Origin of the sequence: Bradyrhizobium sp. AT1, from assembly GCF_001590795.1 — a bacterium.
Lineage (GTDB): Bacteria > Pseudomonadota > Alphaproteobacteria > Rhizobiales > Xanthobacteraceae > Bradyrhizobium.
This window is the reverse complement of the sequence record NZ_JXDL01000001.1, coordinates 2,951,072-3,008,742: the sequence shown is the minus strand read 5'-3', so window position 1 is coordinate 3,008,742 and position 57,671 is coordinate 2,951,072. Positions and strand designations below refer to the sequence as shown.

52 protein-coding genes (1 of these 52 cut by a window edge) are annotated in these 57,671 nt (G+C 64.0%); 35 read left to right on the top strand and 17 right to left on the bottom strand.

The genetic code is table 11. From position 1 onward, the window contains the following. The 3 genes from SE92_RS14155 to SE92_RS14145 form a co-directional block, all read left to right on the top strand. Positions 1-321: the end of an ABC transporter ATP-binding protein gene (locus SE92_RS14155; protein WP_063196338.1), read on the top strand. 651 nt of this gene lie to the left of the window's left edge; 321 of the gene's 972 nt are visible here — the last part of the coding sequence; the start codon falls outside the window, past its left edge; its stop codon occupies positions 319-321. Positions 322-395: 74 nt separating this feature from the next. Continuing rightward, positions 396-1,463, top strand: coding sequence for an alcohol dehydrogenase (locus SE92_RS14150; RefSeq protein ID WP_063196337.1), 1,068 nt, complete (start codon positions 396-398; stop codon positions 1,461-1,463). 136 nt (positions 1,464-1,599) lie between these two features. Then, entirely contained in the window at positions 1,600-2,679 is a 1,080-nt protein-coding gene (locus SE92_RS14145) for an isocitrate/isopropylmalate dehydrogenase family protein (protein WP_063196336.1), read from the top strand. A 59-nt stretch (positions 2,680-2,738) separates the two neighbouring features. Here the strand turns inward: SE92_RS14145 and SE92_RS14140 are convergent, their stop codons facing one another. From SE92_RS14140 to SE92_RS14125, 4 genes are all read right to left on the bottom strand, one after another. Beyond that, positions 2,739-3,026: a hypothetical protein gene (locus SE92_RS14140; protein WP_063196335.1), complete on the bottom strand. Its 288-nt coding sequence runs from the start codon at positions 3,024-3,026 to the stop codon at positions 2,739-2,741. Between the two features lie 102 nt (positions 3,027-3,128). After that, a complete protein-coding gene (locus tag SE92_RS14135) occupies positions 3,129-3,944 on the bottom strand; it encodes an enoyl-CoA hydratase (protein ID WP_063196334.1) in 816 nt (271 codons plus the stop codon). A 271-nt stretch (positions 3,945-4,215) separates the two neighbouring features. Then, entirely contained in the window at positions 4,216-4,587 is a 372-nt protein-coding gene (locus SE92_RS14130) for a helix-turn-helix domain-containing protein (RefSeq protein ID WP_027546544.1), read from the bottom strand. Positions 4,588-4,616: 29 nt separating this feature from the next. Beyond that, entirely contained in the window at positions 4,617-5,666 is a 1,050-nt protein-coding gene (locus SE92_RS14125; RefSeq protein WP_063196333.1) for a LysR family transcriptional regulator, read from the bottom strand. A 483-nt stretch (positions 5,667-6,149) separates the two neighbouring features. On the opposite strand from SE92_RS14125, the gene SE92_RS14120 reads away from it, so the two are divergent. Next, positions 6,150-6,416: a hypothetical protein gene (locus SE92_RS14120; RefSeq protein ID WP_063203515.1), complete on the top strand. Its 267-nt coding sequence runs from the start codon at positions 6,150-6,152 to the stop codon at positions 6,414-6,416. A 209-nt stretch (positions 6,417-6,625) separates the two neighbouring features. Next, complete coding sequence (locus tag SE92_RS14115) at positions 6,626-7,357, top strand: cytochrome c biogenesis CcdA family protein (RefSeq protein ID WP_063196332.1); 732 nt, start codon at positions 6,626-6,628, stop codon at positions 7,355-7,357. 435 nt (positions 7,358-7,792) lie between these two features. Here SE92_RS14115 and SE92_RS14110 read toward each other — a convergent pair whose 3' ends face one another. Next, complete coding sequence (locus SE92_RS14110) at positions 7,793-9,250, bottom strand: sensor histidine kinase (RefSeq protein ID WP_063203514.1); 1,458 nt, start codon at positions 9,248-9,250, stop codon at positions 7,793-7,795. Positions 9,251-9,619: 369 nt separating this feature from the next. Between SE92_RS14110 and SE92_RS14105 the strand changes: the two genes are divergently transcribed. From SE92_RS14105 to SE92_RS14095, 3 genes are all read left to right on the top strand, one after another. Next, positions 9,620-10,618, top strand: a complete 999-nt coding sequence (locus tag SE92_RS14105) for a TRAP transporter substrate-binding protein (RefSeq protein ID WP_063196331.1) — start codon at positions 9,620-9,622, stop codon at positions 10,616-10,618. An 82-nt stretch (positions 10,619-10,700) separates the two neighbouring features. Further along, positions 10,701-11,216: a TRAP transporter small permease gene (locus tag SE92_RS14100; RefSeq protein ID WP_063196330.1), complete on the top strand. Its 516-nt coding sequence runs from the start codon at positions 10,701-10,703 to the stop codon at positions 11,214-11,216. Beyond that, entirely contained in the window at positions 11,213-12,532 is a 1,320-nt protein-coding gene (locus tag SE92_RS14095) for a TRAP transporter large permease (protein WP_063196329.1), read from the top strand. The genes SE92_RS14100 and SE92_RS14095 overlap by 4 nt, the downstream gene beginning before the upstream one ends. A 51-nt stretch (positions 12,533-12,583) precedes the next feature. Here the strand turns inward: SE92_RS14095 and SE92_RS14090 are convergent, their stop codons facing one another. After that, positions 12,584-13,858, bottom strand: a complete 1,275-nt coding sequence (locus SE92_RS14090; RefSeq protein WP_063196328.1) for a serine hydrolase domain-containing protein — start codon at positions 13,856-13,858, stop codon at positions 12,584-12,586. 161 nt (positions 13,859-14,019) lie between these two features. Between SE92_RS14090 and SE92_RS14085 the strand changes: the two genes are divergently transcribed. Beyond that, entirely contained in the window at positions 14,020-14,937 is a 918-nt protein-coding gene (locus SE92_RS14085) for a dioxygenase family protein (RefSeq protein ID WP_063196327.1), read from the top strand. Between the two features lie 119 nt (positions 14,938-15,056). Here the strand turns inward: SE92_RS14085 and SE92_RS14080 are convergent, their stop codons facing one another. Next, entirely contained in the window at positions 15,057-15,578 is a 522-nt protein-coding gene (locus SE92_RS14080; protein WP_084251808.1) for a MaoC family dehydratase, read from the bottom strand. A gap of 47 nt (positions 15,579-15,625) precedes the next feature. Between SE92_RS14080 and SE92_RS14075 the strand changes: the two genes are divergently transcribed. Further along, positions 15,626-16,399 (top strand): sulfite exporter TauE/SafE family protein, encoded by a 774-nt coding sequence (locus SE92_RS14075; protein ID WP_063196326.1) that lies wholly within the window; start codon positions 15,626-15,628, stop codon positions 16,397-16,399. A 16-nt stretch (positions 16,400-16,415) separates the two neighbouring features. On the opposite strand, the gene SE92_RS14070 is transcribed toward SE92_RS14075, so the two are convergent. Continuing rightward, positions 16,416-18,152, bottom strand: a complete 1,737-nt coding sequence (locus tag SE92_RS14070) for a bifunctional protein-serine/threonine kinase/phosphatase (RefSeq protein ID WP_063196325.1) — start codon at positions 18,150-18,152, stop codon at positions 16,416-16,418. 60 nt (positions 18,153-18,212) lie between these two features. Further along, on the bottom strand, positions 18,213-19,052 hold the full coding sequence (locus tag SE92_RS14065; RefSeq protein ID WP_063196324.1) for a formate/nitrite transporter family protein: 840 nt from the start codon (positions 19,050-19,052) through the stop codon (positions 18,213-18,215). 669 nt (positions 19,053-19,721) lie between these two features. Here SE92_RS14065 and SE92_RS14060 point away from each other — a divergent pair. The 11 genes from SE92_RS14060 (at position 19,722) to SE92_RS14010 (ending at position 33,260) form a co-directional block, all read left to right on the top strand. Then, positions 19,722-21,041 carry a CmpA/NrtA family ABC transporter substrate-binding protein gene (locus tag SE92_RS14060; RefSeq protein ID WP_063196323.1) on the top strand — a complete coding sequence of 440 codons (1,320 nt, stop codon included), beginning with the start codon at positions 19,722-19,724 and terminating at the stop codon, positions 21,039-21,041. A gap of 63 nt (positions 21,042-21,104) precedes the next feature. After that, the gene (gene ntrB, locus SE92_RS14055; protein ID WP_063203512.1) at positions 21,105-21,995 is read left to right on the top strand and encodes a nitrate ABC transporter permease; all 891 of its coding nucleotides are present in this window, start codon (positions 21,105-21,107) and stop codon (positions 21,993-21,995) included. Between the two features lie 11 nt (positions 21,996-22,006). Then, positions 22,007-22,801, top strand: a complete 795-nt coding sequence (locus SE92_RS14050; RefSeq protein WP_063196322.1) for an ABC transporter ATP-binding protein — start codon at positions 22,007-22,009, stop codon at positions 22,799-22,801. A gap of 337 nt (positions 22,802-23,138) precedes the next feature. Next, positions 23,139-24,518, top strand: coding sequence for an MFS transporter (locus SE92_RS14045; protein WP_063196321.1), 1,380 nt, complete (start codon positions 23,139-23,141; stop codon positions 24,516-24,518). Positions 24,519-24,640: 122 nt separating this feature from the next. Then, positions 24,641-25,069, top strand: coding sequence for a globin family protein (locus SE92_RS14040; RefSeq protein WP_063203511.1), 429 nt, complete (start codon positions 24,641-24,643; stop codon positions 25,067-25,069). 10 nt (positions 25,070-25,079) lie between these two features. Beyond that, positions 25,080-26,297, top strand: coding sequence for an NAD(P)/FAD-dependent oxidoreductase (locus tag SE92_RS14035; RefSeq protein WP_084251807.1), 1,218 nt, complete (start codon positions 25,080-25,082; stop codon positions 26,295-26,297). Between the two features lies 1 nt (position 26,298). Continuing rightward, positions 26,299-29,001 (top strand): nitrate reductase, encoded by a 2,703-nt coding sequence (locus SE92_RS14030; protein ID WP_063196319.1) that lies wholly within the window; start codon positions 26,299-26,301, stop codon positions 28,999-29,001. A 244-nt stretch (positions 29,002-29,245) separates the two neighbouring features. Next, entirely contained in the window at positions 29,246-30,142 is an 897-nt protein-coding gene (locus tag SE92_RS14025) for an SMP-30/gluconolactonase/LRE family protein (RefSeq protein WP_063196318.1), read from the top strand. Between the two features lie 8 nt (positions 30,143-30,150). Further along, on the top strand, positions 30,151-30,990 hold the full coding sequence (locus SE92_RS14020; RefSeq protein ID WP_063203510.1) for an aldo/keto reductase: 840 nt from the start codon (positions 30,151-30,153) through the stop codon (positions 30,988-30,990). A 188-nt stretch (positions 30,991-31,178) separates the two neighbouring features. Next, positions 31,179-32,120 (top strand): DMT family transporter, encoded by a 942-nt coding sequence (locus SE92_RS14015; RefSeq protein ID WP_198172926.1) that lies wholly within the window; start codon positions 31,179-31,181, stop codon positions 32,118-32,120. A gap of 60 nt (positions 32,121-32,180) precedes the next feature. Then, the gene (locus tag SE92_RS14010) at positions 32,181-33,260 is read left to right on the top strand and encodes a zinc-binding dehydrogenase (protein WP_063196317.1); all 1,080 of its coding nucleotides are present in this window, start codon (positions 32,181-32,183) and stop codon (positions 33,258-33,260) included. A 105-nt stretch (positions 33,261-33,365) separates the two neighbouring features. Here SE92_RS14010 and ppk2 read toward each other — a convergent pair whose 3' ends face one another. Together ppk2 and SE92_RS14000 are read right to left on the bottom strand one after the other, a co-directional pair. After that, entirely contained in the window at positions 33,366-34,286 is a 921-nt protein-coding gene (ppk2, locus tag SE92_RS14005) for a polyphosphate kinase 2 (protein WP_063196316.1), read from the bottom strand. A gap of 94 nt (positions 34,287-34,380) precedes the next feature. Beyond that, the gene (locus tag SE92_RS14000) at positions 34,381-34,842 is read right to left on the bottom strand and encodes an Lrp/AsnC family transcriptional regulator (RefSeq protein ID WP_063196315.1); all 462 of its coding nucleotides are present in this window, start codon (positions 34,840-34,842) and stop codon (positions 34,381-34,383) included. Positions 34,843-34,977: 135 nt separating this feature from the next. Here SE92_RS14000 and SE92_RS13995 point away from each other — a divergent pair, with 135 nt between their 5' ends. Both SE92_RS13995 and SE92_RS13990 read left to right on the top strand, forming a co-directional pair. Continuing rightward, positions 34,978-37,341 (top strand): thiamine pyrophosphate-binding protein, encoded by a 2,364-nt coding sequence (locus SE92_RS13995; RefSeq protein WP_063196314.1) that lies wholly within the window; start codon positions 34,978-34,980, stop codon positions 37,339-37,341. 299 nt (positions 37,342-37,640) lie between these two features. Further along, positions 37,641-39,071, top strand: coding sequence for an aldehyde dehydrogenase family protein (locus SE92_RS13990; protein ID WP_063196313.1), 1,431 nt, complete (start codon positions 37,641-37,643; stop codon positions 39,069-39,071). Between the two features lie 141 nt (positions 39,072-39,212). Here SE92_RS13990 and SE92_RS13985 read toward each other — a convergent pair whose 3' ends face one another. Beyond that, positions 39,213-40,190, bottom strand: a complete 978-nt coding sequence (locus SE92_RS13985) for an SMP-30/gluconolactonase/LRE family protein (protein WP_063196312.1) — start codon at positions 40,188-40,190, stop codon at positions 39,213-39,215. Positions 40,191-40,279: 89 nt separating this feature from the next. Here SE92_RS13985 and SE92_RS13980 point away from each other — a divergent pair, with 89 nt between their 5' ends. Both SE92_RS13980 and SE92_RS13975 read left to right on the top strand, forming a co-directional pair. Then, on the top strand, positions 40,280-41,104 hold the full coding sequence (locus tag SE92_RS13980) for an NAD-dependent epimerase/dehydratase family protein (protein WP_063196311.1): 825 nt from the start codon (positions 40,280-40,282) through the stop codon (positions 41,102-41,104). A gap of 227 nt (positions 41,105-41,331) precedes the next feature. Further along, on the top strand, positions 41,332-41,745 hold the full coding sequence (locus tag SE92_RS13975; protein ID WP_063196310.1) for a hypothetical protein: 414 nt from the start codon (positions 41,332-41,334) through the stop codon (positions 41,743-41,745). Positions 41,746-41,982: 237 nt separating this feature from the next. Here SE92_RS13975 and SE92_RS13970 read toward each other — a convergent pair whose 3' ends face one another. After that, positions 41,983-42,660, bottom strand: a complete 678-nt coding sequence (locus SE92_RS13970; RefSeq protein WP_063196309.1) for a GntR family transcriptional regulator — start codon at positions 42,658-42,660, stop codon at positions 41,983-41,985. A 172-nt stretch (positions 42,661-42,832) separates the two neighbouring features. Here SE92_RS13970 and SE92_RS13965 point away from each other — a divergent pair, with 172 nt between their 5' ends. The 4 genes from SE92_RS13965 (at position 42,833) to SE92_RS13950 (ending at position 47,666) form a co-directional block, all read left to right on the top strand. Continuing rightward, the gene (locus SE92_RS13965) at positions 42,833-44,548 is read left to right on the top strand and encodes an IlvD/Edd family dehydratase (protein ID WP_063203508.1); all 1,716 of its coding nucleotides are present in this window, start codon (positions 42,833-42,835) and stop codon (positions 44,546-44,548) included. Positions 44,549-44,603: 55 nt separating this feature from the next. After that, the gene (locus tag SE92_RS13960) at positions 44,604-45,599 is read left to right on the top strand and encodes a TRAP transporter substrate-binding protein (protein WP_063196308.1); all 996 of its coding nucleotides are present in this window, start codon (positions 44,604-44,606) and stop codon (positions 45,597-45,599) included. Between the two features lie 151 nt (positions 45,600-45,750). Further along, positions 45,751-46,329: a TRAP transporter small permease gene (locus SE92_RS13955; protein ID WP_063196307.1), complete on the top strand. Its 579-nt coding sequence runs from the start codon at positions 45,751-45,753 to the stop codon at positions 46,327-46,329. After that, a complete protein-coding gene (locus tag SE92_RS13950) occupies positions 46,326-47,666 on the top strand; it encodes a TRAP transporter large permease (protein ID WP_063196306.1) in 1,341 nt (446 codons plus the stop codon). The genes SE92_RS13955 and SE92_RS13950 overlap by 4 nt, the downstream gene beginning before the upstream one ends. On the opposite strand, the gene SE92_RS13945 is transcribed toward SE92_RS13950, so the two are convergent. Both SE92_RS13945 and SE92_RS13940 read right to left on the bottom strand, forming a co-directional pair. Next, positions 47,626-48,231: a histidine phosphatase family protein gene (locus tag SE92_RS13945; protein ID WP_063196305.1), complete on the bottom strand. Its 606-nt coding sequence runs from the start codon at positions 48,229-48,231 to the stop codon at positions 47,626-47,628. The genes SE92_RS13950 and SE92_RS13945 overlap by 41 nt on opposite strands. Further along, the gene (locus SE92_RS13940; RefSeq protein ID WP_063196304.1) at positions 48,228-49,022 is read right to left on the bottom strand and encodes an enoyl-CoA hydratase/isomerase family protein; all 795 of its coding nucleotides are present in this window, start codon (positions 49,020-49,022) and stop codon (positions 48,228-48,230) included. The genes SE92_RS13945 and SE92_RS13940 overlap by 4 nt, the downstream gene beginning before the upstream one ends. Before the next feature lie 242 nt (positions 49,023-49,264). Here SE92_RS13940 and SE92_RS13935 point away from each other — a divergent pair, with 242 nt between their 5' ends. Beyond that, positions 49,265-50,485: an NAD(P)/FAD-dependent oxidoreductase gene (locus SE92_RS13935; RefSeq protein WP_063196303.1), complete on the top strand. Its 1,221-nt coding sequence runs from the start codon at positions 49,265-49,267 to the stop codon at positions 50,483-50,485. Here SE92_RS13935 and SE92_RS13930 read toward each other — a convergent pair whose 3' ends face one another. After that, a complete protein-coding gene (locus SE92_RS13930; RefSeq protein WP_063196302.1) occupies positions 50,486-51,403 on the bottom strand; it encodes a ribokinase in 918 nt (305 codons plus the stop codon). Between the two features lie 6 nt (positions 51,404-51,409). Beyond that, positions 51,410-52,303: a sugar kinase gene (locus SE92_RS13925; protein ID WP_063196301.1), complete on the bottom strand. Its 894-nt coding sequence runs from the start codon at positions 52,301-52,303 to the stop codon at positions 51,410-51,412. A 212-nt stretch (positions 52,304-52,515) separates the two neighbouring features. Here SE92_RS13925 and SE92_RS13920 point away from each other — a divergent pair, with 212 nt between their 5' ends. From SE92_RS13920 to SE92_RS13900, 5 genes are all read left to right on the top strand, one after another. Next, the gene (locus tag SE92_RS13920; RefSeq protein WP_063196300.1) at positions 52,516-53,364 is read left to right on the top strand and encodes a VOC family protein; all 849 of its coding nucleotides are present in this window, start codon (positions 52,516-52,518) and stop codon (positions 53,362-53,364) included. Between the two features lie 214 nt (positions 53,365-53,578). Then, a complete protein-coding gene (locus SE92_RS13915; protein ID WP_198172635.1) occupies positions 53,579-54,286 on the top strand; it encodes a TetR/AcrR family transcriptional regulator in 708 nt (235 codons plus the stop codon). Positions 54,287-54,716: 430 nt separating this feature from the next. Further along, on the top strand, positions 54,717-55,526 hold the full coding sequence (locus tag SE92_RS13910) for an ABC transporter permease (RefSeq protein WP_063196298.1): 810 nt from the start codon (positions 54,717-54,719) through the stop codon (positions 55,524-55,526). A gap of 51 nt (positions 55,527-55,577) precedes the next feature. After that, on the top strand, positions 55,578-56,570 hold the full coding sequence (locus SE92_RS13905) for an ABC transporter substrate-binding protein (RefSeq protein WP_063196297.1): 993 nt from the start codon (positions 55,578-55,580) through the stop codon (positions 56,568-56,570). Between the two features lie 148 nt (positions 56,571-56,718). Beyond that, positions 56,719-57,567 carry an ABC transporter ATP-binding protein gene (locus SE92_RS13900; RefSeq protein WP_063196296.1) on the top strand — a complete coding sequence of 283 codons (849 nt, stop codon included), beginning with the start codon at positions 56,719-56,721 and terminating at the stop codon, positions 57,565-57,567. The last annotated feature ends 104 nt before the right edge of the window (positions 57,568-57,671 follow it).

The following is a 57,671-nucleotide window of genomic DNA, read 5'->3' as shown; positions in this document are numbered from 1 at the left end:
GTGGTCAAAGCGGTCAGCGACCGCGTTGCGGTGATGTATCTCGGCCGTCTCTGCGAGGTCGGTCCTTCGGAGCGATTGTTCGCGAGGCCGGCGCACCCCTATACGGCGCTGCTGTTGCAGGCGATCCCGGTGCCTGATCCGGATATTCGTCCCGCCGAGAGTGTGGCAAATGGTGAGCCGCCATCGCCGATTGCGCCGCCGTCGGGGTGCCGCTTCCGGACCCGCTGCCCACGTGCCGATCAGCAATGCAGCGCGGAGATACCGGAGTTGCGCGAGGTCGCACCCGGCCAGTTCGCGGCTTGCCATCATCCGCTGGCCTGAACTAAGACCGGTTTGTCTCGCCTCGCCACCCATGGCATGGTGGCGATAATGACAAGCATGCCGGGAGGACGCCGATGAAGAGTTTCAAGGTTGCCGATTTCAAGGCGCCGCTGCAGGAGTTCGACGAAGCGACGCCGCAGCCGTCGGGCACGCAGGTGCTGATCAAGGTGAAGGCGGCCGGCGTCTGCCACAGCGATCTCCACATCTGGGAAGGTGGTTACGATCTCGGCCACGGCCGCAAGCCGCTGTCGCTGAAGGACCGCGGCATCAACCTGCCGCTGACCATGGGGCACGAGACGGTCGGCGAAGTCCTGGCGTTCGGGCCCGACTTGAAGCCGAATGACCAGGGCGACCTCAAGATCGGCGATGTCGGGCTGGTCTATCCCTGGATCGGCTGCGGCAAATGCGCGACCTGCCTTGCCGGTGACGAGAACATGTGCCTGACGCCGCGCTCGCTCGGCGTCTATTGCGACGGCGGCTATTCCGATCACATGCTGGTGCCGCATCCGCGTTACCTGCTCAATCTGAAAGGCCTCGATCCCGCGACGACTGCACCTTACGCCTGCTCAGGTGTCACCACCTACAGCGCGCTGAAGAAGGTCGAGCAGCATTTCGACACGCCGATCGTGATGTTCGGCGCCGGCGGTCTTGGCCTGATGGCGCTGTCGCTGCTGAAGGCGATGGGCGGCAAGGGCGCGATCATGGTCGATATCGACGCCAGGAAGCGCGAGGCGGCCGAGAAGGCCGGTGCGCTCGCCACCGTCGATCCCAAGGCACCGGATGCACTGGAGCAGCTTGCGAAGAAAGCCGGTGGGCCGATCCGCGCCGTGATTGATCTGGTCGGCAACGCCGCGACGACGCAGCTCGGCTTTGACTGCCTGACCAAGGGCGGCAAGCTCGTCATCGTCGGGCTGTTTGGCGGCGGCGCGACCTGGGCTTTGCCGCTGATTCCGATCAAGGCGATCACGATCCAGGGCAGCTATGTCGGCAATCTGCGTGAGACGCAGGAATTGCTCGATCTCGTGCGCACGAAGAAGGTGCCGCCGATCCCGGTGACGACAGCCCCGCTCGCCAAGGCCAACGACGCGCTGCTGCAATTGCAGCAGGGCGCGGTGGTCGGGCGTACGGTGCTGACGCCGTAGCGAACGCTCCCTCCATCGTCATTGCGAGCGTAGCGAAGCAATCCAGAATCCCTCCGCGGACACAGTCTGGATTGCTTCGCCGCAAGAGCTCCCGCAATGACGTCCTTGGCTAGTTCCCTTCCTCAAGGCTTTTCAAATGTCCGCAAATAACGCTTTCCACATTGCCGTGCTCGCCGGTGACGGCATCGGTCCCGAGGTCATGGCGCCGGCGATCGAGGTCCTGCGCAAGATCGAAAAGAAGTCGGGCCTGAGCTTCCGGTTTACCGAGGCGGCGGCAGGCGCCAACAACTATCTCGCGACCGGCAAGTCGATGCCGGATACGACGATCAAGCTCTGCGAGGAGGCCGACGCGATCCTGCTCGGCGCCTGCGGGCTGCCGTCCGTGCGCTACCCCGACAATACCGAGATCGCGCCGCAGATCGAGCTGCGCTTCATCTTCGATCTCTATGCCGGCGTGCGGCCCGCGCGTCTCATTCCCGGCGTGCCGAGCCCGATCGTCGGTGCCGACCAGCGTGGCATCGATCTCGTCGTGATCCGCGAATCCACGGAAGGGCTGTTCGCCTCGATGGGCAAGGGCGTCGTCACCCACGAGGACGCGCGCGAGACCATGGTGATCACGCGCAGGACTTCCGAGCGCCTGTTCGAATTCTCGTTTCGCCTTGCCGAGCGGCGCAAGGCGCGCGGCAAGCCGGGCATGCTCACCTGCGTCGACAAGGCGAACGTGTTCAAGGCCTTTGCATACTTCCGCGGCATCTTCGACGAGATCGAGAAGAAGCATCCTGGCGTGAAGACCGACCGGCTCTATGTCGATGCCTGCTCGGCGATGCTGGTCAAGCGTCCCTGGGATTTCGACGTGATGGTGATGGAGAACATGTTCGGCGACATCGTCTCCGACATCACCGCGAGCCTGATCGGCGGCCTCGGCATGGCGCCGTCGGCCGACATCGGCGACAAATATGCCGTGTTCCAGCCCTGCCACGGCACCGCCCCGGATATCATGGGGCAGGGTAAGGCCAATCCCACCGGCATGATCCTGTCGGCGGCGATGATGCTGGACTGGCTCGCCGACAGGCACGGCGTCGAGGGCGCGGCGGAAGCGGGCGAGACGATCGAGCGCGCGGTGGATCAGGTCTATGCCGGCGGCATCAAGCCGATGGAGTTCGGCGGCAGCAACGGCACCGCGGACATCACGAAAGCAGTGCTGGGCGCGCTCTGAGAAGCAATCGAGGGCTCCAGTTCATCTCAAAGGGAAGGGGCCTCGCGGCCCCTTGTCGTTCACCAGCGGCGCCAGTGGTGGTGGCGATGGCCCCAGCCCCACGGACGCGGGCCGTAGAAGCGACGGGGGCCGCCATAATAGCCATAGGCGCCGTAATAGTTCGGGCGCCAGAAGCAGCGGCCCCAGGGGTTGCAGACCCAGCGTACCTGATCGACATTCGCGGCCGGCCCGCTCGCGACGCGGTCGGCCTGCGGAATGCCGTTCGGCATCGCGGCAAGCGCTTGCCCTGATGCGAGCGCCGCGCCACCAAGGGCAGCCAGACCAAGCACAGCAAATTTCAGTTTCATCGCAATCTCCCTCATTGGTGGCGGGAGAACTACCGCGGGATCAACTGGTTGCTACCGCGCTGAGCCGCACGAGGAATTTAATCTTCCTGAACAAGGGTTCAGCTACTTGCCCTGGAACTGCGGCTTGCGCTTTTCCATGAAAGCCTGCCGGCCCTCGCGGAAGTCCGCGCTGTCCATGCAGGCGGTGCCAATCGCCTTGATCGCGTCCATGTCGCGTCGGCTTTCGTCCTTCAGCACCTCTGCAATCGTGATCTTTGCGGCCTTGATCGCCAGCGGGGCGTTCTCGGAGATGGTCTGCGCGATCGCCATCGTCTCACCCCAGAGCCCGCTCTCCGGGAACACGCGCTCGACGAGGCCGATGCGTAGCGCCTCCGCTGACTCGATGCGCATGCCCGTGTACATCAGCAGCCGTGCCCAGGACGGGCCGACCAGCGACACCAGATGCTTCAAGCCGTCATAGCCATAGGCGATGCCGAGTTTCGCGGCGGGAATGCCGAACTGGCTGCCGTGCGCGGCGATGCGGATGTCGGCGAGCATCGCCACCTGCATGCCGCCGCCGAGGCAGAAGCCCTCGATGCAGGCGATGGTCGGCTTGGGATAGCCGGCGAGCAGCGCGCGCTGTGCCGCGCTGCGCTTGGCGTACTCCTCGGACGCCGCCGCGTTATGGCGCGTCTTCTCGAACTGGCTGATATCGGCTCCTGATACGAAAGCTTTGCCGCCGGCACCGCGCAGGATCACGACGCGCACCGTCTCGTCGTCGCGCAGGCTCGTCAAGGCCTCGCCAAATCCCTCCCACATCTCCAGCGACATTGCGTTGCGCTTGTCGGGATTGTTGAAGGTGATTACGCCGACGCCGTCCGTGACGTGTTGGAGGATCCTGCCGTCGGCGTAGGATTTTTCGCTGGAGATGTCGGGCATTGCGCACTCGCTTGTCGAAGGGCGAGCGCAATGTGCGGCGCCGGCCCTTGCGGGGTCAACCGGGGCTGGGTGGACTAGCCTGCATCCGCCTGTGCCGGGATTGCATGGCGCGTCGCCCCGAGTGTCGTGCGTGCAAAGAAAAGGGGCGGTCGAGCCGCCCCGGAAAGGCCACGCGCAAGGGCGCGGGCCGGACTATGCTCGTTCAATCCGGCCGCGCCCCCGTGACGCGGCGGATTGAAGATCGGCCGTAAAGACAGGCCGTCGGTCGACCTCAGGCTTCGTTCGCCGCGATCGATTCCATCAGCGAGACGAGCTGACGCTGCACCGTCTGGTCCTTGATCTTGCTGTAGGCGCGCAGCAGGCGGAGGCTGAACGCGCTGTCGAGGAACAGCAGGCTTTCGACTTCGCGGGCCTTGTTGTCGCCGTCGTAGAAGAAGGTCACGGGCACATCGAGGGCGGAGGCGATCTGCTGCAGCCGAGCCGCGCCGACGCGATTGACACCCTTCTCGTATTTCTGGACCTGCTGGAAGCTGACGCCGAGCTTCTCGCCGAGCTCTGCCTGCGAGATCTTCATCTCCACGCGCCGCAAACGGATCCGTTTGCCAAGCTCAATGTCCGGCTTGCCGGCACTGCGCTGCTTCATTCTTTTTGCCGCTGCTTTCATCTCTGTTTTCACCTTTGTTCTTCGGTTGAAAATCCCCCGAAGAGCTGGGTCAGGGGTTCGCCCATATACGAGTCCTTGAATTCATGCGGGTGCACGAACTCTTCCTTAAACCACGGGAAGCGAGCCGGACTGAAAGCTTCGATCAGCCAGTCAATCATGTGCCGCACGCGCGGAATACGGCCGCTACCGGGATGGTAGGACAACCATATATCCAGCGGTCGGTTCAGCTCGACCTCCAGTGGAATCAATTTCCCGCCAAGCGCAATAGCGTAGCTTGGGAAGACGCCGATGCCGGCGCCATTCGCGACGGCCCAATAGTTGGCGCTCGAGACGTTGGTCTTCATGACCAGGAGGTCACGTTCCGAAACGCCCGGGAAGAAGCTCTCGAAGGATTCCTTGGCGGCGAGCTGGTCGGCGAATTGCAGCACCAGGCGATGCTTGATCAATTCAGCCGCCGAACGCGGCGCGCCATGCTTCTCGATGTATTTCTCGGAGGCCCAGAACATCAGGTGCATGCGGCCGAGCCGCACCAGCTTGATGTCGAGCGCCGAGGGACGCGACAGATGGATGGCGACGTCGGCCTCGTGGCGCGAGACGTCGGCCGAACGCATCGCGCAATGCAGGTCGACCAGGATCTTCGGATAGGCCTGCTGGAATTCAACCAGGCGCGGGGCGAGCCAGAACGTGCCGAGTCCCTCGGTGACGGCGACCCGAACTTCGCCGGACAGAGCATTGGCCATCGAATCGCTGGCGCGCAGCACGTCGAAGGTGGCGGCCTCCATGCGCTCGACGGCGGAGACCACCAGCGCGCCTTCGTCGGTCAGATGGGTGCCGTGGACGTCGCGGGTGAACAGGGTGGTGCCAGTCTGGCGTTCGAAATCGTCGATCCGCCGGCGCACGGCGTTGATCGACAGCGACAAGCGCTCGGCCGCCGACCGGAAACTTCCGCATCGGACGACTTCGAGGAATATGCGGGCCGCATCCCAATCAGAGAGGCCGCTGAGATTTGTCTTTGGGCGTTCCGCCAGAGGAACGCCCCTTTCCGCCAAGGAGTGCATACAAGTCCCTTCGGGTCGCTAAACTGGCAGAATCTGGCGCAAACCACAACCACTGCGGGTTGGGGGATGACTAGTTTTGAACGTCATCCTTTACTACTTCGTGGGTGGTATCTGAATGCTGCCAAAGCTGGGGAATCGGGCGGAAAATTGCCCGGATGAGGGGTGTGGCGTGAGTTCCGTTGCGAGCCGTCAAATGGCTGCGGGATTGCAGGCGCTGTCCGCAAGGAATGACTTTGCGCGAGAGCTGGCGCCGTATCCCTCGACGGATCAATCATCGCGCCCCAGGCGTTTCCTCCCGGATTGCTTCGGGAACGGTCAACTGCGCAGTGCGGCGATGTTGGCGGGAATCGCGGTTCCAGGGCCGAAATCGATTGAAATCAGGTTCGGAGGCGCCGCGGCCTCATGCTATCCTCGGTACTCCATGGGGGCCGAAGGGATCGTCACAACCAATTCTCGCAGGCCGAATTAACGGAAAGAACGCCGGTGTCGCATTCAGACGAACAGTTGCAGTCGGTGCTGGAAACACTTGAGGAGTGCCGCAGGGTCCTCAACGAGTGCGATAGCCGTGAGTCGGCCGAGCTGCTGTCCATCGTCATCCTCGACGTCAGGATGAAACTCAAAGGAATTGACAGTGCCGATCTCAAGGCACTGTGCGACGAAATGTTGCGGAGCGCTGCGAGCGAGCCGCCGTCCCCTTCCAAGCAGACGCAGGACCAGCCCCGGCGTCCGCTGCTCCGCGTGGTGAAGTAGCCGCGCCGCCGAATCTCGCTTTTTGGCGAGGTTTGTGCGCGTCCCGATGCCGCACCTGTGATCGCAGGCGGCATCGGGAGGAGCCCTGGTTTCATGCGCCTCTGTTGCGCATTCCCCGGCATCGGGTACACCAGAGCCGGTTCGGCTCCGGGCCGGCGCAATTCCCCCCCGCGCGCCGTACCGGCACCTGAGATGGCTCAGACGGCATCATGCAAAATGTTTCGATCCCGGCGGCGCTGATTGCCGGCCTCGTCAGCTTCCTCTCGCCTTGCGTCCTGCCGCTGGTTCCGCCGTATCTAATCTATCTCACGGGCGCCACGATCGAGCATGTCGAGAGCGACGAGCCGGCCTCGGCGTCCAAGCGCGCGATCATGATGTCGGCGCTGCTGTTCGTGCTCGGCTTCTCAACGGTGTTCGTCTCGCTCGGCGCCAGCGCCTCGCTGATCGGCGGGCTGATCCGCGCCTGGTCGGCCGAACTGTCGATCCTCGCCGGCCTCGTCATCATTGTCATGGGCCTGCACTTCCTGGGCCTGACGCGCATCGGCCTGCTGATGCGCGAGGGCCGGCTGCCGATCCCCAAGCCCGTCGGCCTCTGGGGGGCCTATATCATGGGCCTCGCCTTCGCTTTCGGCTGGACGCCCTGTATCGGCCCGATCCTGGCGGCGATCCTCTCGATCGCCGCGGCCGAGACCACGGTGACGAAGGGTGCCGGCCTGCTCGCGGTCTATTCCGCCGGCCTCGGCATTCCCTTCCTGATCGCCGCCCTGATGATCGAACAGTTCTCCGCGCTGTTCGCGCGCATGAAGGGCCACCTCGTCACGGTCGAGCGCGCCATGGGTGTGCTGATGGTGATCACCGGCATCGGCTTTCTCACCGGCGCGGTCTCGAATGTGAGCATCTGGCTGCTGGAGACGTTCCCGGCGCTGCAGAGCATCGGCTAGAGCATGATCCGGAAAAGTGCGCAGCGGTTTTCCGGATCATGCTTAAACGACGACCTGAAGCGTGACGGCGATTCATCCTGAGCGCATCGCGCTTCTGAGCGTGCTCGTGGCGGCGTTCGGAATGAAAGTGAAGCCGCTTATCGGCTGATCTTCTTGATGCAAGTTGGTTCGCTGCCGGGGTGATCGGTGCAATCCCAATCGGGTCCGAAGCCGGCCCCGGCGTTCCGCTGCGGCAGGAAAGGGAAATAGACCACAACCACCGCAAAGATGGCGACGGCGATGCTTGCGGACGCCGCCATCCATACGATGCCCGCCCGATCCGGACTCCAGCGGAGCCCGCGAATTGATCGATGCTTCCTCGAATTGGGATGCTTCACGGTCGTGTTATCGATGTGAGGTGGCGCTCGCCAAGGTTGTGATCTTCCAGTCCCAAAATCACCGCGCCTCGTCAAGCGTGCAGATCACCGTGCAGACGACGCCGCGCGGCAGAAAGTCGACGGTCGCCTCGCCGCCGAGCTGGTCGCGCGCGCTGCGCTCGATCAGGCGCGAGCCGAAGCCGCGCTGCACCGGCGCCGTCACCGGTGGTCCGCCGGTCTCGGTCCAGATCAATCGCAGCCGCGGCTTCGGCGCTTCCGTGATGACTTCCCAGTCCAATGTCACCCGACCGGTCTCGTTGGACAGCGCGCCGTATTTCGCGGCGTTGGTGGCGATCTCGTGCACGATCATCGACAGCACCACGGCGAGCCGCGGCGACAGAGGCACCGCGGGGCCGGCCATGCGGATGCGGTCCGGATTATTCAGAAGGAAAGGCTGAAGAGCCCGGGCGATCACGTCGCGGAGCTCGGAGCCCGCCCATTTCTCCTGGCTCAGGAGGTTATGCGCTTCGGCCAGTGCACCGAGCCGGCCTTCGAACTTGGTCCGCTCGTCCCGGCTGGCGCTGCGGAAGGTCTGCACCGCGATCGCCTGCATCAAGGCCAGCGTGTTCTTGACGCGATGGTTGAGCTCGTCGATCAGGAGATTGTGCAGCATCTCGCCGCGCGCGATCGTGGTCGCCATCCTGACCGCGAAAGTCAGGCCGGTCAGCAGCAGGATGCCGCCGATCAGGCTGGTGATCGCGATGTTGCGCCAGAGCGGCGCGATCAGCGAGCTCTCGGCGACGCCCGCCACGACCCTCCAGCCGGTCAGGCGCGAGGTGGTAAAGGCGGAGGACAGTGGCACCCCGTCGAGCGACACCGTCGACAGGGTCGCCTCCGAGGTGCGCGACATCGCGTCGTAAATCGCGCCGGACGCCTGCTTGCCGATCGTCGCGCTCGGGTTCGGCACGCGGGCGAAGACGATGGCTTTGGTGTCGACCAGGGACACGGTCCAGAGCTGGTCGGGCCGTTGCCTTTCCACGAGCTCCTGAAAGATGCTGATCGGTGGGCTGAAGCAGAGGTCGTAGATCACCTCGCCATTGCGGAACACCGGAACCTCGACGGTGACCACCTGCCGTCCGTTGATCGCGCCTGTGAACAGGTCGGAATATTGCGGCGACCTGGTCGCAAACACTTTTTCGATGATCTCCAGGTGGCCGCGTGGCGGCAGGCTTGCCGTGTCCTCCGTCGCGGAGGAGAACAACAGCCGGCCTTTCCGGTCGGAGATCAGCACCAGTCCGCCCTTGCCGTATTGTTCGACGAAGCCAAGCGCGATGCGGCGGAAGTTTTCGAAGTCGTCGTTACGCAGCGAATTCGTCAGCGCCAGGACCTGCAGGCCGCCGGTCATCCGCTGCACCTCGGAATCCAGCACCAGGCGCATGCTGCGCACGTTCTCCAGCACGCGGCGGGTCGCGTCGCCGCGGTCCTGCTGGTAGTTGTAGACGGCAATGCCGACCGCAAAGACGATCAACGGCAGCATCGTTCCCGTGACCAGAAGAGCGAGGCGGACGGGCAGGGTGAGCTTTGACAAACGCGGGTGTCCCAGTTCCGGCGCGACGGCGCCGGATTATGATTTTGGCCAGAACATACGGGCGGGACTGGCGCTGCGCCATGATTTTCGAATCAGGCGCAAGTCTTTGGACTATCGAAGAGAGGGACAGAAGCGCAGGCCGGCTGGAGCCCGATTGCACTGCAGCAGCAAGTCCCCTGCGACGAAGGAGTACCTCCCGCGCAGTCGAAATGACTTCCGTCCCGACGGGGTTTTTCATACGCTTCCCTCTCGCAAGCCGCATACCGGCTGCGCTCACGCCCCGGCGACAGGGGCGGAGCATCAAAGGGAGGGGAGACGATGAAGCGAAGATCATTTCTCGCTGGGTTCGGCGCGACCACAGCGGCGGCTACGATCGGCATGCCCTCGATCCTCAGGGCGCAAGCGCCGATCACCCTGAACGGCGCAGTCCAGTTCAACGACGATCATGCCTTCAACCGGGCGCTGCTCCGGTTCGAGGAGCTGGTGAAGAAGTACTACGGCAAGCCCGTCAATTTCACCCTGCACAGGAATTCCTCGCTCGGCCTCGAGAAGCAGTATTTCGAGTACATGTCGCAGGGCAAGGCGGTCGACTACGGCATCGTCTCGCCGGCCCACATGTCGACCTTCGCCAAGGCGGCCCCGTTCATCGATGCGCCCTTCGTGTTCAAGGGCATCGAGCACATGAACAAGGTCGTCGAAGCCAACATCCTGGCGCCGATCGCCGATGAAGTCGCGGCGAAGGCCGAGGTGGTTCTGATCGGTTATTCCGGCGGCGGCATCCGCAACATCTTCGCCAACAAGCCGCTCAAGAATCTCGCCGATCTCAAGGGGCTCAAGGTGCGCGTGCAGGGTGCGCCGATCTGGTCGAAGACCTTTGCGGCCGTCGGCATGAGTCCGACCGTGATCGCCTATAATGAAATCTACAATGCGATCCAGAACGGCGTGATATCGGCCGGCGAGAACGAGGCGGCCGGCGTCGAGGCGATGAAGTTCTACGAAGTGGCTCCGCACCTCAACCTGACCCAGCACGCCGTGTCGATCCGGCCGATCTGCTTCTCGGTGAAGACGTTGAAAACCCTTCCGAAGGATTTGCAGGACGCGATCATGAAGGCCGGCAAGGAGGCCGGCGACTATGGCCGTCAGCTCGAGTCGAGCGAAGAGGTCGTCAAGCTCGACACGCTCGAGAAGGCCGGCAAGCTCAAGCGCGTCCCCTTCGAGGAACGGGACGCCATGAAGAAGCTCGCCGACCCCGTGATGGCCACCTACGCCAAGGAAATCGGTGCGGAAGGCATTTTCGAGAAGATCAACGTCGTCTGAGGTCTTTGCATCCGCCGACAGCATTCCGGGCAGGCCCCGCTTCCTGCCCGGACATGGCGGATGATCGCCGCACGGAGTCCCAATGTCTGACATGCCCGTCCCGTCCACACCGTCGCTGTGGCGTCGCATATCGGCGGCCTATGCGAAGTTGCTGGAATTCCTGCTGGCCGCCTGCGTCGGGGTCCTGATCATTCCGGTCACGTTGCAGATCATCTCACGCTACACGCCCCTCATTCCGTCCTACATCTGGACGGAGGAAATGGCGCGGTTCCTGTTCATCTGGACGATCATGATCGGTGCCATGGTCGGCGTGCGCGAAGCGCAGCATTTCGAGGTCGACGTGTGGCCAGACCTGTCGCGCCGGTCCGACGCTGCGGTGCGGATTCTCGCGCGGCTCGGCATATTGGCGCTGGCGCTGGTGTTCGTGTCGGCCGGCCTGGAGTTCACCCGCTTTGCCTGGAACAGAACGTCGGAGCTGGCCGATCTGCCGCTTTGGCTCATTCACGTCGCCTGGCCTGTGGCTGGAGTCACGTGGATCGTCTTCGCCGGCGAACAGATCATCGATGAAACGCGCGTTCTGTTTGGGGTGGGGCGATGAGCGGCAATGTACTCTCAGCCGGACAGGCCGCGATGGTGCTGTTCGGTGTTTTCATCGGCCTGCTCATCGTGCGCGTACCGGTCGCCTTCGCGCTCGGTCTTGCCTGCGTGCCGATCCTGCTGATCGAGCCGCATCTGTCGCTGATGACGCTCGCCCAGGAGACCTTCAACGCGTACAATTCGTTCATCCTGCTGGCGGTGCCGTTCTTCCTCTTGACGGCAAACCTGATGAGCATCGGCGGCATCACCGATCGCCTGGTGACGCTGTCGCGCTCGATGGTGGGGCACTGGCCCGGATCGCTAGCGCAAATCAACGTCGTGCTGTCGGTGTTTTTTGCCGGCATCTCGGGCTCCTCCACCGCCGATGCGGCGAGCCAATCAAAAATCTTCATCGATGCGCAGACCAAGGAGGGCTACGATCTCTCGTTCTCCATCGCCATCACGGCGGTGTCGGCGGTTCTGGCGGTCATCATCCCGCCGTCGATCCTCATGATCGTGTGGGGCGGGCTGATCTCGACCTCGATTGCGGCGATGTATCTGGCCGGCATCGTGCCGGGCCTGCTGATCGCGGGGGCGCAGATGGCGACGGTGCACATCTACGCGGTGCGTCGCGGTTACCCGACCTATCCGAGAGCAAGCTGGGTCGAGATGCGATGCGCCATCTGGAGGTCGATACCGGCGCTGATGACGCCGTTCATCATCGTTGGCGGCATTCTGCTCGGGTGGTTCACCGCGACGGAGTCCGCCTGCGTCGCGGTGCTCTACTCCGTGGCGCTCTCGGCGTTCTTCTATCGCGAGACGGGGATACGCGAACTGTACAAGGCGTTGCTCGATACCGGACGCCTCGCCGGCGTGGCGCTATTCTGCGTCGGCACCGCCAGTGCGTTCGGCTGGCTGCTCGCCTACTACAAGATTCCGCAGGAGTTGCTGGCCAACGTGTCGACATGGGGCATGGGCGCGATTGCAGCCGGCTTCTTCATCTCCTTCTGCTTTCTGGTGGTGGGCTGCTTCCTCGATGCCATCCCGGCCATCATCATCGTCGGCACCGTGCTGGAGCCGCTGGCCAAGTCGGTCGATCTTCATCCGGTCCAGTTCGCGATCATTTCCATCGTCTCGCTGGCATTCGGACTGGTGACGCCGCCCTATGGCTTGTGTCTGATGATCGCCTGTTCGATCGCGGGCGTGCGGCTGCGCTATGCGCTGAAGGACACGGTCATCATGTTGATTCCGATGCTGCTCGTGCTCGCGGCAGTCATCGTCTGGCCCAGCGTGTCGCTGTTCCTGCCGCGTCTGATCGTGCCGGAAATGCTCAAATGAGCCTCTGACAGCGGATCCCGCAGCCGATGGCGGCGGGATCCAGCCAATTGGCTACAGATTGCTCTCGGTGATTGCGGCGTAGACCATGCTGCGCAGCTCGCGGCGCAGCGGATAGGCGCTCGACGGCAGCACCTGCGTCATGAAGATCGCAATCAGCTCCTCGGCCGGATCAATCCAGAACGAGGTGGTGGCCGCGCCGCCCCAATTGTATTCGCCGGGGCTGCCGGCGATCAGCGTCTCTGCGGGGCGCATCGTCACGGCGAAGCCGAGGCCGAAGCCGATGCCGTTATAGGTGGCTTCCGAGAACAGCGAACGCGACACCTCGGGCAGCGCGCGTCCGCCCGGAATGTGGTTGCTGGTCATCAGCGCCAGCGTCTTCGGTCCGATCAGCCTGATACCGCCGAGCTCGCCGCCGTTGAGCAGCGCGCGGCAGAAGGTGAGATAGTCCGCGACTGTCGAGCACAGGCCACCGCCGCCGGAGATGAAGGAAGGCGGGGTGAGGAACGAACTCGTCGCCGGATCGTCCTGCAGCGTCAGGCCCTCGCGCCGCTGGCCGGCATGGAAGGTCATGCCGCCGCCGGGATCGGCGGAATAGCAGGCCGCAAACCGATGCGCCTTGGAGGCCGGCACATGGAAATCTGTGTCGGTCATGCCAAGCGGATCGAGGATGCGTGATTTGAGGAATTGCTCGAACGGCATGCCGGAGATCTTGCCGACGAGATAGCCGAGCACGTCGGTCGCGACCGAGTAGTTCCAGGCTTCGCCCGGCGAGAACTCCAGCGGGATCTTTGCCAGGCCTTCGATCATGGTCTGGAGTGTGCCCGACTTCTCGACCTCGCCGATCTTCTCGGTGCGATAGGCGGCATCGACATTGGAGCGCTGCTGGAAGCCGTAGGTCAGCCCGGAGGTGTGGCGCAGCAGATCGACGATCAGCATCGGCCGCGACGGTGGCCGGGTCAGGAAGGCGGGGTAGGTGCCGGCGACGAACACGCCGAGATCCTTCCATTCCGGAATGTATTTGGCGACAGGCTCGTCGATGGCGACGAGGCCCTGCTCGACCAACATCATGAAGGCGACGCTGGTGAGCGGCTTGGTCATGGAATAGATGCGGTAGATGGTGTCGTCCTTGACCGGCAGCTTGCGCTCGACGTCGGCAAGGCCCTGAACCGAGCTGTGGGCGATCTTGCCGCGCCGATACACCAGAAGATGCGTGCCCGGGAAGCGGCCGGCATCGATGTAGCGGCTCTTCAGATGCGCATCGACGCGGTCGAGCGCGGCCTTGGACATGCCGACGGATTCGGGCGAGGCGGGGGTAGGGGCAAGCATCAGTTCCTCCGGGCGGTTTTGTCGGTCCGTTGATAGCCAAATGACGGCCCCATTCCAAGCCGCTCGCGCTTAACGCAGGGGGCCCGGCTGGTGTAGGCTGCCTCCTGGAACGCCTCCAAGGAGGCCCCGGGGCGAACGAGAAAAACACAGGGCAAGCCATCATGACCCAGTTCAACGAGACCGATCTCACCGAAGCCGTCGTCAGGAGCTTCGACAACACGCCCAATCCCCGCGCGAAATTCCTGCTCCAGGAATTGGTGAAGTCGCTGCACGATTACGTGAGCAAGACCGGCCTCACCTTCGAGGAGTGGGACTACGCCATCGATTTCCTGACCCGCACCGGGCAGAAATGCACCGACACCCGCCAGGAATTCATCCTGCTATCCGACGTGCTCGGCGTCTCGATGCTGGTCGACGCGGTCAATCATCGCGACCGCGAAGGCGCCACCCAGACCACGGTGCTCGGCCCGTTCTATGTCGGCGAGCACAAGGTGACGGCCCACGGCACCGACATCTCGCCGAACAATCAGACCGGCGAGCGGATGTTCGTGCAGAGCCGCGTCACCGACCTCGAGGGCAAGCCGCTTGCGAATGTCCCCGTCGACGTCTGGCATGCCGACGACGACGGCTTCTACGATTCCCAGAAGTCGAACTATGACGAGGTCGGCGCATCGGCGCGGGCGCGCTTCATCACCGACGGCGATGGCCGCTTCTTCTTCCGCACCATCTTGCCTTGCAGCTATCCGATCCCGACCGATGGCCCGGTCGGCGAGATGATCGTGCAGACCAAGCGTCATCCGATGCGTCCGGCGCATGTGCATTTCCTGGTGAATGCGAAGGGCTACGAGCCGCTGATCACGCACGTCTTCATGGACGGCGACAAATATCTGGATTCCGACGTAGTGTTCGGTGTGAAGGACGATCTCGTCGCCAAGGTCGAGCCGCGCACCGACGCTGCGATGCCTGACGGCACCAAGACGAGCGGGCAGTGGCATTTGATGACTTACGAATTCCATCTCAAGCCCGGCGGCGGCATGGCGCCGAAACCGCTGGGAACGAAGACGGCGGAGCCGGCGTGAGGCGCGGCTCAAGCGCAGATGATGCGGCGGTCAGGGTCGTGTACGACCGCCGAAATGTTGTCGACAGCGCCGAAACAGCAAACCTGCTCGGATGCCCGAGGTGAGCCGGAGGCAGACGATCACAGGGGTTGTAGCTTGGTCTGATGCAGCAGTGCCAGGGTGATCCAGTGTGCCTCGATGGCAGGCTTGATCATACCTTCAACCTCAATGGTCGCGTCCCATGCGGATTGGATGGACACGGCGCGAACTGTCAATCCGACCAGGCGAAATTTGCCTCTGACCCGAGCCCCGGACTTGACCGGGCTGAGGAAACGGACCCGCTCGAAGCCATAGTTCACGCCCATCCGCGTGCCCTCGACCCCGGGCATCGCATCGAATGCGAGAACTGAAAGAAGCGATAACGTAAGGAAGCCGTGCGCAATCGTGCCGCCAAACGGCGTCTCCTGCTCGGCACGTTGGCGGTCCGTATGAATAAACTGATGATCATGCGTCGCATCGGCAAACATATCGATCATCGATTGGTCGACCGTCTGCCAACCTGATATCAGCTCCGGGCCGTCGAGAAGCTGTCGATATGCGGCAAGTGGAATGAGTTGTCCTCGCAAATTGCCGGGGAAGACGGTCCGCTCGACGTCGTTCACTTTCCGCTCCGATCCGTGGTAGGCATCCCCGCTTATAACTGTCGGAGATGTTCGGCAAGCCGGGGGGTGGGGTGGTCTTCGTTAACGCATTGATCCTGATCGGAGCAGGCTTTCTGGGCGGCATAATGAATGCCCTTGCCGGCGGCGCGACATTGTTGACCTTTCCGGCGATGCTGTTGACGGGCTTGCCCCCCGTCGTCGCCACTGCATCGAATGCCCTTGCAGTGACTCCCGGCCATACGATGGCTGTCATCGCTGATCGGGCGATGGTGCCGCGCAATCGGTCGATTTTCATCGGACTGATTTTGGCGGCGGTCGGAGGTCTCTTGGGCGCGCTGCTGTTGCTGGCAACTTCCGAGCGTTTCTTCACTCTTCTGGTTCCGGCTCTGATCGCGATTGCGACTGTCCTGTTTGCGATAGGACCGCGCATTCAGAAAGCCACTGCTGCGCGCACGCATGTCGGCGGCACCCGTAGCGCCTGGCTGCTGCCGGTCTCGATATACGGAGGTTATTTCGGCGCCGGACTGGGCGTGATGCTTCTGGCGCTTCTCGCACTGACCGGGAAGGAGCCTTTGCGCACGCTCAATGCGCTGAAGAATCTCTACGCCACCGTTGCTGCTCTTGCGGGGGTGGTGCTGTTCGCGGCCTCGGGCGTGATCGACTGGCCCTCGACCCTGGTTATGTTGGTGGGAGCACTTGCCGGCGGATTTGCCGGGGGAAAGCTTGTTGGTGTCCTTCCCGCGCAGACCGTGAGGGCCGCGATTGTTGTTCTGGGAGCCGCAATGACAGTCGCTTACGCTTGGCGCTTCTGGTTCGCTTGAGCCAGCGCAGCTTCCGTCAGCGCGCGTGCAGCAGCGCCAGTAGCACGACGACCGCGCAGGCGAGCGCGGCCGAGGTCAGCTTCCAGAACATCAGCGGGCTGCGCTCCAGGAGCGGCGTGATCCGCGTGTCGAGATAGGCCGGGTTGGGGTTGCGTAGCTCGAAGATGAACTCCGAGAGATCCTCGTGGCGCTTGTAAGGATCGGGATGCAGCGCGCGCCGGAGCGCGCCGTCGACCCAGGCCGGCACGTTACGGTCGTCGTCGGCCGGGCGATATTTGAGCCTTCGCACGTCCGCCTTGCGTCGGATCCTGGCGACCTGGGTGCCGTAGGGAAGCTTTCCGGTCAGCATCTGATAGCAGATCACTGCCAGCGAAAACATGTCGGAGCGCGGTGAGCCTCCTTGCCCCAAAAAATACTCCGGAGCCGCGTACTGGATGGTGCCCAGGATTTCGTCGGCCTCGTCCGGCGGCGCCGCTTCGGCGACGCCGGCCACCCTGACCGATCCGAAGTCGATGATCTTCGCGGTGCCGGTCTTGTCGATCAGGATGTTGTCGGGCCTGAGATCCTGATGCAGCATTTCCATGCGGTGGAAGGCGCGCAGGCCAGCGGCGATCTGCTCGATGATGCCGCGCACGGTTTCGAGATCGGGGCGCGGATTGTCCGTCATCCACTGCTTCAACGTCTGCCCCTCGACGAATTCCATGGCGAGGTAGAGGTAGCTGCGCCGCTTCGACTGTGACAGCGGCTTGAGCACATGCGGGCTATCGATCCGGCGCGCGATCCATTCCTCCATCAGGAAGCGCTTGAGATAGGCGGCGTTGTCGCGCAAATCGATCGACGGCAGCTTGAGCGCGACCGGCTGCTCGGTCTCCACATCGACGGCGAGGTAGATATGGCTGCGGCTGCTGCCGTGGATCTCCCTGACGATGCGGTAGCCGTCGAAGACCGCGCGCGGCTCCGGCAGCGGAGGCAGCGGCAATTGCGAGGTCTGATTGAAGATGCCGGCCGGCTCGCGCTGGGGCACCGCGTCGATGCGGATGATCTGGACTGTGATGTTGTCGTCGCTGCCGCGCCGGTAGGCTTCCTCGACGATGGCCTTCGCCGCCGCGTCGAGCTCGCCTGCGTGCTCGTTCAGCGCGCTGGTGATGAAGCGCGCGTCGACGAATTCATATGCGCCGTCGGTCGCCAGCAGGAAGGTGTCGCCGGCTTCGATCTCGAAGGCCTGGTAGTCGATCTCGAGCTGCGGATTGATGCCGAGCGCGCGACCGAGATAGGTCTGCTCCGACGACACGATGATGCGGTGATCCTCAGTCAGCTGCTCGAGCGCCTTGCCGGCGACGCGGTAGACGCGGCAATCGCCGACATGGAAGATGTGCGCGGTGGTCGCCTTGATGACCATGGCGCTGAGGGTGCAGACATAGCCCTTGTCGCGGTCATAGGCATATTGGCTCTTGCGCGTCTGCGCATGCAGCCAGGAATTGGTCGCGTCCAGCACACGGCGCGCGGACGTCTTCACCGTCCAGGATTCCGACGTGCAATAATAGTCCATCAGGAAGCTCTTGACCGCGGATTCGCTGGCGATCTGGCTCACCGTGCTGGAAGAGATGCCGTCGGCGAGGACGGCCGAAATGCCCTTCAGGCTGAGCAGCGGCTCCTCCGGAATGAGGACGCCGTGAAAGTCCTGATTGACGGCCTTGCGACCCTTGTCCGAGTGCTGGCCGACCGAGATCAGAAGTCCGCGGGACATCGTCATCACCAGAGGAAGGGAGCCTCACCCTGCTTGGGCGAGGCTCCCTTGTCGAGACGTATTCGATCAGGCCGCGACGCGGGGCTTCGCAGCCTTGTCGGCCTGGCGCTTCGGCAGGGTCATGACGTGCGTGGTGTAGAGGGTCATGCCGGTGAAGGCGAGGCCGCCGACGAGGTTGCCGAGGACGGTCGGGATCTCGTTCCAGATCAGATAGTCCATGATCGAGAACTTCGCATGGAGCATCAGGCCCGACGGGAACAGGAACATGTTCACAACGGAATGTTCGAACACCATGTAGAAGAACACCAGGATCGGCATCCACATCGCGATGACCTTGCCGGAGACCGAGGTCGAGATCATGGCGCCGACGACGCCGGTCGAGACCATCCAGTTGCAGAGCATGCCGCGCATGAACAGCGTCGCCATGCCCGCCGCGCCATGCGCGGCGTAGCCGAGCGTTCGGCCCTCGCCGATGTTACCGATCGCCGCGCCGACCTTGTCGGGCGCCTGGGTGAAGCCGAACGTCGTAACGAAGGCCATCATGAAGGCGACGGTGAAGGCGCCGGCGAAGTTGCCCACGAAGACGAGGCCCCAATTGCGCAGCACGCCGCCAAGGGTGACGCCAGGGCGCTTGTCGATCAGGGCGAGCGGCGAAAGCACGAATACGCCGGTCAGGAGGTCGAAGCCCAAGAGATAGAGCATGACGAAGCCAACCGGAAACAGCAGTGCGCCGACCAGCGGCTGGCCGGTGTTGACGTTGATCGTGACGGCGAACCATGCGGCCAGCGCCAGGATCGCGCCGGCCATGTAGGCGCGGATGATCGTGTCCCGGGTGGACATGAAGATCTTGGACTCGCCCGCATCCACCATCTTGGTGACGAATTCCGAAGGCGCGAGATACGACATCAATGGTTCCTTTGCTTCGTAAATGATCGACACGCTCCTGCGAGCGCGACTGAACGGCATCGGGCCGTGCGGGCTGGCCGGCCGCGCACGAGGGCTATGGAAAGTTTGGAAGCCTTGGGGATCGCGTGACGAGGACTCTTCAGCCGGGAGAGCCGCGAAGCAGTTGAGCTTCCGGAATGCAGCCGCCAGAGGCTGCATCGATACGGCGATGCCGCAGTCTTCGTTGACGCAACCGAAGAAGCAATTTGTGTGCCGCGGTACGCAGATCGAAAAAGCGAACAGAATCAGCTGGATGGTCCTTGCTAACGGATGATTTGCTGGACCACGCCGCCTTTTGCTTGAGCGGCTGCACAACGTTTGTGCGGCGCACAAGGATTGAGCAAGCCGCAAATTTCGGATGCGGAACCTGGCTGCGACATTCTGACAGGTCGCAAGCAAGTATATGATTAAACGTGACTTTTGCCGGTGGCGGGCTTGGCACGAAGCTTGAATAGTTCCAGCCGACGCCATTGAAGCCGTCCCGCGAGACTTCTCATCCGAATTGCCAACGCCACCAGACGGGGGTCTCCCCGTCGCGCGTTCGCATGCGCCAAGGACGGCGCCGCCGGACGGACGGGCCGCTCGTGTGCACTGACGCCATCAATTTCCGCAACGACGCAAAGGACTGACATGACCAAGCGCACCCGCAGGCCCTCGGACAATGGGCTCAGCCGCCGTCAATTGTTGAAAGCCACCGGCTCGACCGCCGCACTTCTCGCCGCAGCAAAAGTGAATTTTCCCGCCGGCGCCTTTGCGCAGGACGCAGGGCCCGAGGTCAAGGGCGCCAAGCTCGGCTTCATCGCGCTCTCCGATGCCGGCCCGCTATTCGTCGCCAAGGACAAGGGTCTGTTCGCCAAATACGGCATGCCCGACACCGATGTGCAGAAGCAGGCCTCCTGGGGCACCACGCGCGACAACCTCGTGCTCGGCTCGGAGGGCAATGGCATCGATGGCGCGCACATCCTCACGCCGATGCCGTATCTGATCTCGGCCGGCAAGGTGACGCAGAACAACCAGCCGACGCCGATGTACATCCTGGCGCGGCTCAATCTCGACAGCCAGTGCATCTCGGTCGCCAATGAATATGCCGACCTCAAGCTCGGAGTCGATGCATCGCCCTTCAAGGCGGCGCTGGAAAAGAAGAAGGCCTCCGGCAAGGCGGTGAAAGCCGCGATGACATTCCCCGGCGGCACTCATGATCTCTGGATCCGCTATTGGCTCGCCGCCGGCGGCATCGACCCAGACAAGGACATCGAGACCATCGTGGTGCCGCCGCCGCAAATGGTGGCCAACATGAAGGTCGGCACGATGGACTGCTTCTGCGTCGGCGAGCCCTGGAATCTGCAGTTGATCCATCAGAAGATCGGCTACACCGCGGTCACTACGGGCGAACTCTGGAACAAGCACCCCGAAAAATCCTTCGGCATGCGTGCCGCCTTCGTCGACAAATATCCCAAGGCCGCCAAGGCGCTGCTGATGGCGGTGATGGAAGCCCAGCAATGGGCCGACAAGGCCGAGAACAAGGCCGAGCTTGCCGCCATCATGGGCAAGCGGCAGTGGATGAACTGCCCGGTCGAGGACGTGCTCGACCGCACCGCCGGCAAGTTCGACTACGGCATCCCCGGCAAGGTGGTCGAGAACTCCCCGCACGTCATGAAGTACTGGCGCGATCACGCCTCCTATCCGTTCCAGAGCCACGACCTCTGGTTCCTGACCGAGGACATCCGCTGGGGCAAGTACGAGCCGAACTTCGACACCAAGGCACTGATCGCCAAGGTCAACCGCGAGGACATGTGGCGCGATGCGGCCAAGACGCTCGGCGTCGCGGCCTCCGAGATCCCGACTTCGACCTCGCGCGGCAAGGAGACCTTCTTCGACGGCAAGGTGTTCGATCCCGAAAATCCGGCGGCCTATCTGAAGTCGCTCGCGATCAAGCGTGTCGAAGTCTGATGGGGCCAGCGGCCGCCCTTGGGCGGCCGCATCGTCTTGACCAAGCCGGAAAAGGGATTCTTGATGAACATGCCTGCCACGAAAATCGAGCTTGAGACCGCATCGCCTGTCGCCGCGCCGGTCGTCGCGATGACGCCGAAGCGTCCCCCACGCACCGAGGCCTACGCGCGCATGGCCAGGGAGACCGCCGTGCGCGTGATCCCGCCGCTGGTCGTGATCGCGCTCTTGACCCTGGTGTGGGAGCTGGTCTGCCGCCGCGCCGGCTCGGCCCTGCCGCCACCGTCGAAAGTGTTCAAGGACACAAAAGAGCTGATCCTCGATCCGTTCTTCGACCATGGCGGCATCGACAAGGGCCTGTTCTGGCATCTGTCCGCCAGCCTCCAGCGCGTCGCGCTCGGCTATTCGCTGTCTGCGATCGCCGGCATCGCGCTCGGCGTGCTGGTTGGACAGTCGGTCTGGGCGATGCGCGGGCTCGATCCGCTGTTCCAGGTGCTGCGCACCATTCCACCTTTGGCCTGGCTGCCGCTCTCGCTCGCGGCCTTCCGCGACGGCCAGCCCTCGGCGATCTTCGTCATCTTCATCACATCGATCTGGCCGATCATCATCAACACGGCGGTCGGCATCCGCAACATCCCGCAGGATTATCGCAACGTCGCCGCGGTGGTGCAGCTCAATCCGCTCGAGTTCTTCTCCAAGATCATGATCCCGGCGGCCGCGCCTTACATCTTCACGGGTCTGCGCATCGGCATCGGCCTGTCCTGGCTCGCGATCGTCGCGGCTGAAATGCTGATCGGCGGCGTCGGCATCGGTTTCTTCATCTGGGACGCCTGGAACTCCTCGCATATCAGCGAGATTATCCTGGCGCTGTTCTATGTCGGCATCGTCGGCTTCGTGCTCGATCGTCTGATCGCCGGCCTCGGCAAGATCGTCACCCGTGGCACGGCGCAGGGCTGAGGAGCAAACACATGACCGCCTATCTGAAGCTCGACCACATCGACAAGGTCTTCACCCGCGGCGCCGCCACAACGGAGGTGCTCAAGGACATCAACCTGACGATTGAGAAGGGCGAATACGTTTCGATCATCGGCCATTCCGGCTGCGGCAAGTCGACCCTGCTCAACATCATCGCGGGACTGACCACCGCCACCACCGGCGGCGTGCTGCTGGAAAACCGCGAGGTCAACTCACCGGGGCCCGACCGGGCCGTGGTGTTCCAGAACCACAGCCTGCTGCCGTGGCTCACCGTCTACGAGAACGTCAGGCTCGGCGTCGACAAGGTCTTCGCCAGGACCAAGTCTCGTGCTGAGCGCGACGCCTGGGTGATGCACAATCTCAATCTCGTGCAGATGGCTCACGCTCGCGACAAGCGCCCGTCCGAAATCTCCGGCGGCATGAAGCAGCGCGTCGGCATCGCCCGGGCGCTGGCGATGGAGCCGAAGGTGCTGTTGCTCGACGAGCCGTTCGGCGCGCTCGACGCGCTGACCCGCGCTCACTTGCAGGACTCCGTGATGGCGCTGCATCAGAAGCTCGGCAACACGATCCTGATGATCACCCACGATGTCGACGAGGCTGTGCTGTTGTCAGACCGCATCGTGATGATGACCAATGGGCCGAGCGCGCGTATCGGCGAGGTGCTGGAGGTGCCGCTGGCGCGGCCGCGCAAGCGGCTCGAGCTTGCGACCAACGCGACCTACTTGAAGTGCCGGCAGCGCGTGCTCGAATTCCTCTACGAACGTCATCGCTTCGTCGAGGCCGCGTAAATCAAAACTTAACGCGAGAACTCGCGTCCGCCTAATTAGTCGACATCCAGCTCAATCCTTGTGCGCCGCACAAGGATTGAGCGAATCGCAAAATTAGCGAGCGGAAAAGCCCTGCTGCAAATTCGGGCAAGGCGAATAACGTCCTGAAATCCCTGTGTTTCCGGCATGCGCGCGATTGGCATGGAAATTGAAATGTCTTTGCGCGACGCCAACGACGACGTCCCTCAACATCATCAATCAGCATCGTGAACTCGCCACCGGGGTGAAGCCTCGGAGCGTGCCTCCATGTGGGGCAGAGCCTGCAACGGCGCAGCGGTGAGACTGGAAGGGATACTCAATGACGAAGAATCCGACTTGGATTTCAGACTGGCGCCCCGAAGATGAGACGTTCTGGAATGCGACTGGCAAGACCATCGCGCGACGCAATCTGATCTGGTCGATCGTGGCCGAGCATATCGGCTTCTCGGTCTGGCTGATCTGGAGCATCGTCACCACCAAGCTGCCGCAGGCGGGCTTCCACTACACCACCGACCAGCTGTTCCAGCTCGTCGCGGTGCCGGGCCTGATCGGCGCCCTGATGCGCTTTCCCTACACCTTCGCCGTGACGACGTTCGGAGGCCGCAACTGGACCATCTTCAGCGCGGCGATCTTGTTCATTCCGACCTTGTCGCTGGCCTATTTCGTGAGCCAGCCCGACACGCCGTTCTGGCTGATGCTGCTGATCGCTTCGACCGCTGGCCTTGGCGGCGGCAATTTCGCCTCCAGCATGACCAACATCTCGTTCTTCTTCCCCGACCGGATGAAGGGCTGGGCGCTCGGTCTGAACGCGGCCGGCGGCAATATCGGTGTCTCCAGTGTGCAGCTCTTGACCCCCATCCTGATGACGCTCGCCGTCTTCAACCTGTTCCAGGCAACGCCCGTCGACGGCATCTTCCTGCAGAATGCCGGCCTGATGTGGGTGCTGCCGATCGCGATCGCCGTGTTCGGTGCGGTGTTCTACATGAACAACCTCACCACGGCGAAATCGTCGGTGAAGAATCAGCTTGCCATCGTCAAGCGCAAGCACACCTGGATCATGGCGTATCTCTACATCGGCACGTTCGGATCCTTCATCGGCTACTCCGCGGCGTTTCCGCTGCTGATCAAGACGCAATTTCCGCAAGTCACGATCGCGATCGCATTCCTGGGTCCGCTGGTGGGCTCGCTGTCGCGTCCGCTCGGCGGCTGGCTTGCCGACAGGATCGGCGGCTCGATCATCACCTTCTGGAACTTCATCGTCATGGCGGGCGCCACGGTCGGCGTGCTCTACTTCGTCGGGCAGAAGGATTTCATCGGCTTCCTCTCGATGTTCCTGATCCTGTTCGTGACGACGGGCATCGGCAACGGCTCGACCTACCGCATGATCCCTTCGATCTTCCGCGAGGAGAACCTGTTCAAGGTGCGCGGCAAGGGCGATGCGGCGCGAGCGCTGGCGCTGAAGACGGCGAGCATCGAGAGCGGCGCAGCAGTCGGTTTCATCGGCGCCATCGGCGCCGTCGGCGGCTATTTGATCCCGACCGGCTTCGGCAAGTCGATCGCCATGACCGGCGGGCCGCAGCTGGCGCTCGCGATCTATCTCGGCTTCTACGCCAGCTGCCTTGCTTTGACCTGGTGGTTCTATCTGCGTCGCAGCCCGCAAGGTGAGGGCGCCTCAAGCCTTGCCGAAGCGCGAGTCTGACAATTGGCACGAATGTCGCTTCTCCCCGTACGCGGGGAGAACACTCTCTGATGACGTTTGATCCATGAACCTTGTTCGCAACGGCGCGCACCAAGGCAAACCGAAACAGACAGGAGAACATCATGACGCCCGAACAGATCACTCTCATCCAGCAGAGCTTCGCCAAGGTCGCGCCGATATCGGAGCAGGCCGCGGTGCTGTTCTACAATCGTCTGTTCGAGGTGGCGCCGTCCGTGCGCGCAATGTTCCCTGAAGACATGACCGAGCAACGCAAGAAGCTGATGGGCATGCTCGCTGCTGTCGTCGGCGGCCTGTCGAATTTGGACTCGATTCTTCCCGCGGCCTCGGCACTCGCAAAGCGCCATGTCGCCTACGGCGCGGTGGCCGAGCACTATCCCGTGGTCGGGGCGACCCTGCTGTGGACCTTGGAAAAGGGGCTTGGCGACGCCTGGACGCCCGAACTGGCAAAGGCCTGGACCGACGCTTACGGCGTGCTGTCCGGCTACATGATATCCGAAGCCTACGGCGCACAGCCGCAGGCCGCTGAATAGGAGATGCCTCGTGAGTGAACCGCTGGTCATCGTCGGTAACGGTATGGCGGCCGCGCGTCTGGTCGACGAGCTCGCCAAGACCTCGCTCGGCCGCTATGCGGTCGCGGTGATCGGCGAAGAGCCGCGGCTCGCTTACAATCGCGTGCTGCTCTCCTCCGTGCTGGCCGGCGAGACCGGCTCGCACGAGATCGAGCTCCGGCCGGCCGATTGGTGGCGCCATCGCGGCGTCACGGTGCGCTACGGCTATCGCGTCACCGAGATCGACACCGGCCGCCGCGAGCTCAAGATCGAGGGCGAAGAGAGCATGGAATATTCCAAGCTCGTGCTCGCCACCGGATCGACGCCGCTGCGGCTCAATTTGCCGGGCGCCGATCTCGCCGGCGTGCACACCTTTCGCGATACGCGCGACGTCGACCTTCTGCTGACGCTGGCGGCTGCGAAGAAACGCGTCGTCGTGGTTGGCGGCGGCCTGCTCGGACTCGAGGCAGCCTACGGCCTCGCCAAGGCCGGCGCGCCGGTGACGCTGTTGCATCTGATGGACCGGTTGATGGAGCGTCAGCTCGATGGGCCGGCAGCGGGCCTGCTCAAGACGCTGGTCGAGCGCAAGGGCATCCGCATCCTGCTCCACGCCTCGACCGCTCGCATCCATGGCGACGGCCACGTCGAGGCCGTCGAGCTTGCGGATGGCAGCCGTATCGAGGCCGACGCCGTGATCTTCGCGGCTGGCATCAAGCCGAACGCAGCGCTCGCTAAGGATGCCGGCATCGCGGTCAACCGCGGCGTCGTCGTCAACGATCTGATGCAGACCTCCTCGCCCGACATCTACGCGCTCGGCGAATGCGCCGAGCATCGCGGCACCTGCTATGGGCTGGTCGAGCCCGCCTATGAGCAGGCGCGCGTGCTGGCGCGGCATCTCGCCGGCCGGCCCGCCGCCTATCAGGGCAGCGTGGTCTCGACCAATCTCAAGGTCTCCGGCGTCAGCGTGTTCTCCGCCGGCGACTTCATGGGCGGGGAGGGCAGCGAGAGCCTGGTGCTGACCGATCGCAGGCGCGGCACCTACAAGAAGCTCGTCATCGCCGATGGCCGGCTCACCGGCGCGGTGCTGATCGGCGATACCGTCGATGCGCTCTGGTATCTGGAGTTGATCCGCAATCGCGACAAGGTGGCGGCGATCCGCACCGCCATGATGTTCGGCCGTGCGCTCGCGCTTCCCTCGAAAGCAGCCTGATATGACGGCGATCGATCCCACGCTCCGCGCCACCAAGACGACTTGTCCCTATTGCGGCGTCGGCTGCGGCGTGCTGGCAACGCCCGACGGCAAGGGTGGCGCGGCGATCGCGGGTGACCCCGATCACCCCGCCAATTTCGGCCGGCTCTGCTCCAAGGGCTCCGCGCTCGGCGAGACGGTCGGGCTGGAAGGCCGTCTGCTCTATCCGATGATCCGCTGCAAAGGCGTGCTGGAGCGCGTGGCCTGGAGCGATGCGCTCGACCATGTCGCCCATCGCATGCAGCACATCGTGGCGCGTGACGGCGCCGATGCGGTTGCGTTCTATCTCTCCGGGCAGCTGCTGACCGAGGATTACTACGTCGCCAACAAGCTGATGAAAGGCTTTGTCGGCACGGCCAATGTCGACACCAATTCGCGGCTCTGCATGTCGTCGTCCGTTGCCGGCCATCGCCGCGCCTTCGGCGCCGATACCGTGCCCGGCTGCTACGAGGATCTCGACCAGGCCGATCTGCTCGTCTTCGTCGGCTCGAACGCAGCCTGGTGTCATCCGGTGCTATTCCAGCGCATGCTGAAGAACCGCGGAGAGCGCGGCGCGCGGATGATCGTGATCGATCCGCGCCGCACCGACACGGCTGATGATGTCGATCTGTTCCTGGGGCTCAAGCCCGGCACCGACACCGCGCTGTTCTCGGGCCTGTTCGTGCATCTCGCCGACAGCGGCGCGCTGGACCGGGATTACATCGCGCAGAATACGAGCGGTTTCGACGACGCGCTGGCACGCGCGCGGAGCATTGCCGGCAGCGTCACCGCGACCGCGCTCGCCACGGGCCTGTCCGAGCAGGATGTCGCCGCCTTCTTCAGGATGTTCCGCGGTACCGAAAAGGTCGTCACGCTCTACTCGCAGGGCGTCAACCAGTCGGCGCAGGGCACCGACAAGGTCAATGTGATCCTGAACTGCCATCTTGCGACGGGCCGCATCGGCAAGCCAGGGGCCTCGCCGTTCTCGCTGACCGGCCAGCCCAACGCCATGGGCGGCCGCGAGGTCGGCGGGCTCGCCAACATGCTTGCCGCTCACATGGGGTTCACGCCGCCGGACATCGATCGTGTCAGGCGGTTCTGGAAGGCGCCGCGCATCGCCACCCATGAGGGGTTGAAGGCGGTGCAGCTGTTCGAGGCCGTCAACCGCGGCGAGGTCAAGGCGCTCTGGGTGATGGGTACCAACCCTGCGGTGTCGCTGCCCGACGCGGATTTCGTGCGCGAGGCTTTGAAGAAGCTCGAGCTGTTCGTGGTCTCTGAGAACGTGCTCTCCAACGACACGGTCGAGGCCGGCCCGCACGTGCTGCTGCCGGCGCTCGCCTGGGGCGAGAAGTCGGGCACCGTGACCAATTCCGAACGCCGCATCTCGCGCCAGCGTTCGTTCCTGCCGGCGCCGGGCGAGGCGCGCCCCGATTGGTGGATCCTCAGCGAGACCGCCAAGCGCCTCGGCTTCGGCGACAGTTTCAACTACAAATCTGCGGCGGATATCTTTCGCGAACACGCTGCGCTCTCGGCCTTCGAGAACCATGGTGGCCGTGACTTCGACATCGGCGCGATGACCTCGTTGTCCGACGAAGCCTTTGACGCCTTGAAGCCGGTGCAGTGGCCGGTGCGGGAAGGCGGGGCGCCTGGCGCGCGCTTCTTCGCGAATGGCGGCTTCTTCACCAATGACGGCAAGGGCCGCTTCGTTGCGCCGGAGGTGCCGTCGCTGCGCGGCGAGACCGGACCCTCGCGTCCTCTAAGGCTCAACACCGGACGCATCCGCGACCAGTGGCACACCATGACGCGTACGGGGCTCAGCCAGCGCCTCGGCGCGCACCTGCCCGAGCCCTTTGTCGAGATCCATCCCGATGACGCCAGCAAGTATGGCATCGCTCACGATGGCTATGCCCGCATCACTACCGATTACGGACAGTGCATCCTGAAGGTCGTCGTCAGCGAAGGCCAGCAACGCGGGGCGCTGTTCGTTCCGATCCACTGGAGCGCGATGAATAGCTCGCACGGCCGGGTCGGAGCGCTCGTGCAGTCGTTCACCGATCCGTTCTCCGGGCAGCCGGAATCGAAGGCGACGCCGGCCGCGATTGCGCCTTACGAATTCGTCTTCCGCGGCTTTGCGCTGTCGCGGAGAGAGCTCGATCTGCCGCCCAACCTGTTGTGGACCCGCGTCACGGTCGCCGACGGCTTCGCCTATCTCTTCGCCGACAATGCGGATCTTTCGCGCTGGCCGGTCTGGCTCGAGAGCGTCGCCGGTGAGGACGTTGCCGACTATCGCGACTTCGGCGGCGGCGTCTATCGTGCGGCGTCTTTCGCGGGTGACCGCATCGAAACCTGCGTGTTCGTGGGCCCCGGGCACGATGCAGGTGATTGGGAGGTGGTGAAGAGCCTGTTCGTGGCCGATCGCGTCACCGACGATCAGCGCCGCATGCTGCTGTCGGGCAGGTCCGGCGAGGGGGCTGCCTCGGCCGGGCCGATCGTCTGCGCCTGCTTCGGCGTCGGCCGCGACACCATCTGTGACAGCATCGCAAGCGGGGCGCGCACGGCCGCCGAGATCGGCGCCAAACTCAAGGCCGGCACAAACTGCGGCTCCTGCATCCCGGAGTTGAAGCGGCTGATCGCAAGCACGGACGTGCCAGTGAAGCCGGTGAAGGTCGCGGGCGCGGTGGGGTAGGGGCGCTAGCTCTCGTGCCCCGGACGCTGCGCAGCACGAAGTGATGCGCCGCAGAGGCGGGGCCCATCTCATAGTGGAGTGTTTGGCCTTTTTCGGGTCCCGGCTCTGCGCAGCAACACTGACGCGTTGCAGCGCGTCCGGGACACGAAAGTCGTGTGGACGCAGCCATTCTCCGCCAATCGACGCGCCCTCGATTGTGCCCTATGCTGCAGCGCTCCGTCTCTCAACAATCACAACAACAATGATGTACCTGGAAACGCCGCCGCGTCTGATTGAAACGAAGCTCTTCTCCGCCATGCCCGAAAAATTCCGCCGCAAGGGTGTGCGGACGGACTGGGCTGACGCCAACCGGCCGAATGTGCCGACCGACAGCTTCATCGAAGGTCCGTCATTCGACAGAGACGGCAATCTCTACATCGTCGATATTCCCTTCGGCCGCATCTTTCGCGTCGCACCCGATGGCGAGTGGTCGCTCGTCGCCGAATATGAGGGCTGGCCGAACGGGCTGAAGATCGCGGCCGACGGCCGCATCCTGGTGGCCGATTACATGCACGGCATCATGGAACTCGATGCCAAGGCCGGCCGCGTCAAGCCGGTCCTGACTGCGCGCAATTCGGAATCGTTTCGCGGTTGCAACGATCTGCATCTTGCCTCGAACGGCGATATCTACTTCACGGATCAGGGCCAGACCGGGTTGCACGATCCGAGCGGCCGGGTCTATCGCCTGGCATCGAACGGCCGGCTCGACTGCCTGATCGACACCGGCATCAGTCCGAACGGCCTCGTGCTCGATCCGGCTGAAACCGTGCTGTTCGTCGCAATGACGCGCGACAATGCAGTGTGGCGAATGCCGTTCATGAAGGATGGCAGCGTGTCGAAGGTCGGCCGCTTCTGCTCGCTGTTCGGCACCAGCGGCCCTGATGGTCTGACCATGGATGCCAAGGGCCGCCTGTTCGTCGGCCACGCCTCGCTGGGCCACGTCTTCGTGTTCGCCCCCAACGGCGAACTGATCGCGCGGATCAAGTCGTGCGCCGGGCCGAACTGCACCAATGTCGCGATCGCTGGCGAAGGCAACGATCGGCTCTATATCACGGAGTCGTCGACCGGCAGCGTGCTGGTAGCGGATATCGGCGAACTGTGAGCTTGAACATGAACACCAAATCCTTTGGCACGACCGGCACCGATGTTTCCGTGATCGGGCAGGGCACCTGGTATCTCGATCACGGCGATCGCAAGCGGGCGATCGCGGCGCTTCAGCGCGGGCTCGATCTCGGCATGACCCACATCGACACCGCCGAGATGTACGGCGATGCCGAGCTCGTCATTGCCGATGCGATCGCGGGCCGGCGCGACGAAGTGTTCCTCGTGTCGAAAGTGCTGCCGAGCAACGCCTCTCGCCGCGGCACCATCACGGCCTGTGAGCGCTCGCTGAAGCGGCTCAACACCGACCGTCTTGATTGCTATCTGCTGCATTGGCGCGGTTCCTATCCGCTGGACGACACGGTCGCCGCATTCGAGGAGCTGGTGAAGGCTGGCAAGATCAAATCCTGGGGTGTCTCCAATTTCGACGCCGACGATCTCGATGAGTTGCTTGAGGTTGCCGGCGAAGGCCGCATCGCCTGCAATCAGGTGCTCTATCATCTGAAGGAACGCGCGATCGAGCATGCCGTGATCCCCTGGTGTCAGCGGCACGGCGTCGCAGTGGTCGCCTATTCGCCGTTCGGTCACGACGATTTTCCGGATGCGCGCAGCAAGGGCGGTGCCGTGCTGGCGAAGATTGCGGAGGCACGTCGCACAACGCCGCGTCAGGTCGCGCTGAGCTTCCTGACCCGTGCGACTACGGTGTTCGCGATTCCGAAGGCGTCGTCCGCCGAACATGCCGGCGAGAATGCGGCGGCTGGCGATCTCGTGCTGACAAAGGACGAGATTTCTGCGCTTGACGCGGCGTTTCCGCGCGGGCCGAAGCCGCGCAACCTCCCCATGTTGTAGTGCACAATCGCCGAATATTAACGGAGCATTGACGCGCGCGGCGGCCGGCGCATATCGGCATCCTGTTTTCGGAAGTTGTGAATGCGGCGTAATTGTCGTTTTTTATCGCTGTTCTCGATTCGCATTTCGCCCGGGTTCCAGCCGTGACACCGCCGCCCGCCGCAGCCGCAAGGCTCGACACAATTCCCATGCCCGCGCCGGAGAAGAAGCAGAAGGCTCGCCGTGCGCCCGCGCGCGTCGATCATCCCTTCAAGGGCATCGCGCTGGTGCTGCTGTCGACCGTGTTTCTCGGCACCTCCGACACCACGGCGAAATATCTCTCGACCAGCCTGCCGTCGATCGAGATCACCTGGATCCGCTTCGTCACCTTCGCGCTGATGTTCACGCCGGTGATGTTTCCGGGCTCGCCGCTGCACGCGATGCGGACCGAGCGGCTCGGTCTGCAGCTGATGCGCGGGGTCGCGCTGCTCGGCTCCTCCCTGTTCTTCATCACCGGCCTCGCGTTCCTTCCGATCGCGGAAGCCTCCGCCACTGGGTTTGTCTCGCCGCTGTTCGTGACCGCGCTGTCGATCATCTTCCTCAGCGAAAAAGTCGGCATGCGCCGCTGGATCGCGACCGGGATCGGTCTCACGGGCGTGCTGATCATCCTGCGGCCGGGGACGAGCGCGTTTCACGCAGCTGCATTCTTCCCGATCGTCTCCGCATTCTGCTGGGCCGCCGCGCTGATCCTGACGCGCATGATGAGCGGCCGCGAAGCCGTGCTCACTACCATGGCCTATTCCGCGCTGACGGGCGTTGCGATCCTGTCCGTGATGGTGCCGTTCGTCTGGGTCACACCGAGCTGGACCGCGATCGGTCTCGGCATCGTGATCGGCGTCGCCTCGACCGTCGGCCAGTGGATCATCGTGCTGGCCTATCGCTACGGTGATGCCTCGGTGCTGGCGCCGTTCTCCTACACGCAACTGCTCTGGGTCAGCATTCTCGGCTTCTTCATCTTCGGTGAAGTGCCAGATGTCTGGACCGTCGTCGGCGCCGCCTTCATCGTCGCCAGCGGACTCTACATCGCCCATCGCGAGCGGGTCCGCCGGGCCCAACTCCTGGTGCTGGAAGAGCGTTCCCCGAACCCCTGACGCAAGTCCCCGCGTCCCGCCTTGTGCTATCAACGGCTCCAACGATAGGGGAGGAGCCGGATGCGCGCTGCCATTTTCAGACAAGGTGAGATTGTCGTTGGCGAGATGGCCGAGCCCAAGCCCGGCCCGGGCCAGGTACTGGTCAAGACGCTCGCCTGCGGCATTTGTGGTTCTGACCTGCATGCCCGCCAGCACGCCCATCGCATGGTAGAGATGGCGAAGAAGACCGGTCGCACGCCGATGGACCTGTCGCGCGACGTCGTGTTCGGTCACGAGTTCTGCTGCGAGATCGTGGACTACGGCCCTGGCACCGAACGCAAGCTGAAGCCCGGGACGCATGTCTGCTCGCTGCCCGCGCTGCTGACGCCCGAGGGCATCAAGGGGATCGGCTATTCCAACGATTTCGTCGGTGGCTATGCAGAGCAGATGCTGCTGAGTGAGGCTCTGCTGCTGGAAGTGCCGAACGGCCTCGCGCCGGAACATGCGGCGCTGACCGAGCCGCTCGCGGTCGGCGTTCACGCCGTGGCCAAGGCCAACATTCGCGGTGGTGAGGTGCCGCTCGTGATTGGCTGCGGTCCGGTCGGGCTTGCGGTGATCGCCGCGCTGAAGCTTAGGGGCTTGCACCCGATCGTCGCCGCCGACTATTCGCCGGCGCGGCGGGCGCTCGCGGCCAGGCTCGGCGCCGACATTGTCGTCGATCCCAGGGTGTCGCAGCCCTATGCGACCTGGGCCGAGCACGCGCAGATGTCAGAGGCCGAGAAGGCAGCGCGGCCGCCGTTCCAGGCCATGCTGCCGGCGCTCAAGCCCGCAATCATCTTCGAATGCGTCGGCATGCCCGGACTGTTGCAGCAGGTGTTCGAGGGCGCCCCGCGCGATGCCAGGATCGTCGTGGTTGGCGTCTGCATGGAGGGCGACAGGAGCGAGCCGATGCTCGGCATCATGAAGGAGCTCAACGTCCAGTACGTGCTCGGCTACACCCCGGACGAGTTCGCAAGTGCGCTGCGCCTGATCGCGGAAGGGCGGGTGGATGCTGCGGCGATGGTGACGGCCGAGATCGGCATCGACGGCGTCGCCAAGGCGTTCGCCGACCTCGCCAATCCCGAAGCTCACACCAAGATCATCGTGCAGCCGTGGCGATGACGGTGTCGTAGCGTGGGCAAAGGCGCAAAGCGCCGTGCCCACCATCTTTCCCGATTCAAACGCGGGTGGTGGGCACGCTCCGCATTGCCCACCCTACGAGACCCCTCAATATTTCGCCGGCACATACATCTCCGGAGGGACTGGGCCGCGGTGATAATCGGGGTTGCGCACGCGCGGCGGCAGCACCACCGGGACACGCGCGACCTCCTGATATGGGATCTGGGTCAACAGATGCGCGATGCAGTTGAGCCTGGCACGCTTCTTGTCGACGGCATCGACGATCCACCACGGTGAATCCGGCAGATGAGTGTGCTCCAGCATCGTCTCCTTGGCCTTGGTGTAGGCCTCCCAGCGGCTGCGCGCCTCGACGTCCATCGGGCTCAGCTTCCACTGCTTTAGGGGATCCTTGATGCGCATCGTGAAACGGAATTGCTGCTCGTCGTCGGTGATCGAGAACCAGTACTTGACCAGGATAATGCCGGAGCGGATCAGCATCCGCTCGAACTCCGGAACCGTCTGGAAGAATTCCTGGTACTGCTCTTCGGTGCAGAAGCCCATCACGCGCTCGACGCCGGCGCGGTTGTACCAGCTGCGATCGAACAGCACGATCTCGCCGCCGGCCGGCAGGCGCGACACGTAACGCTGGAAATACCATTGCGTGCGCTCGCGCTCGCTCGGGGCGGGAAGCGCCGCGACGCGGCAGATGCGGGGATTGAGGCGCTGGGTGATGCGCTTGATGACGCCGCCCTTGCCGGCGGAGTCGCGGCCTTCGAACAGCACCACGACCTTTTTCTTCTCAGCTTGCACCCAGTCCTGTAGCTTGACCAACTCGCCCTGGAGTCGCAGCAGTTCCCGGAAATAAAGCTTGCGATCAACGGTTGGGGTCAGCACATCGGTTTCGTCCAGCAGTTCGTCGAGCCTGGAGTCGTCGAGCTCCATCTCCAGCTCCTCGTCGAGATTGTCGGCCATCTCCTGGATGATGCGCTCGCGCTTGGTGGCTTCGGAGGTGCGGTCGGATGCAGTCATGGGTCCTTCTCTCGGCTGCAGGTGCCAGTTACCAACGACCATCGGCGGGGTTTGTTGCGTCCATGTGACAGCCGCCCCATCCTGCTGAAGCAGGTCACACCGGCAGCGCGATCGAGTATTTCACCTGGCTCAGCGCAAAGCTCGACTCGATCGAGGCGATGCCGTCGAGCCGGGTCAGCTTGGTCTTCAGGAAGGTCTCGTAGGAGGCGAGGTCGGCGGCAACGACGCGCAGCAGGTAGTCGCGGTTGCCGGTCATCAGATAGCACTCCAGCACCTCGTCCCATTTCGAGATCGCACGCGCGAAGCGGTTGAGATCCTCCTCCTTCTGCCGCGCCAGCTTGATCGAGATGAAGACGCTGACATGAAGCCCGAGCGCCTTCTGGTCCACGGTCGCGACATAGCGCGAGATTACGCCGCGATCCTCCAATAGCTTGACCCGGCGATGGCAGGGCGAGACCGACAGCCCGACTTTGTCGGCGAGCTCCTGCATGGTCATGCGGCTGTCGGCCTGGAGGTGGCTGAGGATTTTGCGGTCGATGGTGTCGAGGCCTGGCATTGGGATGAAACCTGTCCTTTTGGCAATTGATTGGGAAAGTATCCCAATTTCCTCGGGTATGGCGCGAAAAATTGAGAAGTTTGGTCCCACCGGGCGGCGTATTATCAGGTGACTCTTGTTGCCGGGAGCATTGCCATGCCCGTTGATACCACCCGCCTCGACACCCTGAACGCATTGGCCCGCAAGGCGCTGTGGCTGTCGTCCTGGACCATCCACCACGCCAATCACATCCGCTCGAATGCCGATGGTCTCAAGGTCGGCGGCCATCAGGCCTCGTCCGCCTCGCTCGCAACCATCATGTCGGCGCTGTATCTTAGCGTGTTGCGCCCCGAGGATCGCGTCGCGGTGAAGCCGCACGCAAGCCCGGTATTCCACGCCATCCAATATCTGTTCGGCCGGCAGAGCCGCGAGAAACTGGAAAACTTTCGCGGCTTCAAGGGCGCGCAATCCTATCCCTCGCGAACCAAGGACGTCGACGACGTCGATTTCTCGACCGGCTCGGTCGGTCTCGGCGTCGCGCAGACGCTGTTTGCCTCGCTGGTGCAGGATTACGTGAAGGCGCATGGCTGGATGAAGGATCGCCGCGAGGGGCGGATGATTGCTCTCGTCGGCGATGCCGAGATGGACGAAGGCAATATCTGGGAGGCGCTCGCCGAGGGCTGGAAGCACGGCCTGCGCAACACCTGGTGGGTGGTGGACTATAATCGCCAGTCGCTCGACGCCGTCGTGCGCGAAGGTCTCTGGGAAAAATTCGAGACCATGTTCCGCAATTTCGGCTGGGACGTTGTCATCGTCAAATACGGCCGGCTGATGCGCGAGGCGTTCGCCGAACCTGGCGGCGAAGCGCTGAAAACCTGGATCGACAATTGCCCGAACGCGCTCTACGCCGCCCTGTGCTTCCAGGGCGGCGCCGCCTTCCGCAAGCATCTGCACGACGAGATCGGCGACCAGGGCCCCATCACCAAGCTGATCGACAAGCGCAGCGATGACGAGCTGCTGGCGCTGATGTCGAACCTCGGTGGCCACGACATGGCGAGCATGCTGGAGGCGTTCGAATCCATCGACCACGATCGCCCGGTCTGCTTCATCGCCTACACCATCAAGGGCATCGGCCTGCCGTTCCAGGGCCACAAGGACAATCATGCCGGCCTGATGACGGTCGCGCAGATGGAGAAATACCGGGAGAGCCAGAACATCCGCCCCGGCCACGAGTGGGATAAATATGAGGGCCTCACGCAATCCGCCGCCGAGCTCGATGCGTTCCTCGCGCGCGTGCCGTTCAACCAGGACGGCCGTCGGCTGACCGCGCCTGTTATCGAGGTGCCCGCGCAGCTCGGTTTCAAGCCGTCGCCGCAGATGTCGACCCAGCAGGGCTTTGGCCTCGTGCTGAACGAGATCGCCCGCGGCGACAGCGAGCTGGCGAGGCGGATCGTCACGACCTCGCCCGACGTCACCGTCTCGACCAATCTCGGTCCGTGGGTGAACCGGCGCGGCCTGTTCGCGCGTGCCGAGAAGGCGGACTTATTCCGCAGCGAGAAAATTCCCTCCACGTATAATTGGGACGCCTCGCCCAAGGGCCAGCATCTCGAGCTAGGGATCGCCGAGATGAACCTGTTCATCATGCTCTCGGCGCTCGGCCTATCGCACCAGATCAACGGCGCGCGGCTGTTGCCCGTCGGCACGCTCTACGATCCCTTCATCGAACGCGGCCTCGATGCGCTGAATTACGCCTGCTACCAGGATGCGCGCTTTATGGTGGCCGCGACGCCATCCGGCATCACGCTCGCGCCTGAGGGCGGCGCGCACCAGTCGATTGCAACGCCCCTGATTGGCATGGCGCAGGACGGGCTCGCCTCGTTCGAGCCGGCGTTCGTCGACGAGCTCGCCGTGATCATGGGCTGGGGATTCAACCACATGCAGCGCGATCCGGGCGAGGGCGGCTCGGTTTACCTGCGGCTGTCAACGCGCAGCATAGATCAGGCCCAGCGCATCATGACGCCAGAGCTGCAGCAGGGCATCACAGACGGCGCCTATTGGCTGCGCAAGCCGGGCCCGAATGCCGAGGTCGTGATCGCCTATACCGGCGCGGTCGCGCCCGAAGCCATCGAGGCCACCGGCTTCATCGGCGAGAGCCGGCGCGATATCGGCCTGCTCGCGATCACCTCGGCCGATCGCCTGCATGCAGGCTGGACCGCCGCGCGGAAATTGCGGCGCGACCGCCGCGGCGTGCAGCATCTCAGCCACATCGAAAAGCTGCTCGCGCCGCTGCCGCGCGACTGCGGCATCGTGACCGTGATCGACGGCCATCCGTCCGCACTCGGCTGGCTCGGCAGCGTCCGCGGCCACCGCGTCGAGGCGCTCGGCGTCGAGCAGTTCGGCCAGACCGGCAGCATCGCGGACCTTTATCGGCACTACGGCATCGATGCCAACGCCATCATCGATGCGGCCGAAAGCCTCACCACCGGCGCGCCGGTGCTGCATCGGAAGATGGCGGTGTAGTCGGGGTAACCGACCGCATGGGCCCCGGCTCAGCAGCGCGCCGCTGAAGTAGCGCTGCGTCCGGGGCGCGAGAGTTCTTGGACTCGTTTTTAAATCCCGTGTCCCGGACGCGGCGCGGCATGAAATGTCGCGACGCAGAGCCGGGACCCATCGTGCGCTTGCCACGTTCCCGCCATCGGCTCATATAACCTCCGTCCGCCGCAACGCTGGCCCCGCATATGGCGGGTTCAATTGCTGGCGCTTTCGTGCAAGGATGCCTGCCGAAACGCCCCCTCCATGCCCCCAAGAAGAGGTTAACGATGGTCAATCGCATGCAATTCTACATCGACGGCGCCTGGGTCGATCCTGCCGTCAAGAAGTCCACCGCCGTGGTCAATCCGGCGACGGAAGAGGCGATGTACGAGGTTGCGCTGGGCTCCAAGGCCGACGTCGACAAGGCGGTCGCTGCCGCCAAGCGCGCTTTTGCGACCTTCTCCCAGACCAGCCGTGACGAGCGCGTCGCGCTGCTTTCGAAAGTCATCGAGGTCTACAAGGGCCGCCTCAAGGAAATCGGCGCCGCCGTCTCCGACGAGATGGGCGCTCCGCTGCCGATGGCGGAGAAGCTCCAGGCCGGCGCCGGCCTCGGCCATCTCATGACCACGCTCGACGTGCTCAAGAACTATCATTTCGAGGAGCCGGTCGGCACTGCCATGGTGCTGCGCGAGCCGATCGGCGTGGTCGGCATGATCACGCCCTGGAACTGGCCGCTAAATCAGATCGCCTGCAAGGTCGCGCCCGCGCTCGCCGCCGGCTGCACAATGATCCTGAAGCCCTCGGAGTTCACCCCGACCTCGGCGCTGATCTTCGCGGAAATCCTCCATGAAGCCGGCGTGCCGAAGGGCGTGTTCAACCTCGTCAACGGCCTTGGCCCCGAGGTCGGCGCCGCCATGAGCGAGCACCCGGACATCGACATGATCTCCTTCACCGGCTCGACCCGCGCCGGCATCGACGTCGCCAAGCGCGCGGCGCCGACCGTGAAGCGTGTCAGCCAGGAGCTCGGCGGCAAATCGCCGAACGTCATCCTCGAAGGCGCCGACCTCACGAAGGCGGTGACCGGCGGCGTGATGCACATGTTCAACAACTCCGGCCAGTCCTGCAACGCGCCCTCGCGCATGATCGTGCCGGCCTCGAAGATGAAGGAAGTCGCTGCGATCGCGAAGGCCGTCGCCGACAAGACCAAGGCCGGTGATCCCCGCGCCGAAGGCACCACCATCGGCCCCGTCGTCAACCGCGGCCAATGGGACAAGATCCAGGGCCTGATCAAGAAGGGCATCGACGAGGGCGCAACGCTCGTCGCCGGCGGCCCGGGCCTGCCCGAGGGCGTCAACAAGGGCTTCTACGTCCGTCCGACCATCTTCGCCGACGTCACGCCCGACATGACGATCGCGCGCGAAGAGATTTTCGGACCGGTGCTGACCATCATCGGCGCCAAGGACGAAGCCGACGCGGTGAAGATCGCCAACGACACGCCCTATGGACTCGCCGGCTATGTCTACGGTCCGTCGGTCGAGGACGCCAAGCGCGTCGGCCGCCAGATCCGTGCTGGCAACGTCAACCTCCAGGGCGTGCCCAACGACCGCACCGCGCCGTTCGGCGGCTACAAGCAGTCGGGCAACGGCCGCGAGTGGGGCAAGTACGGCCTCGAGGACTTCCTCGAAGTGAAGGCCGTCGCGGGCTTCAACGCGGCGTAGGTTGATTGCCTGATCAAGATGACGCCGGAGCGGGAAACCGCTCCGGCTTTTTCTTGTAGCCCGCATGGAGCGCAGCGGAATGCGGGACCGGTCCCCGGATTACGCTTCGCTCCATCCGGGCTACGGGCCGGCGCGGAGAAACTATCCTCCCACCGCACCCTGCGTGTTCACATAAAGCGCGTAGATCGACTGGCTCGCCGCCATGAACAGGCGGTTACGCTTGACGCCGCCGAAGCAGAGATTGGCGCAGCGCTCGGGCAGCGCGATGCGGCCGATCATGACGCCGTCGGGCGCGAACACCACGACGCCGTCGAGTTCGGGATCGCCCATGCCCCAGCCGCACCAGAGATTGCCGTCGATGTCGCAGCGCATGCCGTCCGGCGTGCCCGGGCCGGCATCGATGTGGACGCGCTTGTTGGAGATCGAGGTGCCGTCCGGCGAAACGTCATAGGCAAGGATCTTGCGGTTCGGTACCCCGCGCGATTCCACGACGTACAGGATCTTCTCGTCCGGCGAGAAGCACAACCCATTCGGACCGAGCACGCCCTCGGCGACGATGGTCGCCTTGCCGGTCGCGGGATCGAACCGATAGACGTTCGGCTCGATCTCCGGCTCGGCCTTGTAGCCCTCGTAGTTGCCGAGCAGGCCGAAGGTCGGATCGGTGAACCAGATCGAGCCGTCGGACTTCACCACGACGTCGTTCGGCGAGTTCAGCCGCTTGCCGCCAAACGAGTCCATCAGCACGGTGATGCTGCCGTCATATTCGGTGCGCACCACGCGCCGACCGCCATGCTCGCAGGTGACGAGCCGGCCCTGCCGGTCGCGCGTGTTGCCGTTGGCGAAATTCGAGGGCTTGCGGAACACCGAGACCGCGCCGGTCTCTTCCTCCCACTTGATGATGCGCTGGTTCGGAATGTCGCTGCAGAGCAGATAGCGTCCGTCGCCGAACCACACGGGGCCTTCGGCCCAACGCAGGCCGGTCGCGAGTCGCTCCACCGCCGACAGTTTCAACCAGTATTTTTCGAAGCGGGGATCGAGCGCTTTTATCGCGGGATCGGGGTAATAGGTCGCCGGCCGCCAGCCTTGCCGCTCCTGGGTGTGGGACGATGCCTCATTCATGTCGGTTCTCTCGTTTCGTTCCCTCTGGACAATGCTGCTATCATTAGAGACACGTGACCGCAAATTGGTCACCAACGGCGAGGGACAACATGCCGCGTATCTTGATGACGGGAGCCTCGGGCGGGATCGGAACGCGCCTGCGCAAACTGCTGCCGCCGATCTATCCCGACCTGCTGCTCAGCGACATTCGCCCGCCCAAGGACCTCGGGCCGAACGAGCAATTCAAGGCGGCGGACCTCTCCGACCTCGCGCAGTGCGAGGCGATCTGCGAGGGTGTCGACGGCATCCTGCATTTCGGCGGCTATTCGGTCGAGGGGCCATGGGACGACATCCTCCAGGCCAACATCATCGGCGGCTACAATCTGTTCGAGGCCGCCTACCGCAAAGGCGTCAAGCGCGTGGTGTTCGCCTCGTCCAATCACGTGGTCGGCTTCTACCCGCGCCACCACAAGATCGGCACCGACGTCACCGTGCGCCCCGACGGACGCTATGGCGTCAGCAAGGTGTTCGGCGAGGCGGTTGGCGGGCTCTATGCCGACAAGCATGGGCTGAAGGTCACCTGCATCCGCATCGGAAATTGCGACGAGAAGCCGCTCGACCATCGCCGCATCTCGATATGGCTGAAGCCGGAAGACCTGGTGCAGCTCTGCCAGATCGGCCTCGAACATCCTGACATCCATTTCGAGGTGTTCTACGGCGCGTCCCTGAACGAGCGCGCCTGGTGGGACAACCATCGCGCCTACGAATTCGGTTATCGTCCCACCGGCCGCTCCGAGGATCATGTGGCTCACGCGATGGCCGAGCAGGCCAAGCTGAAGCCGGACGCAATCGCCGACCACTACCAGGGCGGCTCCTTCGCCAGCATGGAGTTCGACGGCGATGCGAGCCGGATCGTCGATTGGAACAAGCGGTAGGGCTCGCCACTCACCACGCGTCATTGCGAGCGCAGCGAAGCAATCCAGAATCCCTCCGCGGACGGCAGTCTGGATTGCTTCGCCGCAAGGGCTCCTCGCAATGACGCGTTGAGGGAGAATTTCTCACATGCGAGCAGACGCCTTGCGGCGCCCCCATTGATCCAAGTCAACATCCCCGGACACCCACGGCTCTCGATCTGTGCGATCGCAACTCGAGAGCCACGACAATGAAAATCAAATTGTCAGTCGTCGTAATGCTCGCGACGATCGTGTCAGGACCATCGCGCGCCGCATTGCTCAGCGATGCCGAAGCGACATTCCTCGACCAGCTCGTCACCGCATCCGTGGTGCTGGAACAGCGATGTGACGGCTACGAGGTCGATGGCAGCGGCGGCGTTCGGCTCGGCGCCCGGCTGCTCGGCAGTCCCGAGGCCGCGATGGCGATGATCGACGCCTATGCCGCCGCCATCAACGCCCGCGACGGCGAGAGCTACGACCCCAGAAAATTCCGTCCCGAGGTGTCGGATGCGGCCAGCAGGACGTTCAGGCGCGTCCGGACGGAGTTGATCAGGAACCCGAAGAGAGCGTGCGCCGACTATGGCGATGCCAGCGTGGATCGGGGCCTGCTGAGGCGGTACTGAGCGGGTGTTGGCTCCCCATGGCGAGTCGGTCTGCGCGCCAACTCAAGCCACTATCGCGGCGGTGAGAGTTGGACTCGCAGCCGCTCCCCGAACGTCATTGCGAGCGCAGCGAAGCAATCCAGAATCCCTCCGCGGAAGCAGCGTGGATTGCTTCGTCGCAAGGGCTCCTCGCAAGGACGTGTTGGGGGAGGCGCTGCTGCCAGCGTGCATGTCACTCGCGGACGCAAATGAACGACGCTAGCCGTCGCGCCCAATCCTTCCCAGATAATCCCTCTTGCTGAACTGCATGTGGTCCACGCACAGCTGCGCCAGCGCCCAGCTGTCGCGGCCCCGCAGGAGCTCGATCATCATCTCATGCTGGCGCCGCGATTGCGCCAGGCCTTCGCGGTCGGCGAGGTTCTTGGCGCGCATCGGCAGGGTCAGGTTCATGTAGTCCTGCAGTGAGCGGACCAGATAGGGATTGCCGCAGGCCGAGAACAGCGCGAGGTGGAAGGCGTCGTTGGCTTCGTGGATGCCGCGCAGATCCTGCATGTCGGCCTTGGCGCAATAACGACGTTGCAGTGCGGAGAGCTCCTCGATCAGGGCTGGCGGCGCGGGCAGGGGGATCATCAGCGCGGCCTGGCGGGTCAGCATCTCCCTGACCTCGTAGATCTGCCGGACCTCATCGGTCGAGTAGTACCGCACGGTGGCGCCGACGTTCTTCTCGCGGCGGACGATGCCGCGTCGCTCCGCGTTCACCAGCGCCTGGCGCACGAAGTGGCGCGAGGTGCCGTAGCGCGACATCAGCGCGTCTTCGGTCAGGCGCGCGCCCGGGGCGAGGCGGCCGAAGATGATGTCCTCCTCCAGCCGCGCGACCACATCGTCCGGGTCGTCGCGTCGGACCGACATGCTCTCTGCGGTATGAATGTCGGACATGCCCTTAGCCTCCGGCTGCAGCCGGTCTGCCCTGTGGAGCAGGGAAGGGGCAGATTGTCAATAATCTGTGTCCCGGGCACTGCCTGGAGCCTTAAAGTGCGACAATATGGACTAGTCTTATTGACAATCGGGGCTCAGGCTGTACCACAATGGCAACTTCAGGAGTGGCATGATGACGAGTGGGTTGCGCAAGGGTCTGACGAGCTATGGCGATGCCGGCTTCTCGCTGTTCCTGCGCAAGGCGTTCATCAAGGCCATGGGATATTCCGACGACGCGCTGGAGCGCCCGATCGTCGGCATCACCAACACCTATAGCGATTACAATCCCTGCCACGGCAACGTCCCGCAGATCATCGAGGCTGCCAAACGCGGCGTGATGCTGTCGGGCGCGATGCCGTTCGTGTTTCCGACCATCTCGATCGCCGAGAGCTTCGCGCATCCGACCTCGATGTATCTGCGCAATCTGATGGCGATGGACACCGAGGAGATGATCCGCGCCCAGCCCATGGACTCGGTGATCGTGATTGGCGGCTGCGACAAGACGCTGCCGGCGCAGGTGATGGCCGCCATCAGCGCCGACCTGCCGACCGTGGTCATTCCGGTCGGCCCCATGGTGGTCGGCCATCACAAGGGCGAAGTGCTCGGTGCCTGCACCGACTGCCGCCGCCTCTGGGCCAAATATCGCGCCGGCGAGATGGACGATTCCGAGATCGAGGCCGTGAACGGGCGTCTGGCGCCGTCGGTCGGCACCTGCATGGTGATGGGCACGGCCTCGACCATGGCCTGCATGATCGAAGCCATGGGTCTGTCGCTGCCGATGAGCGCCACGATTCCCGCGCCGCATGCCGAGCGTTTCCGTCTGGCGGAGGCCAGCGGCAAGGTGGCGGCCGAGATGGCGAAGGCCAAGGGGCCGAAGCCGAGCGAAGTGCTGACGCCCGCGTCTTTCAAGAATGCGCAGGTCGTGCTCCAGGCGATCGGCGGCTCGACCAACGGCCTGATCCACCTGACCGCGATGGCGCATCGCTCGCCGCATCGGCTCGATCTCGAAGCGTTCGACCAGATCGGCCGCGAGGTGCCGGTGCTGGTCGATCTCAAGCCGTCCGGTGAGCACTATATGGAGCACTTCCATCATGCCGGCGGCGTGCCGAAGCTGCTGGCGCAGCTCGGTGATCTCGTCGATCTCGATGCCAGGACCATCTCGGGCCAGACGCTGCGCGATGTCGTCGCCAATGCGGAGGACGTGCCGGGTCAGGACGCGATCCGCTCGCGCGACAATCCGATCAAGAAGGAAGGCGGCCTTGCCGTCCTGCACGGCAATCTCGCGCCGCGCGGTGCGGTCATCAAGCAGTCGGCGGCGAGCCCGAAGCTGTTGAAGCACACCGGCCGCGCGGTGGTGTTCGAATCCGTCGAGGACATGACCCTGCGGGTCGACGATCCCGATCTCGATGTCAGCGCTGACGACGTGCTGGTGCTGCGCAATGCCGGTCCCAAGGGTGCGCCGGGCATGCCGGAAGCCGGCTATCTGCCGATCCCGAAAAAGCTTGCGCGTGGCGGCACCAAGGACATGGTGCGCATTTCCGATGCGCGCATGAGCGGCACCGCGTTCGGCACCATCGTGCTGCACATCACCCCGGAATCCGCAGTCGGCGGGCCGCTGGCGCTGGTGAAGAACGGCGACATGATCAGCCTCGATGTTGCCAAGCGCAGCATCGAGCTCTTGGTCGATGCGGCTGAGCTGGAGCGTCGCCGCGCCGCGCTGAAGCCGACGGCCGCGCCCGAGGAAGCCCGGCGCGGCTATGCCTGGCTATTCAACGAGACCATCATGCAGGCCGACGAAGGCTGCGATTTCGATTTCATGCAGAGGACTGGGAAGACCGAGACGAGCTGACCGAAGTACGAACGCCCAGACCGCACAAGCGGCGGGCGATGAACAGGGGGAAACGATGATTGCACGATCCATACGTGGGTTGACGGCCGCGGCCGTCATGCTTGTCGTCACCGGAGCCGGGGCACAGGAGGTGAAGCATTATCGCTTCGCCTACGACCAGCCGCGCAACACCGGTTATTCCATCGCGGGTGACCTGTTTGCCGAGAAGCTCAAGGAATTGAGCAAGGGCACCATGATCATCGACCAGTACCCCGGTGCCCAGCTCGGGCAGGAGCCGCAGGTGCTCCAGCTGGTGAAGGCCGGCGACGTCGAATTCTCGATCATCTCCTCCGCCAACACCGCGACGATCTCGCCGCAGGCCGGCGTGATGTCGCTGCACTATCTCTTCCGCGACGAGAAGCATGTGGTCAAGGGATTGGCCGATCCCCGCGTGTTCGAAGCGCTCAAGACCATGATCGACGAGACCACGCAGGGCCTTCACGTGATCGCGACCGGCTCGCAGGGCGTGCGCCACATGTACTCCAAGAAGGAGATCCACAATGTCGGCGACATCAAGGGCGCCAAGATCCGCGTGCAAGCGACCGCGACCGAGGACACCATGTTCCCGGCCTATGGCGCCCAGACCGTGCACATGCCGTTCGGCAGCGTCTACACCAGCCTGCAGACCGGCGTGGTCGACGTCGCCGAGAACAGCATCAACGTCTATCTCGTCAACAAGCACTACGAAGTCGCGCCGGTCCTCAATATTACCGAGCACGAGGCCAACAACGCGCTGGTGTTCATCTCCGACAAGCTCTGGCAGAGCCTCTCGGCCGAGCAGAAGGGCTGGGTGCAGACCGCGGCCAACGAGATCAGCACCAAGGAGCCGGCGAAGGCGTTCGAGCTCGAGCGCACGGCCGCCGAGAAGCTGAAGAAGATGGGCGTCAAGATCGTCGACAACGTCGACAAGAAGAGCTTTGCGGCGGTCGCCGATCCCTATCTCGACAAGCTCGCCAAGGAGCTCGGCCCGCACGCCGAGAAGATCAAGGATCTGATCCGGTCGATCAATTAGGGACCAGCGGTGCGCTCCCTCTCCCGCTTGCGGGAGAGGGTGTCTCCGCAAATGGGATGCCCCAAGAGGAAAGAGCCCTCACCCGCGCCTTCGGCGCGACCTCTCCCGCAAGCGGGAGAGGTGCAGCTAACTTGCAGCCGGGACGACAACAATGGCCATCGCCGACAAACTGCTCGTTCAGCGCCAGCGCCACCTGAAATGGCGTGCGCTCGACTGGCTCGAGCTTGCGTTGATGATCCTCTGCGGTGTGCTGTGCTTCGGCTTCTCGCTGTCGGTCACCGCCGACATCGTCACCCGCACCATCGGCCATCCCTGGCTATGGCTGCAGGAGGTGACCTCGACGCTGTTCATCTACGCGATCTTCGTCGGCACGGCGGCCGCGACGCGGCGCAACGACCACCTCTATCTCACCGCGATCTCGGAGGCGCTGCATGGCCCCTCGCGGCTGATTGTCGAGGTGATCATCCGCCTTGTCGTGCTCGGCGTCGCCTTCTGCCTGATCTGGTATGGCTATCAGAATTATCTGCGCGGCTTCGGCAGCTTCCGCCTGCCGTCGGGTACACCGATCGCTTCGCTCTATGCGATCATTCCATTGTCGGGCGTGCTGATCGGCCTGTTCACCGTCGAGCAGCTCATCAACGGCCTGCGCAACGGGTTTGACCATCCCGAGCCGCCCGAGGACGACGCAACGCCCGTTGTCACCGACCCACAGATAAGGATGCAGCCGTGAGCGCACCCATTGTCCTGGCGCTGATGACGGTCTGCTTCCTGTCGTTCGGCTATCTCGGCGTGCCCGTGCCGTTCTCGCTGATGGCCGGCGTCTTCATCGGCGCGCTGCTGTCGGACGTTTCGCTCGCCGCCATCATCCAGAAGATCTTTGACGGCGTCGATTCCGAAGCGCTTCTGGCGATCCCGTTCTTCCTGCTGGTCGGCGAGCTCATGAGCTCGGCCAATGTCGTGGTCCGAATAGCCAATCTCTCGGTCTCACTGGTTGGTCATATCAGGGGCGGGCTGTCGCAGGTCGTGGTGGTCTTCAGCATGTTCTTTTCGGAGATGTCGGGCTCGACCACCGCCGACGTCGCCGTGATGAGCCGGGCTCTCGGCGGCCCGATGAAGCGCGAGGGCTACGAGCCCGCCTTCATCGCCGCCATCATCGCCTCCGCCTCGACGATCGCCGCGCTGGTGCCGCCGAGTATCACGGCGGTGGTGTACGGCGCGGTCGGTAACGTCTCGATCGCCGGCCTGTTCATGGCGGGCGTCGTGCCGGGCCTGATGATCGGTTTCGGCCTGATGATCTATTGCTATTTCTTCGGCCCCTCCGGCTTGCGCAAACCGCGCGCGCCGCTGCGGCAGGTGGTGTTCGCTGCCGGGGATGCCGCCCTGCCGTTGATGATCCCCGTGATCTTGCTCGGGGGCATCCTGACCGGCTGGTTCACGCCGACGGAAGCCGGCGTCGTCGCCGTCGTCTGGATCGTGCTGGTCGTGATCCCCGCGCTCAACCGCGGGCACTTTAGGAAAATTCCCTACGATTTCTGCCTCGCCGGCCTGATCTTCTCGCTGCCGTTGATCACGATCGGCGCGGCCAACGCCTTCGGCTGGATGCTGGCTTATCTGCGTGGTGCGACCTACATCGCCGAATGGATCACCTCGATCGCCGGCAACGATCCGCATTTGATCATGCTGTTGATGGTGCTGCTCTTCACCATCGTCGGCGATTTCATCGAGCCGGTGCCGACCATCATCATCTTCATGCCGCTGGTCAACACGTTGACCGAAGCCGGCGACATCAACGCGGTGCATATGGGCGTGGTGCTGATCGCCACGCTCGCCTTCGGCCTGATCACGCCGCCTTATGGGCTGGTGTTGCTGATGGCCTCGAAATTCGTCGGCGTCAGCTTTGCCAAGGCGCTGCGCGCAGCGTTGCCGATATATGTCGTGTTCCTCGGTACCATCGCGTTCGCGATCTATTTCCCCAGCGTGGTGCTGTGGCTGCCGCGGCACGTGCTCCCGGAATCGGTCGGCTGCTTCAAGTCGCCGGCGGGGACGGGCTATATCTGTCCGCAGTAGCGACCTGCTCGATCCGCCACCGCCCGGCCTCGTGCAAATAACGGAACGGCGTGCCGTGGCTGTTCTTAAAATAGCTGCCGCACAGCGCATTCGCCATGCCCTGCATCACCGCGTCGTGGCAGACGAACAGGAGATCGTCGTCAGGATGACGCTCGAGCCAGGTCGAGACGCAACGCAGCGAACGTTCGGCCATGGCGTCCCACCTCTCGCCGTCGGTCGGAAGGATCGACACGAGGCCCGTCGCCGATGTGACGCCATGCTTGATCATGAGGTCGCGGACGGGAAGGCCCTCGAAGCTGCCGAAATCGAACTCGACGATGCCGTCGTCGATATCGAGCGGCACTGAGATCGCGTCCGCGATGATCTCGGCGGTTCGCGCCGCGCGGGCGAGGGGGCTCGCCACAATGCGGCTGATTCCGGCGCCGCGCAGCATGTCCACGGCGTCGTGCGCCTGCCGCAGGCCGTCCTCGTTCAGCGGATTGTCGGTGCGGCCCTGGAACAGCCCCTTGCGATTCCAGTCGGTGGCGCCGTGGCGGAGGCCGTAGAAGCTGCGCGCGGGTGTCACTTCGATTTGCTCGTGAATTTCTTCACGGCAGCGCGGAATTCCTCCGTGTGCATCGCCATGATGATCTTGTGTTCCTCGGCATCGAGCTGCTGCTTCACCGGCGTGGTGGCGGCCTGGTAGACCAGCTGCTTGGTGCCTGATATCGCCGCCGGTGGGTTCTGCGCCAGACGCTCGGCGAGTTGCCGCGTCGCCGCCTTCAGCTCGGCGGCGGGAACGGTCTTGGCAACCAGGCCCCATTCATAAGCCTGCTGCGCGGTAAAATTGTCCTCGGCAAGAAAAATCTGTAGCGCGCGGCGCGAGCCGACCGTGCCGACGATGCCGACCGTCGAGCCGCCGTCCGGCGACACCCCGATCTTGGCATAGGCCGGTGTGAATTTTGCGTCGTCCGCGGCGATGCAGAGATCGGTGACGAAGGCGAGGCCCATGCCGGCGCCGGCCGCCGAGCCGTGCACGCTCGACAGCGAGATCTTCGGCATGCGCCTGATGATCTCGATGAAGGCGTGATAGTGCTTCAGGAGCTCGCCGACGACCGGCGTGACGGTGCCGGCCTCGGCGGCGGCACCAATCGTCTGCAGATCGCCGCCGGCCGAGAAGGCGCGGCCTTCGCCTTCGAGCACCAGGACCTTGATGGCGTCGTCGCCTTCGATATAGGCGGCGAGCTGCTCGAGCTTCTGCGCAATCGCAAGGTTGATGGAATTGAACGCGGCGGGACGGTTCAGCGTGATGGTCGCGATCGGGCCGTCGACCTTGAGCAGGGCGGGATCGTCGGGTTTTGAGGCGTGAGCTGGCATCTGAGAGAATCCCCGGCAGGAGGTCATTGCTGCAACTAAATCGCAGAAGGCGAGAGGTGACAATCCCCGGGCCGCCAGTGCCCCGGCAGCCCTTGCGCTGGGCGGACCGATAGGCTCAAATGGGCCTGCCTTTGCCAAGGAACGGACACGAGCGCCGGCTCCTCGTAAGGCCAGCAAATCAAAATCAGCGAAAGAGGAGACGACATGGGTCACGCTCGTGTCTCCGGAAGTAGGCTGCTCCAATGACCGAGGGTCCGGTGATCATCGTCGGTGCCGGCCATGGTGGCTACCAGGCCGCGGCATCGCTGCGCCAGGCGGGCTTTTCGCAGCGCATCTGCCTGATCAATGACGAGGCGCATCTGCCCTATCAGCGGCCGCCGCTGTCCAAGGCCTACATCAAGGGCTCCGCCGGGCCCGAGAGCCTGATGTTCCGTCCCGCAAAATTCTATGAGGACCAGAAGATCGAGCTGATCGCCGGCCGCGCGGTCTCGATCGACCGATCGGCGCGCAAGGTGCTGCTCGCCTCGGGAGAGACGCTTTCCTACGGTCACCTCGTGCTGGCGACGGGCGCGCGCAACCGGCTGCTCGATCTGCCCAATGCCAATTTGCCCGACGTGAAATATCTGCGCATCCTCGACGAGAGCGAGGCGCTGCGTGCGATCATGCCGACGAAGAGGCGCGCCGTGATTATCGGTGCCGGCTTCATCGGCCTCGAGTTCGCCGCGACCGCGCGGATCAAGGGCCTCGAGGTCGACGTGCTGGAGCTCGCTCCGCGCGTGATGGCACGCGCGGTGACGGCCGAGGTCTCCGAGTATTTCCAGGAACGTCATCGCGAAGCCGGCGTCCGCGTTCACCTTGGCGTGCAGGCCACCTCGATCGAAGCCGAGAACGGCAAGGTCACCGGCGTCTCCTTGAGCGACGGACGGCACCTGCCGGCCGACCTCGTCGTGGTCGGCGTTGGCGTGCTGCCGAACATCGAGCTCGCGGCGGAGGCGGGCTTGCCGGTCGCCGCCGGCATCATCGTCGACGAATATCTTGCGACCGCCGACCCCGACATCTCCGCGATCGGCGATTGCGCGCTGTTCGCGAGCCCGCGCTTCGGTGGATCACTGCGGCTGGAATCGGTGCAGAATGCCACGGACCACGCCCGCTGCCTCGCCGCGCGGCTCACCGGCGACAAGAAGCCGTATGACGGCCATCCCTGGTTCTGGAGCGACCAGGGCGATGACAAGCTGCAGATCGCGGGGCTGACCACCGGCTACGATCGCGTCGTGCTGCGCGGCGACCCTGCCAAGAAGGCGTTTTCCGCGTTCTGCTACAAGGGCGACAAGCTGCTCGGCATCGAGTCCATCAACCGCGCCGGTGATCACATGTTCGGCCGCCGCCTGCAGGCCATGGACCGCTCGATCACGCCGGAGCAGGCCGCGGACGAGAGCTTTGACCTGAAGAGCGCGCTGGCTTGATCAGCCGGCGCCAAGCACCGCTGCCACCTCCGCAGTCGTCGGCATCGAGGGCCCGGCGCCCATGCGCTGCACGCTGATTGACGCCGCCGCGTTGGCGAAGGTGAGGGCGGCGCGCAACGGCACAGCGTCAGCCAGTTGCGCGGCGAGTGCGCCGACAAAGCAGTCGCCGGCGCCGGTGGTGTCGACCGCCTTCACGACGCGCCCGGGGACCGCAATCTCCTCGCGCCCCGCAAGCGCGAGCACGCCGCGCTTGCCGAGCGTGATGCAGATGGTCTGGTCCCCGCGCGCCTGAAGTTGTCGCGCGACATCGATGATGCGCGCCGCCGGATCATCTTCTGACAGTTCCACGCCCGCGAGGAAGCCGAGCTCGGTTTCGTTCAGCACGAGGACGTCGACCAGCGCAAGCAGGTCGCTCGACATCTTTTGCGCCGGCGCCGGGTTGAGCACGGTGACAGCGCCAGCCCCGCGCGCGCGCCGGAAGAACGCGGCGATGGTCGGCAGCGGAATCTCGAACTGGCTGACCGCGACGTCACCCTTCAGCATCGGTACGATGCTGACGTCATCCGCGCTGACCAGCCCGTTCGCGCCGGGAATGACGACGATGGTGTTGTCGGTCTCCGCCACCGTGATGATGGCCGTGCCGGTGTGCGCCTCGGCCGTCTCCACGACATAGCCGAGATCGATGCCCTGGTCGCCGAGAAAGGCCTTCAGCTCGGCCCCGAACGAATCCTTGCCCAGCCGCCCGATCAGCGTCGTCCCCGTGCCAAGCCGTGACGCCGCCACCGCCTGGTTCGCACCCTTGCCGCCCGGAAAATACAGCACCTGCCGGCCCGCGACGGTCTCGCCGACCTTCGGGTGGCGATCGGCCGTCGCCACCACATCCATGTTGATGCTGCCGGCGACGAAGACGCGCCCCATCTCGATCTAGACCCTGACCTCGAACTCGTGCCGGACCTTGGCGATATCGACCAGCGTCGGCAATCCCGCCTCGTTGCCGAGACGCTGGATCTTGTAGGTCGAGGCGGCCCGGGCAAAATCAAAATGCTCGCGCCAGCTTTTTCCGGGATGGGCGAGGTAGGAATAGACATAGGCGCCGTGGAAGACGTCGCCGGCACCGTTGGTATCGATCACGCGCTCGCGCGGAATCGGCATCGCTGGCATCACCTGCACCGTGCCGGTTTCGTCGTACCAGAGCAGGCCCTTCTCGCCCATGGTGATGCCGCCGATCTTGCAGCCGCGGCTCTTGAGATAATCGAGCATCTTCTCGGGCGTCAGGTCCATCTGTTCGCACAGGCGCTCGGCGACGATGGCGACGTCGATGAATTCCAAGAGCTCATGGGTGTTGGTGCGCAGGCCGCCGCCGTCGAGCGAAGTCAGGATGCCGGCCTCGCGGCAGACTTTGGCGTAGTGGAGCGCGGCGTCCGGCTGGTGGCCGTCGACGTGCAGCGCGCGGCAGCCGCCGAGATTGAGCATCGGGAAAGGGTGGATGTGCTCGTCGTCGCGGCAGCGGACGATGGCGCGCTTGCCGTCCTTCGGCATGATGAAGGAGAGCGAGGACTGGTTGACCTTCCGCCCGTGCAGCGAGATCGCGTATTTCGCGCACATGTCCTGGAACATGCGTCCCAGCCAGTCATTGGCCGCGGTGGCGATGAGATCCGGAACGATGCCGAGCTTGGCGCAGCAGAACGCCGCCGTCACCGCATTGCCGCCGAAGGAGACGGCGTAGTCCGAGGCCACATGCTTCTCGTCGCCGGTCGGCATGTGGTCGGTGATGAAGACGACGTCGATATAGGTCTGTCCGATGAAGAGAGCCTGCATTGCTTGTCCGTGATGCGCTTGTGGTCCCGGCCGGCTGGATTACTCTAGCACCGGTTCCGCTCCGGAGGGACGCTGAAATTATTCGCAAAACTGCCGCCCGGAGCGCTTGAGGTCAGCAGGGTGCCGGAATACGACCATGTCGGGCCAATGCCAAGCCCGGACAAATGCCGTTTTTCGGTCGGGGGGTTCCAAGTCGATCAAATGGGTGCAAGATGATCACCGGCCTCGATCATGTCGTCGTTCTCGTGAGCGATATTGGCGCGGCGAAGGCGGCCTACCAGACGCTGCTCGCGCGCGCGCCGGCCTGGCAGAACTCGGGTGAGGGCGCTGACCGGGTGCTGTTCACCCTTGCGAACATGACGGTCGAATTGATGGCGCCCAGCGGCTTCAGCGTGACTGCGGATCGCATGCGCGCGCTGCTCGACGACCAGGAAGGCGTGCTTGCCAGCCTGTGCTTTCGTGTCGCAGACATCGGCCGGATGCACCGGCGGCTGGAACGGGTGGCCTTGAGCCCCGATCCGGTCGCGGAGGTCGAAAGCAGCGACGCTGAATCGGGGAACGTCCTGCATTGGAAGCGTACACGCGCCGCCACGGAACTCACCCGCGGCGTGCGCATGTTCTTCCTTGAGCTCGCCGACGAGCGGCCGCTCTCCCCCGCGACCGACATCGCGCCGATCGACGCGCTCGACCACGTCGTGGTCACCACCGAGGATTCCGAACGTGCCGCCGCGCTCTACGGCGCGCGGCTCGGCCTCGATCTGGCGCTCGACCGCTCGCACCAGGATTGGGGCCAGCTGATGTTCTTCCGCTGCGGCGACCTCATCGTCGAGGTGGTGCGCCGGCCCGTCGCCGGCAGCGACCTCGCGCATGACCGTCTCTGGGGCCTGAGCTGGCGCGTCGCAGACATCGACGCCACCCGTGCCCGCCTGATCGCTGCCGGCCTCGACGTCTCCGAGGTGCGCAACGGCCGCAAGCCGGGCACGCGGATCATGACGGTGCGGAACGGCACTTGCGGGATTCAGACGGTGCTGCTGGAGCGCTCGCCGAAGCCCGTCGAGTGAGGGACCTCACTCTCGTGTCCCGGACGCGCTGCAACGCTCTTGGCGTTGCTGCGCAGAGCCGGGACCCATCTCTCCACGAATCCGCCGCAACATGGGCCCCGGCTCTGCAGCGCACCGCTGAAGAAGCGCTGCGCTGCGTCCGGGGCATGAGATCGTTCTCAAACGCTCGCCCGCGTGTTACAGCTGACGAGAGACCACCCAGCGAGCACCCGGTTTGGCGAAGGCAAAGCGAACTCTGAAATGGCAGCGTGACCCGGAGGGGATGCGGCTGCGCATTCTCGAAGCCGCCAAGCAGGAGTTTTCCGCCCACGGCCTCGCCGGCGCCCGGGTCGACCGCATCGCGGCCAAGGCCGGCGCCAACAAGCGCATGCTGTACTACCACGTCGGCAACAAGGACGAGCTCTATCTCGCCGTGCTCGAAGGCGCCTATGACAAGATCCGCAGCGAGGAGCGTGGGCTCGATCTCGAGCATCTCGATCCGCCCGAAGCGATCAGGCGCCTGATCGAGTTCACCTGGAATTACTTCCTGCGCAATCCCGAATTCCTGTCGCTGCTCCAGACCGAGAACCTCGCGCGCGCCAAGCATCTGAAGAAGTCGACCAAGGTCAAGTCGATGCACTCGCCCTTCGTCGAGATGATCCGCACCGTGGTGCGGCGCGGCGTGGAGTCTGGCGATTTCCAGGTCGCGGTCGATCCGGTGCAGCTCTACATCTCCATCGCCGGGCTTTGCTTCTTCTATCTCTCCAATTCGGCAACGCTCAGCGTGATCTTCGGCCGCGACCTCCTGGACAAGAAGGCCAAGGACGAGCGGCTGGCCCACATGGTGGGCCTCGTGCTGGCAGCGCTGACGGGGCGGTCGGTCGCGCTGTTCGAGGTCGCGAAGGCCCCGAAGCCGAGGGCGGCGGTGGCGCAGACGGTGTAGCGGGGCGCGTCTGCGTGTTGGCGGGCACATCTTCCGTCTATTTCCGCAATCTCCGCCGTCATTGCCCGCGCAGGCGGGCAATCCAGTATTCCAGAGACGGTTGAGATTGAACCGAGAAGCCGCGGCGTACTGGATTCCCCGCCTGCGCGGGGAATGACACCGAGGATGCACTCTAGTGCCCCGGACGCAGCGCAGCGCGTCTTCGCGGTGCGCTACAGAGCCGGGGCCCATGCCTCGACGGAGCACGGAGCTTCTGGGTCCCGGCTCTGCGCGGCAGCGTTTCACGCTGCAGCGCGTCCGGGACACGGAGGCGAGAGTCCCGTTTGCCACCCGCGGAACCCGCCGCAAAACGTCACAGGGAAAACTCTGGACAGTATTTATCCAACGGGTTAATTTCTCCTCACAACGAAGAAAATGCCGGGAGTGAAAATTGGCCGAGCTCAAGCAGCAAGGTGCAGTGTCCAGGATGCTGAACGCGGCCTGGGTTCGGCCGTTTTTGTTCCTCGTCTTCATCGTCGTTGCCTGGGATCTTTCGATCCGGCTGTTCAGGATTCCCGCCTATCAGATCCCGGCGCCTCTCGATGTCGTCGCCGTGCTGCGGACGGAATGGCCGGAACTGCTGCGCCAGTCATGGCCGACCACCTATGCGACCGTCTGCGGCTTCCTGCTGTCGGCGTTGTTCGGTATTCCGGTCGCCATGTTGATCGCGGGCTCGAAGACGGTGGAGAGCTATGTCTATCCGCTGCTGGTGTTCTCGCAATCCGTGCCGAAGATCGCGATCGCGCCGCTGTTCGTGGTGTGGTTCGGCTTCGGCATCATTCCCAAGGTAATCTCGGCGTTCCTGCTCGGATTCTTCCCGGTGGTCGTCTCCGCCGTGCAGGGTTTCAAGTCGGTCGATCCTGACATGGTCGATCTCGCCCGCGCCATGCAGGGCAGCCGTTTCCAGGTGTTTTGCGCGGTGAACCTGCCGCACGCGCTGCCGGCGATCTTCTCAGGGCTGAAAGTGTCGGTGACGCTCGCCGTGGTCGGCGCCGTCGTCGGCGAGTTCGTCGGCTCCAATTCCGGCATCGGCTACGTGATGCAGCGCTCGATCGGCACCTTCGACCTGCCGACGATGTTCGCGGCGCTCGTGATCCTCGCGCTGCTCGGCGTGATTCTATTCTGGGTCGTGGACCGGATCGAGAAGCTGGTCATTCCCTGGCATGTCAGCCAGCGGGAGGACGTGATTTTCGCATCATAATTTCAGCAACGGCCACTAACGGCCGAAACATAACGGCAAGGGAGAGTGACGATGAAGCGGTGGATTGGGGCTGCATCAGTGGCGCTGATGGCGTTTGCAGTTGCGCCCGCGCGGGCAGCTGACAAGGTCGTGCTGATGCTGAACTGGTACGTCTATGGCGAGCACGCGCCGTTCTATTACGGCAAGGCCAAGGGCATCTACGCGGCGGAGGGTATCGACCTCGAGATCCAGGAAGGCCGCGGCTCGGCCGCGACCACACAGGCCGTTGCCGCCAAGACTGCCGATTTCGGCTATGTCGACGTCCCCACCATGATGCGCGCCGCCATCAAGGGCGCGCCCGTGGTTGCGACCGGCGTGCTGCTGCAGACCTCGCCGATGTCCGCGATGGGCTTTGTCGACAAGAACATCAAGAAGCCGGAGGACATCAAGGGCAAGACCGTGGCGATCACACCGGCGGATTCCATGACCCAGATCTGGCCGCTGTTCCTGAAGAAGACCGGCCTGAAGGAAAGCGACTTCAAGACGGTTGCCGGCGACGGCCAGACCAAGCTCAACGCCGTCATCAACGGCCAGGCTGATCTTCTCCTCGGCTACGTCATGGACCAGTCGATGAAGATCAAGGACGCCACCGGCAAGGACGTCTACCCGATCAAGTTCGCCGACTACGGCATCAACATGGTCTCGTCGGGCATCATCGCCAACACCGATTATGTGAAGGCCAATGCCGACCTCGTCCGCCGCTTCATGTCGGCGACCACGAAGGCCGTCGAAGCCGCCGAGAAGGAGCCGAAGGCGGCCGCGCAATCGATCCTCGATGCCAACCCCAAGGGCGGCAAGATCGACACGCTGACGCAAGGCTTTGAGCTGACCATCCCGCTGTACCGGACCGCCGAGACCACGAGCAAGCGGCCGTTCCAGGTCACCGACCAGAACATGACTGAGACGGTCAATCTGCTGGTCGAATATGGCGGGCTCGATGCCAAGGCCAAGGAGAACCCGAAGGCGTTCTACAGCAACGACTATCTGCCGAAGAGTGGCTCGTGAGCGATCAATCTCCGCTGTCGTCCCTGCGAACGCAGGGATCCATAACCACCGGCTTCGATGGTTGCGGAAGGTCTCTCTCCGCGTGCCCAACCGCGCGGACACGGCGTATGGGTCCCTGCGTTTGCAGGGACGACGGGTGGAGAGGGCTGTGACGAACCCTGCAACAAAGCCAGTCGATCTGCAGCCGGGCGCACATCTGCGCCTGGTGTCGGACCGCGCCGGTAACGATGCGTCCGGCATCAAGCTATCGGGCGTATCGAAGACCTACCGGACGCGCGACGGCGATGTGCCGTCGCTGCGGCCGCTCGACTTCCACATCAATGACGGCGAGTTCTTCGTCGTGGTCGGCCCCTCCGGCTGCGGCAAGTCTACGCTGCTCAAGCTGATCTCCGGCCTGCTGCCGCCGACCACGGGCGAGATCCTGGTCGAGGGCGAGAAGGTGACGACGCCGCACGGCAATGTCGGCATCGTGTTCCAGAACGCCTTGCTGCTGCCCTGGCGCAACATCCTCGCCAACGTGATGTTGCCGATCGACATGAAGCGGCTGCCGCGGCAGGAATATCTCGATCGCGCCAAGTCACTGTTGAAGCTGGTCGGGCTCGAAGGCTTCGAGAAGAAACTGCCCTGGCAGCTCTCCGGCGGCATGCAGCAGCGCGCTTCGATCTGCCGCGCGCTGGTGCACGATCCCAGGATAATGCTGATGGACGAGCCGTTCGGTGCGCTCGATGCGCTGACGCGCGAGCGCATGAACGTCGAGCTGATGCGAATTCAGCGCGAGACGAAGAAGACCGTGCTGCTGATCACGCATTCGATTCCGGAAGCCGTGTTCCTCGCCGACCGCGTACTGGTCATGACCGAGCGGCCCGGTGCGGTCGCCGCGATCTACGACGTCCCGCTGCCGCGGCCGCGCTCGCTCGACGTCATGGCTGATCCGGTGTTCACCGAGCTCGTGCAGCGCATCCGCAAGCATTTCTTCTCGCAAGGGGCGTTGGATTAGAATCGTGCGATTGCTCTTGGGCGCAACCACAAGGACGGTGCGCTCCCTCCCCCGCCTGCGGGGGAGGGCTGGGGAGAGGGTGTCTCCGCAATGGGACACCCCCC

Coding starts and splice junctions, on each gene's coding strand:
- SE92_RS14150 (WP_063196337.1), top strand. CDS start 396: ATGAAGAGTTTCAAGGTTGCCGATTTCAAGGCGCCGCTGCAGGAGTTC.
- SE92_RS14145 (WP_063196336.1), top strand. CDS start 1,600: ATGTCCGCAAATAACGCTTTCCACATTGCCGTGCTCGCCGGTGACGGC.
- SE92_RS14140 (WP_063196335.1), bottom strand. CDS start 3,026: ATGAAACTGAAATTTGCTGTGCTTGGTCTGGCTGCCCTTGGTGGCGCG.
- SE92_RS14135 (WP_063196334.1), bottom strand. CDS start 3,944: ATGCCCGACATCTCCAGCGAAAAATCCTACGCCGACGGCAGGATCCTC.
- SE92_RS14130 (WP_027546544.1), bottom strand. CDS start 4,587: ATGAAGCAGCGCAGTGCCGGCAAGCCGGACATTGAGCTTGGCAAACGG.
- SE92_RS14125 (WP_063196333.1), bottom strand. CDS start 5,666: ATGCACTCCTTGGCGGAAAGGGGCGTTCCTCTGGCGGAACGCCCAAAG.
- SE92_RS14115 (WP_063196332.1), top strand. CDS start 6,626: ATGCAAAATGTTTCGATCCCGGCGGCGCTGATTGCCGGCCTCGTCAGC.
- SE92_RS14110 (WP_063203514.1), bottom strand. CDS start 9,250: ATGCTGCCGTTGATCGTCTTTGCGGTCGGCATTGCCGTCTACAACTAC.
- SE92_RS14105 (WP_063196331.1), top strand. CDS start 9,620: ATGAAGCGAAGATCATTTCTCGCTGGGTTCGGCGCGACCACAGCGGCG.
- SE92_RS14100 (WP_063196330.1), top strand. CDS start 10,701: ATGTCTGACATGCCCGTCCCGTCCACACCGTCGCTGTGGCGTCGCATA.
- SE92_RS14095 (WP_063196329.1), top strand. CDS start 11,213: ATGAGCGGCAATGTACTCTCAGCCGGACAGGCCGCGATGGTGCTGTTC.
- SE92_RS14090 (WP_063196328.1), bottom strand. CDS start 13,858: ATGCTTGCCCCTACCCCCGCCTCGCCCGAATCCGTCGGCATGTCCAAG.
- SE92_RS14085 (WP_063196327.1), top strand. CDS start 14,020: ATGACCCAGTTCAACGAGACCGATCTCACCGAAGCCGTCGTCAGGAGC.
- SE92_RS14075 (WP_063196326.1), top strand. CDS start 15,626: ATGTTCGGCAAGCCGGGGGGTGGGGTGGTCTTCGTTAACGCATTGATC.
- SE92_RS14070 (WP_063196325.1), bottom strand. CDS start 18,152: ATGACGATGTCCCGCGGACTTCTGATCTCGGTCGGCCAGCACTCGGAC.
- SE92_RS14065 (WP_063196324.1), bottom strand. CDS start 19,052: ATGTCGTATCTCGCGCCTTCGGAATTCGTCACCAAGATGGTGGATGCG.
- SE92_RS14060 (WP_063196323.1), top strand. CDS start 19,722: ATGACCAAGCGCACCCGCAGGCCCTCGGACAATGGGCTCAGCCGCCGT.
- ntrB (WP_063203512.1), top strand. CDS start 21,105: ATGAACATGCCTGCCACGAAAATCGAGCTTGAGACCGCATCGCCTGTC.
- SE92_RS14050 (WP_063196322.1), top strand. CDS start 22,007: ATGACCGCCTATCTGAAGCTCGACCACATCGACAAGGTCTTCACCCGC.
- SE92_RS14045 (WP_063196321.1), top strand. CDS start 23,139: ATGACGAAGAATCCGACTTGGATTTCAGACTGGCGCCCCGAAGATGAG.
- SE92_RS14040 (WP_063203511.1), top strand. CDS start 24,641: ATGACGCCCGAACAGATCACTCTCATCCAGCAGAGCTTCGCCAAGGTC.
- SE92_RS14030 (WP_063196319.1), top strand. CDS start 26,299: ATGACGGCGATCGATCCCACGCTCCGCGCCACCAAGACGACTTGTCCC.
- SE92_RS14025 (WP_063196318.1), top strand. CDS start 29,246: ATGTACCTGGAAACGCCGCCGCGTCTGATTGAAACGAAGCTCTTCTCC.
- SE92_RS14020 (WP_063203510.1), top strand. CDS start 30,151: ATGAACACCAAATCCTTTGGCACGACCGGCACCGATGTTTCCGTGATC.
- SE92_RS14015 (WP_198172926.1), top strand. CDS start 31,179: ATGCCCGCGCCGGAGAAGAAGCAGAAGGCTCGCCGTGCGCCCGCGCGC.
- SE92_RS14010 (WP_063196317.1), top strand. CDS start 32,181: ATGCGCGCTGCCATTTTCAGACAAGGTGAGATTGTCGTTGGCGAGATG.
- ppk2 (WP_063196316.1), bottom strand. CDS start 34,286: ATGACTGCATCCGACCGCACCTCCGAAGCCACCAAGCGCGAGCGCATC.
- SE92_RS14000 (WP_063196315.1), bottom strand. CDS start 34,842: ATGCCAGGCCTCGACACCATCGACCGCAAAATCCTCAGCCACCTCCAG.
- SE92_RS13995 (WP_063196314.1), top strand. CDS start 34,978: ATGCCCGTTGATACCACCCGCCTCGACACCCTGAACGCATTGGCCCGC.
- SE92_RS13990 (WP_063196313.1), top strand. CDS start 37,641: ATGGTCAATCGCATGCAATTCTACATCGACGGCGCCTGGGTCGATCCT.
- SE92_RS13985 (WP_063196312.1), bottom strand. CDS start 40,190: ATGAATGAGGCATCGTCCCACACCCAGGAGCGGCAAGGCTGGCGGCCG.
- SE92_RS13980 (WP_063196311.1), top strand. CDS start 40,280: ATGCCGCGTATCTTGATGACGGGAGCCTCGGGCGGGATCGGAACGCGC.
- SE92_RS13975 (WP_063196310.1), top strand. CDS start 41,332: ATGAAAATCAAATTGTCAGTCGTCGTAATGCTCGCGACGATCGTGTCA.
- SE92_RS13970 (WP_063196309.1), bottom strand. CDS start 42,660: ATGTCCGACATTCATACCGCAGAGAGCATGTCGGTCCGACGCGACGAC.
- SE92_RS13965 (WP_063203508.1), top strand. CDS start 42,833: ATGACGAGTGGGTTGCGCAAGGGTCTGACGAGCTATGGCGATGCCGGC.
- SE92_RS13960 (WP_063196308.1), top strand. CDS start 44,604: ATGATTGCACGATCCATACGTGGGTTGACGGCCGCGGCCGTCATGCTT.
- SE92_RS13955 (WP_063196307.1), top strand. CDS start 45,751: ATGGCCATCGCCGACAAACTGCTCGTTCAGCGCCAGCGCCACCTGAAA.
- SE92_RS13940 (WP_063196304.1), bottom strand. CDS start 49,022: ATGCCAGCTCACGCCTCAAAACCCGACGATCCCGCCCTGCTCAAGGTC.
- SE92_RS13935 (WP_063196303.1), top strand. CDS start 49,265: ATGACCGAGGGTCCGGTGATCATCGTCGGTGCCGGCCATGGTGGCTAC.
- SE92_RS13930 (WP_063196302.1), bottom strand. CDS start 51,403: ATGGGGCGCGTCTTCGTCGCCGGCAGCATCAACATGGATGTGGTGGCG.
- SE92_RS13925 (WP_063196301.1), bottom strand. CDS start 52,303: ATGCAGGCTCTCTTCATCGGACAGACCTATATCGACGTCGTCTTCATC.
- SE92_RS13920 (WP_063196300.1), top strand. CDS start 52,516: ATGATCACCGGCCTCGATCATGTCGTCGTTCTCGTGAGCGATATTGGC.
- SE92_RS13905 (WP_063196297.1), top strand. CDS start 55,578: ATGAAGCGGTGGATTGGGGCTGCATCAGTGGCGCTGATGGCGTTTGCA.